Source organism: Sphingopyxis sp. Root1497 (assembly GCF_001427085.1).
Lineage (GTDB): Bacteria > Pseudomonadota > Alphaproteobacteria > Sphingomonadales > Sphingomonadaceae > Sphingopyxis.
The window spans coordinates 48,417-106,087 of sequence record NZ_LMGF01000005.1; the positions used below are offsets into that span (position 1 = coordinate 48,417).

Consider the following 57,671-nt stretch of genomic DNA (forward strand, 5'->3'; position numbering starts at 1 on the left):
CGGTGCGATCGAGGTCGAGGTCGAGGTCAGCGCCGACCATTTGCGCGGCACGGTATCTTATCCGCATTGCTTCGGGCATGGCACCGGCGGCTGGCAGCGCGCGAACCGGGCCGGGGGCGCGAACGTCAATATCCTGCTCGGCCACGGCCCCGATGTGGTCGAGGCGGTGTCGGGGACGACGCTGATGGACGGGATCGCGGTCGAGCTGACCGCGCTAAAGCCGGCGTGAGCGCGGCACGCTCAGGGCGCGAGACCGCGCAGATAGATGTCGCAGACCATTTCGGCATATTTCTGCTTGATGCCGTCGTCGAGCCGCGCGACGCCCAGCGTCGAAGGGACCGAATAGCCCGCGTGGAAAATATGGTCGGCGGCGCCGACGAGGCAATAATAGAGCAGGCCGGGATCGACGTCCCTGAGGGCGCCTTCGCGCACCCCCTGCGCGACGATGTCGCGATAGACCTCGATCATCGGTTCGATGAAGATCTGCGCGACGCGTTTGCTCGCCGCGGGACTGCCGGACTCGACCATGTAATGGATCAGGCGGTTGATATAGGGCGAGCGAAAATAAGCGTTGATGATACCGTTGATATGGATCTTCAGCTTCTTCTGGGCCGGGATATCCATCTCGCTCAGCGCCTTGAGCGCGGTCATCGCGGTTTCGGCATCGCGTTCAAGCACCGCGAGCAACAGTCCTTCCTTGTTGCCGAAATAATATTTGATCATCGCGCTGTTCACCGATGCGCGCTGCGAAATCTCGTTGAGCGAGACGTCGATGTTGCTCGCCTCGGACAGCAGTTGCGCGGTCGCGTTCAAAAGCGCTTCGGCCGATGCCGACCGTTCCTCGCGCCGCGCTGCCTTGATCGTCAAGCCGCTCTCTTTGTCCATGCCCATGTCCGCTATGTTCGCCCCGCCTATCGTTGGGACTCGGGAAGGAAGACTGTCAAGCCCTCCAGGTCGTCGGTCATCGCGATTTGGCAGGACAGGCGGCTGTTCGGTCGCGGGTCGTTGACGCAATCGAGCATCTCGCTTTCGTCGGCGCCGGCGGCTCCGACGCGCTCCAGCCATTCGGGGGCGACATAGATGTGGCAGGTCGCACAGGCGCAGACGCCGCCGCAATCGGCCTCGATCCCCTCGACCATATTGTCGCGTGCGCCGCGCATGACCGAGTCCCCGACTTCGATCTCGACCGTCTCGACGGTGCCGTCGGCATTCTGGAAATTCACGCTTGGCATATGGTTTTCCCTGTCCCGGCCACCGTGGTTCAACCCACTTTCAATTGATCAATTAATATTTCATGGTGACGGTGTCAACGAAGGCGCATATGAAGCTTAAAATTAATTAGTCGATTGATGGAGAGTGCATGTCAGGCGAGGAAGCGGACTATATCGTCGTGGGCGGGGGCAGCGCGGGCTGCGTGCTGGCGGCGCGGCTGAGCGAGAATCCGGGCGTCCGCGTCGCACTGGTCGAGGCCGGCGGCGAATCGACCGGGCTGATGGTCCAGATGCCGGTCGGTTTCGCCAAGATGCTCGTCGACGACCGCTACGACTGGAAATATTGGCAGCTGCCCGACCCGTCGATCAACGGGCGGCGCTTCATCTGGTCGGGCGGGCGCATGCTCGGCGGCGGCAGTGCGATCAACGGGCAGGTCTATATCCGCGGCACCCGCGCCGACTTCGACGCGTGGGAACGGCTCGGCGCGACGGGCTGGAATTTCGACGGCGTCTTTCCCTATTTCCTGCGCAGCGAGAGCTGGAGCGGTGCGCCGAACCAGAGTCATGGGTCGCAGGGGCCGCTGTCGGTGTCGCCGATGCGCGACCCGCATCCGCTGTGCGACCTGTTCCTGCGCGCGTGTGAGCAATATGGCCTGGCGCGGCTCGACGATTATAACGGCGGGCAGATGGAGGGCGCGTACCTCACCCAGGCGACGCAGCGCGACGGCTGGCGGTGCAGTACCGAGAAAGCCTATCTGCGTGACGCGCGCAAACGTCCCAATCTGATGACGGTCACCAACGCGCATGTCGAAACGATCCTGATTGAAAATGGCGAGGCGGTCGGCATCCGCTATCGCCAGGGTGGCGATGCGAAGGTTCTGCGCGCGCGTCGCGAGGTGATCGTCTCGTCGGGTGCGATGGGGTCGCCCGCGCTGCTGCTGCGCTCGGGGGTCGGCGCGGGCGAGTATCTGCAATCGCGCGGCATCGCGGTGCAGGCCGACCGGCCCGAGGTCGGCCATAACCTCCAGGAACATCCCGGCATCACCCAGAACAAGTTCGTCAGCGTACCAACGCTCAACAGCCAGGTCGGGCCGTTCGACATGATCCGACACCTGACCAAATTTTTCTGGAACAAGACCGGGCCGATGGGTGCGCCCGCGGTGCAGGCAATGGGTCTCGCGCGCACCCGCGACGGGCTCGACGAACCCGACGTCCAGCTCCACTTCATGCCGCTCGCTTACAATGTCGAGCCCGAGACGGTGTCGTCGGCTGAGGCGGTGATGCCGAAGGAGCCGTGCATCAGCATCAACGTGTCGCTCACGCGGCCCAAGTCGCGCGGGCGTGTCGAACTGGGCGATGCGCTCGAGCCCGTGATCAATCATCAATTGCTCGGCGACCGCGCCGACGTCGATACGCTGATCGGCGCGATGAAGCTGGTCGACCGGTTGTTCGCGATGCCCGCGTTGAGCGCGATCACGCTGGGCGACCGTTCGCCCGACCCGGTGCCCACCGACGATGCGGGGTGGGAGGCCTATGTTCGCGCCAAGACGATGATCACCTATCACCCCGTCGGCAGCTGCCGCATGGGGTCGGACGCCGGCTCGGTGGTCGACCCCGAATGCCGCGTGCGCGGCGTCGGGCGGCTGCGCGTCGTCGATGCCTCGATCATGCCGCAGATCACCAGCGGCAACACCAATGCCGCGACGATCATGATCGGCGAGAAAGCCGCCGAACTGATCCGCACCACCGCATGAGCGCAGCCGCCGCCTATGATTTTCAGCATATTGCGGTCGAGCGCCCAGCGCCGGGCGTCGTGCTGCTCACATTGAACCGTCCCGAGCGGATGAATGCGACCAACGATGTGCTGCATAGCGAGTTGGTGCGGCTGCCCGCCGCCATCGATGCCGATCCCGGCGCGCGCGCGGCGGTGGTGACCGGGGCGGGGCGCGCCTTTTGCGTCGGCGGCGACTGGGCCGACATCGCGGGCCAAGGCAATGACTACGCCAACAAGATCCGGATGATGCGCGAAACGTCGCAGATCTTGACCGGACTGATCGAGATGCGAAAGCCGCTCGTCTCCGCGATCAACGGTCCCGCAGCGGGGATCGGCCTCGCACTCGGGCTGCTCGCCGATATCTCGGTGGCCAATGAAGAGGCGAACCTGTCCGACGGGCATCTGCGTATCGGCCTCGCCGCGGGCGATCATGCCGCGATGGTCTGGCCGCTGCTCTGTTCGATGGCAAAGGCCAAGCGCTACCTGCTCACCGGCGACAAGCTGAACGGCCGCGAGGCCGAGCGGATCGGGCTCGTCTCCGACGCGGTGCCGCCCGCGGAGGTGTTGCCGCTCGCGCTGCGCTATGCCGCGACGCTCGCCGAGCGGTCGCCGCTCGCGGTCGAGCTCAGCAAGCGCGCGCTCAACCATTGGCTGCGCGGTGCGATGCCGATCTTCGAGGCGTCGCTGGGTTACGAAATGGTGACCGCTTTCGACCCCGACCAAGCGGCGCATATGCCGCAAACGAGCTGAGGACCCCGACCATGACCACCGACCCGACGCTGATCGTCGCGACCCCCGCGCCCGGGGTGCTGCACCTGATCTTCAACCGTCCCGATGTGCATAATGCCTATGACACGCCGACCTTCACCGCCTTTGCCGAGCAGCTCGACCATGCCGCAACCGACCCCGACATCCGCGCCATCGTCATCAGTGCGCGCGGGGGCAGGGCGTTCAGCGCAGGGTTCGATATCCACGAGATGGCGGGCTTCGATGCCGCCACGATGCGCCGCGCCTTCGAGGCGCGCGATCCGGTGTTCGGGCGCGTCGCCGCGCATCCGCTGCCGATCATCGCCGCGATCGACGGCATCTGCTTCGGCGCGGGCGCGCTGCTCGCGCTCGCCTGCGACATGCGCATCGCGACGCCCGGCTTTCGCTTCAAGGTGACCGCGGTCGGCTATGGCTGCGCCAATGCGACCTGGTCGCTGCCGCGCGCGGTCGGCGCGCCGCGCGCCAAGGCGATCCTGATGACCGGGCAGGTCGTCGAGGCGGAAGAGGCCGAACGCATCGGGCTGGTGAACGAAATCGTCGAGGCGTCCGAACTCGAGGCGCGCGCTATCGCCGTCGCATCGGCGATCGCCGCGCATCCGCCGCAGGGGATCGCGGGCATCAAGACGCTCGTCGACGGCAGCCTGACGCGCGCACCGATCGAGGGCTGGCAGGCCGAATATGACTGGATGATCGCGAGCATGACCGGCGCCCCGGCAGGCGGCGAGACCTTCGGGAAATTCCTGTCCGAGCACGACGACCACAAACGCTGAATATCAAAATCAGGAGACTATCATGATCGGCCAAGCTCATGCGCAGGTGGCGCATCCCGACCGGCTCTTTATCGGTGGGCGGTGGATTCCCGTCGAGGGCAGCGGTCGCTTCGCGGTGACCAATCCCGCGACCGAGGAAGTGTTCGGCGAAGTGGTCGCGGCGGGCGTCCCCGAAGTCGAACGCGCGGTCGCGGCGGCGCGCAAGGCGTTCGATGAAGGCCCCTGGCCGCGGATGTCGGCTGCCGAACGCGCGACCTATATGCGCGCCTTGTCGCAGGCGCTGCAGCGCCGCGGCGCCGCGCTCGACAGCGCCTGGATTTCGCAGGTCGGGGTGCCGATCTGGATGGCGCAGGGGTCGGGCGCGGGCACCGCGGGGCTGCTCGACTATTATGCCGGACTCGCCGAGACTTATCCGTTCGAGGATGTCCGCCCGTCGAATGGCATGATGTCGAAGGTCGCGGTGGTGGTGCGCGAACCCGTCGGCGTCGTCGCGGCAATCGCGCCGTGGAACGGTCCGCTCGCCTCGCTGCTGATCAAGCTGGCGCCAGCGCTCGCGACGGGCTGCACGGTGATCCTGAAACCGGCGCCCGAAACCCCGCTCGAGGCGTTCATGCTCGCTGAAGCTGCCGAGGAGGCGGGTTTCCCCGATGGCGTGATCAACCTGTTGCCCGCCGACCGCGAGGCGTCGGACCTGCTCGTCCGCCATCCGGGTGTCGACAAGGTCGCCTTCACCGGCTCGACCGAGGTCGGGCTGCATATCGCACAGGTTTGTGCGTCGCGCATGGCGCGCTTTACGATGGAACTCGGCGGCAAGTCGGCGGCGATCGTGCTCGACGACTTCGAGCCCGAGGCGATGGGCCCGGCGCTTGCGCCGATGATCACCCTGCTCTGCGGCCAGGTGTGCATCAATTTCAGCCGCGTCCTTGTCCCGCGTGCGCGCAAGAACGCCTATGTCGAAAGCCTCGCAGCGGCGATGGCGGCGACCAGCATCGGCGATCCGCTCGATCCCGCGACGATGATGGGGCCGCTCGCGATGGCGCGGCACCATGCCAAAGTCTCCAGCTATTTCGACAGGGGCGTCGCCGAGGGTGCGCGCATCGCGACCGGCGGCCGTCGGCCGCCAGCACTGAACAGCGGCTATTATGTCGAGCCGACGGTGTTCACCGACGCGACCAACGACATGGCGATCGCGCAGGAGGAAATCTTCGGTCCGGTCACCGCGGTCATCCCCTATGACAGCGTCGAGGAGGCTATCGCGATCGCCAACGACAGCCCGTTCGGCCTGTCGGGCGGCGTCTATACGCACGACACCGACCGCGCCTATGGCGTCGCGCGGCGTATCCGCACTGGCCATTTCACCCAGAACGGCCGCGATTTCGACCTGACCAATCCGTTCGGCGGCTTCAAGAAATCGGGCGTCGGTCGCGAGGGCGGGCCGGAGGGCATCGAGTCCTTTACCGAGGTCAAGACGATCTTCCTGCCGCAAGCGCCCGGCACGCTCGCATGAGCGCAGCCTACACCGCCGGCCTGTTCGACGTCGCGGGCAAGCGCGCGCTCGTGACCGGCGCGACATCGGGCATCGGCCGGATGATCGCGCGCGGGCTGGCGCAGGCGGGGGTCGAGGTCTGGGTGGTGGCGCGCGGCGCCGCCGACGTCGATGCTATCGTCGCTGAACTGGGCGGTAACGCCCAAGGCGTGGCCGCGGATATCGCAACCGACGACGGCATCGCACGGGTCGCCGAAGCACTTGGCGAGCGGCCGCTCCACATCCTCGTCAACAATGCCGGCACCGACCGCACCACGCCGCTCGACGCCGATGGGCGCGGGGATTTCGATGCGGTGCTGAACCTCAACCTGACCGCGCCCTTCCTGCTGACGCGCAAATTGCTGCCGCAGCTCGAGAGCGGCGCCAGCCCGGGCGACCCGGCGCGGGTGATCAACATCGCGTCGATCGCCGCGCTGAACCCCGGGCATCTCGAAAATTTCGCCTATGCGTCGAGCAAGTCCGGCGTTGCGATGATGTCGCGTCACCTCGGCCGCCACCTCGCCAAGCGCAACATCAGCTGCAATGCGATCGCGCCGGGCCTCTTCCCCTCGCGGCTCACCGAGCAATTTCTTGGCATGGGTGCGGACGACGAGGTGCCCAAGGCCTTCGTCTCGCCACTGGGCGCGCGGGCAGGGGAAATGGACGATATCGCGGGCGCGGTGATCTACCTTTCGTCGCGCGCCGGCGCCTGGGTGACGGGCGTGCTGCTGCCGGTGAGCGGCGGTATTTCGACCGTCAGTTGACAGGTGCCTGCGCTGGCTTTGGTGTGGGAAGCGGTCGCTTCCTCTTTTGTCATCCCCGCGAAAGCGGGGACCCAGAGCGTGCGTAGGCTTAGCTTTCCCTGAGTTCCCGCTTTCGCGGGAATGACAAAGTAATAAGATACAGAGCGACCACGCCCACCCGAAACCGGCCGTTCGACGCAAAAACTCTCAATCGACCCCAAAGATCGCCGAACTGATCGTCGGCGCGCCGGGACCGCCGGCGAGCAGGCAGGTGCGCGCGTTCGGTACTGGGTTCGGGCTTTCGCCGCGCAGGCAGCGCACCGCCTCGACCGCCGTGACGAAACCATGGACGAAGCCATGCGCCAGATTGCCGCCCGATGTATTGACCGGCAGCTTCCCGCTCGGCGCGATCAGATTTTCGAAGCGCACAACCTCTGCCACATTTTCGTATGTGCAAAAGCCATGGTCGATCAGCGACGCGATCCCCTGCGCGCTGAAATTCTCGTACAGCTGGACGACATCGATATCGGCCGGGGTCAGTCCCGCGGTGCCGTAGAGCCGGTCGCGGATCGCGCGGAAGCCGGCGGTCGGATAAAGTTCGGTCGCGTCATTCTCGAGCAGGTCGCCATAACCCGCCTCGGTCCCCTGCGCGACCGACAGCAATTTCACCGGTTTCTTCTTCAGGTCGCGCGCCATCTCGGTCGAGACGAGCAAGATCGCGCCCGCGCCGTCATTCTCGCGGCTGCAATCGAACAGGTGGAACGGTTCGGCGATGATCCGCGAACCGCTATATTCAGCATGGTCGAAATCCTTGCCATAGGCGACCGCGTCGGGGTTGCGACTGCCGTGATAATAGGAGGCGCGGACGAGTTCTTCGCACAGCTCATAGGGCACGCCATGATATTCGAACATCCGCTGCGCGCGCATCGCGCAGACCTGCGCGGGGGCGAGAATGCCCGACGACACCATATGGTCGTTGAGATGATGCGCCATCACCGCCGCCGACAGCCGCCCGCTATTCCCTTCGACCAGCGCGCGAAACACGACGACGGCGCGCGCCTGTCCGGTCAGGATCGCCGACGCCGCAATACCAAAAGCTCCGGCGATGCCGCCGCCGCCGCCGCCCCACACCTGCGCTGACCAGTTGATCGCCTTGGTGCCGAGGTCGGGCATCAGCCGCACCGGCTCGTTCTTGTCGTCGCCATAGGAGACAAAGCCGTCGACATCCGCCGGGTCGAAACCCGCGTCTTCGCAGGCGTCGACGATCGCGCGGACCAGCACGCCGCGTTCGGGGGCGGGCGCGGTGCCGCGTTTGTACTGGCGATAACCGACGCCGGCGGCGGCCGTCAGGCCCGACAAATTGGGGGTCATGAAAGGCTCCAGCGCAGCGCGGGGATTTGGGCATCGCCAAAGGCGGTGCGCGCGATCGTTCCGGTGACAAGGGCGCCGATGCGCAGGCCCGCTTCGTCTCCCTCCAATACGCCGACGAGGCGGACCGGCACCGAATTCAGGGTGACGATCAAGGTCGAGAAGGGTTTGGCGAAGGCTTCGGTCCCGCCGAACGGGTGGTGGGTGCGGGTATAGGTGAAGACCTCGCCTTCGAGCGGCTGTTGGGTCCATTCATGGTCCCAGCTGCCGCAGCTGCCGCAACGCCAAACTGCGGGCCAATGCCAGCGTCCGCAGCCCGTGCAGCGCGGCAGTTCAAGCCGCCCTTCGAGAAGCGCGTCCCAATAGCGCCCCTCGGCGCCGACCGGACCCGTTGCCGAATGATAGGTCATCCGCCCCTTGCCATCCTTTCCTGCCGCATCGCCTGCGCGGCCCTTGCTTCATTTATCTACTGTATATAGATTTGACTACGACGTGCAATGAGGAAGTGCGCGGCGTCCGATGGACGCGTGGACGAATGGGAGAAACGACGATGCTGCGAGTGACCTTCTGCCTCAAGCGCCTGCCGGGCCTGACGCGCGAGCAATTCCAGGACTATTGGCGGAACGAGCACGCGCCGCTGGTCAAGGACCATGCCGCGGCGCTTGGCATCCGAAAATATGTCCAGTCGCACAGCCTGACGCTCCCGGGCACCTTTCCGCTCGCCGATGTGCGCGGCTCCTCGGGCCTCGATTTCGATGGTGTCGCGCAGCTGTGGTGGGACGATATGGCCAGCTTTGCCGCCGCAGGTTCGACCGAGGCCGGACGCATCGCCGGCGCGCTGCTGCTCGCCGACGAGAGGAAATTCATCGATCTGCCCAATTCGCCGATCTTCCTGTCGGACGATTTTCACGTCATCGAATAGGCGGGCCGAAAGAGCCTATTTCCAGCGTCCCGTCGCGGTCACGGGTTCGTCGCTCGCCATATGCGCCTCGGCCTGCTGCCGCGTCAGTTCGGCAAGCGGTTCGAGGATGGCCTTATCCTTGAGCGTGCCAATGCCCGCCGCATCGATGTCGAGCCAGTCGGCGATGACCTCTTCGCTTTGCTCGCCGCTCAGCGGGGCAGGGCGCAAGGTCGGTGCGGGCAGGTCGGCGGTCTTGACCACATAGGCGTCGCCGAACACATCCTCCTGCAACCAGGGATGATCCTCGATCCGATAGAAACCGCGCTCAACATAATAGGGGGAATCCGGCAGTTCGGAGAGCCGCAGCATCGGGGCGGCAGCAATGCCCGCCGCCTGCAGCGTCTCCGCAGCGTCGTGTCGGCTGCGCTCCGCGAGCCAGGCTTCGATCACCGTGTCGATCTCGCCGCGCGCCGCAAGCCGCTTGGCGGCGCTGTCAAACGCCAAGCCTTCACCATAGCCGATCGTCTCGCACAACCGCGCCCAATCGGCGTCGCTCTCGACGGTGATCACGCACCATTCGTCGTCGCCCGCGGCGCGATAGGCCGCCCACGGCCAGTCGGTCGGCGCACCGCCCGCAGGGGTGCCGCGCACCACGTCGGTGGCGAAATGGCCGATCATCACTTCGGATTGTGCGACCTTGGCGACGCCGCCCAGCCCGGTGCGCAGGCGACGGATCAGCAGCGCCGCGACCCCGATCGCACAGATGCGGCCTGCGACATGGTCGGGATAGACGGTGATCGAATCGCTGAAGCTCTGCGGATCGTCGGGATAGCGCCAGGCGAGCGTCAGCCCGGTGGATGCGCGAACCAGCGGGCCATAGCCCATCCGCCCGCTCCACGGCCCGGTGTCGCCGAAGGCCGAGCTTTCGGACAACACGATCCGCGGGTTGATCGCGCGCAGATCGGCTTCGCCGAGGCCGAGCTTCTCCATCGTGCCGGGCTTGAAGTTCGAGCAGACGACGTCGGCTTGCCGGACAAGGTCGAGGAACAGCGCGCGTCCTTCGTCGCTGCGCAGGTCGATCCCCAGGCTGCGCTTGTTGCGATGCCCTGCGGCGAAGCTGACCGACATGCCGTGCTCGAGATAGGATTGGCGGCTGCCGTCCGGAAACGCCTGGCTCTCGATCTTGACCACATCGGCGCCGAGGTCGCCGAGCAGCCGCGCACCCTCGGCCCCGACGACGATGACGCCGAGATCGAGCACTTTCAGGTCGCCAAAGGGAGCTAGGGGAGCCGCGCCGGCGGCTGCTGGAAACTCGGTGTCCTGCGGTGCCGGCAATGGCCCCATGCGGTCGCCGTCGATGGTCAGGAACCCATTGGGCAGCCGCGTTCCGTCGGCCAGCGTGGTGACCGCTTCGCGTACGGCGGCATGGTCGCTGTCCAGAAATTCGCCGAGCGTCAGCACCGACGCGATCGGTACGCCATAGTCCTGTCCTTCGCGTTCCAGATCGGCGCGGAGACGGTCGGCGAAGAAGCCGGCAATATGAGGGAGCAAGTCCGCCGAGGCATAGCGGTGCGACGTCCGGTCGAAATCGGGTGAGGCAAATTGCGCTGGCTCGCCCATCCACCGGAACATGCCGCGCCACTGGCGCTTGGCAAGCAGGCAGATGCGCACATAACCGTCGGCGCAGCGCATGATCGGATATTGGAATCCCGCGCGTGGCCGGTCGCGCAGCAGCAGGCCGACCGGCTTGCCCATCGTCGCGCTGCCGTTGATGCCGAAGCCCGGATCGAGGCCCTGCACCGCGCCGTCGAGCGCCGCGAAGTCGAAATGCGCCCCTTTGCCGCCGCTGAGCGCGCGATAGAGCGCGCCGAGCAGCGCGAAAACCGCCTGCGGGGCGGCGCATTGATAGGCGAGGTCGCCGGGCGGCAGCAGCGGCTCGCGCCCGCGAATGCCCGAGCGCGACAGCACGGCGGACAGCGCATGGAGCACAGGACCGGTCGCGCGCCAGTCCGCCAGCGGGCCGTCTTCACCGAAGTCACTGACCGTCATGGTGATCAGTGCCGGGTTAGCGCGGCGGAGCGCGGCGAGATCGGCCCCCGACGCCCGGTCGGCGACAAGGATATGCGCGCGCTCGATGGCCGTCGCGGCCTCGGGACTGCCCAGATCGCCGGTGTGCAGCCGCTTGCCGGCGTTGGCGACGACCGCCTCGGCGCTGGCGTCGGCATCGGTCGCGAAGCGGTCGACCGCGGCGCCCAGATCGGCCAGATAGCGTCCGATCATCGCCAGCGGCCCTTGCACGCTCTCGACGATGCGAATGCCGGACAGCGGCCGATCGGACATGAACTTACCCTTCTCTTCGATACGCCAGCGGACGCGAAGGCGCTCCGCTGGCCGCGCCGGCGCTTGCCATATCCGCACCGCGAAGAAAAGTTAATTAATCGACTAATTCGTTTTGCGGCGCTCATCTTCTATGATAGCGGCCGCGCCACGGAGAGTTGCCGATGGACTTCACTTTCACCGACGATCAGCGTCAGTTGCGCGATGCGCTGCGCGGGTATCTTCAGCGCAGCAATGGATTTTCGGTCCGTACGGCGAATGCGCGTAGCGCGTCCGGCTGGAGCGAATCGCTGTGGCGCGGGCTTGCGGACGACCTCGGCATATTGGGCGTGTTCGTGCCCGAAGGTGCGGGCGGCATCGGCGGCGATGCGGTCGACATGATGGTCGTGATGGAGGAGCTTGGCGCCAACCTGCTCGTCGAACCCTATTTTGAAACCGCAGTGATCGGCGCGTCGGCGCTCGGCGCCGGGCACACGGCCGAACATGCTGCGATCGCCGGCGGCGATATGCGACTGGCTTTTGCCTGGGCCGAGGCCGAGACGCGCTTCGACCGCATGCCGCGCGATACCATTGCGCTGCGCACGACGGTCGGCTGGCGGGTCGATGGCCACAAGATCGTCGTGAGCGGGGCGCCTATGGCGACGCATTTCCTCGTCACCGCGCGCGTCGGCGACGAGCCGGCGCTGTTCCTCGTCGAAGCCGGCGCGGTCGGCATTTCGCAACAAGCATTTCCGACGATCGACGGCCGGCGCGCCGCCGATGTCGCCTTCGATGCCGTTGCGATCCCCGACAGCGCGCACATCGCACGCGGAGCCGAGGCGATCGAGCGGCTGTGCGACGTCGCAACCGCGATGCTTGGTGCCGAGGCGCTTGGCGTGATGCGCGTGATGCTCGACGATACCATCGCCTTCACCAAGGAGCGCCGCCAGTTCGGGCAGGCGATCTCGACCTTTCAGGTCATTCAGCACCGCATGGTCGACATGTATATGCAGCTCGAACTAGCGACCTCGGCGGTGTACCGCGCGGTGCTCAGCCTCGACGCCGCGCCGGCCGACCGCGCCCGCGCCGTCTCCGCGATGAAGGTGACCATCGCCGACGCCTGCCGCTTTGTCGGCCAGAATGCAATCCAGCTCCACGGCGGCATGGGGATGACCGACGAGGTCGCGGTGACCCATTATTTCCGCCGCGCGACCGTGATCGAGAGCGAATTCGGCTCGGCCGACTGGCACCGCCGCCGCTTCGTCGCACTGTCGCGCGCGGCCTGAGGAGACAGCCGATGGACATCGCCTGGAGCGCCGACGAAATCGCCTTTCGCGACGAAGTGCGCGCCTTTCTTACCGACAAGCTGACCGACGATCTGCGCGCGAGCGGTGCCAATATGACCAGCGTCTACGCCGACCCGGATCATGCGCGCGCCTGGCAGGCGATCTTGCACGAAAAGGGCTGGGTCGCTCCGTCCTGGCCGGTCGAGCATGGCGGCACCGGCTGGAGCCTCGCGCAACGCTATATCTGGCAACGCGAGCGCATCGCCGCTGGCGCACCGCCGGTGTCGCCGATGGGGGTGCAGATGTGCGGCCCCGCGATCATCGGCCATGGCAGCGACGCGCAGAAGGCCCATTTTCTGCCGCGCATGCTGTCGGGCGAGCATTTCTGGTGCCAGGGCTATTCCGAAACCGGGTCGGGCTCCGACCTCGCCAGCCTGCAATGCCGTGCCGAGGAGGATGGCGATCATCTGGTCGTCACCGGCCAGAAATTGTGGAGCACCCATGCCCACGCCGCCAACTGGGGCTTTTTCCTCGTCCGCACGTCGACGCACGACCGGCCGCAAAAGGGCATCAGCTTCCTGCTGATCGACATGACCAGCGCCGGCGTCACCGTGGTGCCGACGGTTTCGCCCGCGGGCGAGAATATCCAGAACGAGATTTTCCTCGATGCGGTACGTGTGCCCAAGGCGAATGTCGTAGGCGCGATCGGTGACGGGTGGACCGTCGCGAAATATCTGCTCGAATTCGAACGCGGCGGCGCGGCCTATGCGCCGGGCTTGCAGATCGACCTCGACGAGATCGAGCAATTCGCCAGCGCCGCGCGCGGCGACGAGGGCGGGCGCCTGATCGACGATGGCGCCTTCGCCGATGCGATCGCGCAGGCGCGGATCGATGTGCTGGCGCTCGAAATATTCGAATTTCGCGCGATGAGCGACGCGGGGGCCGGGCGCTATCCGCATGCGATCCCGTCGCTGATGAAGATCCGCGGTACCGAATTGCAGCAGCGGATCACCGAACTGCGCCTGCTCGCAGCTGGCCGCTATGGCATGGCCTATCAGCCGCAGGCGGGGGTTTCCGCAGGGCCGGTCCATTTCCCGCACGCCGAGGGCGCTTTCGCCGGCCCGCGCGAGGCCGCGATCGCGCCGATGCGCTACGTCAGCGAACGCGCGGCGTCGATCTACGCCGGGACGAATGAGATTCAGCGCAACATCATCGCCAAGATTTTGGGCCTTTAGCCCGCCAATCGGAGAGACAAGATGACCGATGCTCCCGCCGTGCTCGCCGAACGTCGCGGCCACGTCCTGATCCTGACGATCAACCGCCCCGACGCGCGCAACGCGGTCAATGCCGCGGTCCATATCGGGCTGGGCGAAGGACTCGAACGGGCCGAGGCCGATCCCGAAATCCGCGCGGTGATCGTCACCGGTGCGGGCGACCAGGCCTTTTGCGCTGGCGCCGATCTGAAAGCCCTGTCGCGCGGCGAGCGGCTCGAACCCGAAGACAAAGCGCAGCGCGCCTGGGGCTTCGCGGGTTTTGTGCGGCACCCGATCGGCAAACCGATCATCGCGGCGGTCAACGGCTTCGCGCTCGGCGGCGGCACCGAACTCGCGCTGGCCTCGGACATCGTGATTGCGGCCGACCATGCGCAATTCGGACTGCCCGAGGTCAAGCGCGGGATCATCGCGGCGGCGGGCGGCGCGTTTCGCATCGTCCAGCAATTGCCACGCAAGATTGCGATGCAGCTGTTGCTGACCGGCGAGCCGATTTCGGCGCAACGCGCGCTCGATCTCGGCCTCGCGAACGAGGTGGTCCCGCTCGACCAGCTTATGGACACCGCGCTCGACTTTGCCGAGCGCATCGCGGTCAACGCCCCGCTCGCGGTGCAGGCGAGCAAAAGGATCGCCATGGGTATTGCCGAGGGCCAGATCGCCGGCGACGCCGAGTTTTGGGAGGCGAACAAGCGTGAAACGCGCGTGGTCTTCACCTCCGCAGATTCGCGGGAAGGCCCGCGTGCCTTCGCCGAAAAGCGCCAGCCCGTCTGGCAAGCGCGCTGAGGACGTAGAGCATGTCGGACGATAACAGACCTATCATCGTCGGTGTCGGCCAGATCAATGATCGGCCGGAAAACCCCGCCGATGGCCGCGATCCCGTCGTGTTGATGGCGGACGCGCTGCGGCTCGCCGAAAAGGACGCTGGCGGGGCGCTGCTCGCCGACGCCGATTTTCTGGGGATCGTCCAGCAGATATCGTTCCGCGACATTCGCGATGCGCGGGAGTCTCTGGCGAGCGAACTCGGCATCGCGCCCGCGACGATGATGCAAAGCGAAGGGCCGAACGGCGACAGCCCGGTCCTGCTCCTCAACGAAGCGGCCAACCGGATCGGGGCCGGCGAGTGCCGGATCGCGCTGGTGTGCGGCGCCGAGGCGCTACGAACCGCGGCAGCAAGGGCGGCGGCAGAGGAGTCCGGCCGCCGCGTCGATGCGACGCGCGAAGCGGCGCAGCGGCGCGAGCCAAGCTATGCGCAGCAATATGGGCTGGTCGCGCCGGTCGATGTTTACCCTCTCTACGAAAATGCACTCCGCGCATCGCTCGGACAAAGTTTCGCCGAGGCGCAGGCCGAAAGCGGGACGATCTGGTCGCTTTTTTCGGAGGTTGCGACCGCCAATCCTCATGCATGGATTCGGAAACCGGTCAGCCCGGCTGACGTGATCACGCCGACCGAGAGCAACCGGCCGATCGCCTTTCCCTATAACAAGCTGATGGTCGCCAACGCCTCGGTCAACCAGGGCGCCGCCTTCATCGTGACGAGCGTCGGCGAGGCGCGCCGGCGCGGGATCGCCGAGGACCGCTGGATCTATGTCGGTAATGGTGCGGCGGCCCATGAACCGAACAGCCCGTTGCAGCGTGATCGCTACGACCATAGCGCGAGCATGGAGGTCTCGATCCGCCGGGCGCTCGCCTTGAACGGGGTCGATCCGTCCCGGCTCGATATGGTCGAACTGTACAGCTGTTTCCCCTGCATTCCCAAGCTGGCCCGCCGGATCATCGATTGGCCGGCCGAGCGGCCGGCGACGGTCTTCGGCGGCCTGACCTTTGGTGGCGGGCCGATCGGCAATTATATGGGCCATGCCATCGCGAGCATGACCGATCGGCTGCGTGCCGAGGAAGGGACGGGGCTGCTGTTCGCAAATGGCGGCTATGCGACGCACAATCACAGCATCGTGATCAGCAGCAAGCCGCTCGCGGCCGCCTTCTTTCCCCGCAGTTACGATTATCAGGAGGAGGCAGACGCGATGCGCGATGCAATTCCGGCGCTGGCGCGCGACTATCTGGGTGACGCGACGATCGAAAGCTACACGATCCTCTACAGGCGCGACGGGATGCCAAAAGCGGGCGTCGTGGTCGCGCGGACACCGGAGGGCGAGCGGACGCTCGCGCATGTTCCGCCGAGCGAAGGCGACGTCCTGCGACGGCTCGCCGATGCGGATGTTGAGCCTGTGGGCGCGCCCGGCCGGATCGTCGAGGGCGCGGGGCTTCGGGAATGGCGCTTTGCGTGATCGCGACGGGCGGGGTTGAGGGGCATTTGGTGTGTCGCACCCTCGTGGCTGTTCAAAGCCGGGCAATGATGGCATCTGTCGGCCTAATGCCGATAGGGAAAGGGATAAGTTTGCCCGCCAGCCAAGCCAGGAAAAAAAAGGGGCCGGGGCGCCCGCTGACGCCGCTGATCACGCGCGAAACGGCGATCCTTGTGTCGATCGACCTGCTCGATCGCAAGGGCCTCGACGCGCTGACCGTGCAGGCGGTGGCGCGCGAACTGAACGTTCAGGCGCCGTCGCTTTATTATCATTTCAAGAATCGCGACGAACTTCTCCACATGATGGCCCGGACCTTGCTGGTCGAGGTGGGGCAGGGGGAAAAGCCGGGGTCGTCGTGGGAGGAGCGGGCGATCGACCTCGCGGTTGCGACCCGTCGCGTGATGCTGAACCACGCGCACGCCGGACCGCTGATGCTGCGCTTCTTTCCGCGCGAGCTGATGCTCGGTGCCTATGAGCGCGGCCTGTCGGACTGTCCTTACCCGCCCGAGCATCATCTGGCGGTTCTCGAGGCGCTCGAAAAGCTGACCTATGGCAAGGCGCTTTTCGACGCGGCGGCCAAGGCGCACGACCATGCCGCGATGCCGACGGTCGATCCGGCGCGTTACCCGTTGCTTGCCGCAGCGATCGCCAAATCTCCGGTGTCCGACGAGGCGTTGTTCGTCGAGACGCTCGAGGTGCTGCTCGACGGTTTCAGATTTCGATACGGACAGAAGGGTAAAGCCATATGATCGAGGGCGGATGCAATTGTGGGGCGGTGCGCTACCGTGCCGACGGCGACCCGATCGTGGTGGCGCAATGCCACTGCACCAACTGTCGCCGGCAATCGGGCAGCGCCTTCTCGGTCAACCTGCTCTTTAAGGGGGCCGCGGTCAGCCATGAAGGCGACCTGTCGGTCTATGAGGATAAGGACACATTCTCCGGCAACGCGGTGCTGCGCAAATTCTGTGGTCGTTGCGGGTCGCCGATCTTTTCGGAGCCGACCGACGGGAAGGGGCTTTTGATCGTCAAGGCCGGGACGCTCGACGATCCGGGGGCTTTCGCTCCGTCGGTCAGCGTCTGGACGTCGACCGCGCTGCCGTGGGTGGTGTTGCCCGAAGGCCAATATGCGTTCGAAAAAAACGCCTGACCTGTTCGGTCACGCGGTGTAGCCGCCATCGACGACGATCTGCGTACCCGTCACGAAGCTGCTTTCGTCGGATAGCAGGAACAGGACAGCGCCAACGCTCTCCTCAGGCTGTGCGACGCGTCCGAGCGGGGTCAACTTCGCACCGCGTATGAGGGCCTCGCTGTTTGTCGTCTCGGTCAGGAGGCGCGTCGCGAAAAACCCCGGGATCAGAACGTTGACGCGAATGCCGCTGGGCGCGAGTTCCTTGGCGGCCGCCCGCGACATCCCGATCACCGCCGCCTTCGCGGCCGAATAGGCGACCAGATTGGCATGGGCCTTCGTCCCGGCGGGCGATGCGACATTGACGATCGAACCTCCGCCCGATTTCAGCATCGCGCGTGCCCCCTCGCGCATGCCCAGAAACACGCCATTCTGGTTGACCGCGACGACGCTGGCCCATTCCTCGTCGCTGATGTCGACCAGTGGGCGCGTGGCGCCGACACCGGCGTTGTTCACGAGACCATCGATCCGGCCGAACCGCTCCACCGCGAATTCGACTGCAGCCTTCCAATCTTCGGGTTTCGTGACGTCGAGCGGCGCAAAGTGCGCCTTGCTGTCGAGCGATGCCTCGATCGCCGCCCCCGCGGCCCGATCCCGGCCACCGAAAATGACCTCGGCGCCCTCGCGCACCATGCCGCGGACCTGCGCTTCGCCCATCCCCCGGGTGCCGCCCGACAGAAGAATGATTTTTCCCGACAATCGGCCTGCCATCAATCTTCTCCCACCAGGTTTGCGCCACCGAAGCGATCCTTTGGACCATCCGGATCTAATATCTATGATATATAGATATGTTCTCCCGATTACAATGGCAGAGGCGTTGGGGAAGCGGACGGCCAGAGGGACGAACTGCCCCCAAGGAGGAGGCATGGCCGGCTGGTCGGACTATTACCCGTCCTTCAGCAATGACTTGCGCCGGCTATCCTCATCCTTTCTCGCAAGGCCGAGAAAGTCCGCGCTATGCGCCGTGGCCGAAGCGCCCGACGGCCCTATCGGCCAAAGCGTTGCCATCTCATGGCGCGGATGCGCCAAGCTTGGCGCGAACGGCCTTTGAAAGTTCGGCGACGTAAAAGCCGCTGCGGCAGACGAACCAGATATGGCCGGTCTCCGGCACGAAACTGTTGATCGACATGCAGCTGTCGGTCTTGCCGGCGAGGGGACCGGGAGGGGAGGGGGTATCGATGGCTCCCGGATGGTAATAGGCCACTTCGTACGGGTGCGTCGGATCGCGGAGGTCGACGATCCGGACCCCCGAGCCCATGAAGCTGAACAGGCCGAGCACCACGCCGCCCCAAGCATCGTCGACAACGGCATTATAATGGAGGCCGTAGGAGCCGGCGGCGTTCGCCTTGGCCCACGCCGGATCATCGAGGCAGCGGTCATTCGCCTCAAGCCGGAATTCGCCGACCATGCGCAGCGACTTTTCATCGGTCATATCGAAGATGCGCGGGAAGGCGGTGCAGCGGAGCTCATTCGCAGCCACCAGATACTGGCGGCCGCGGACGCGCAGCAGCGGCGCATGATGGTCGCCTTGGCCGCGGATGTCGCTGGTGCCGACGAACCTGATCGTCGGCCATTCGGGGTTCGGCTTGCCGATCTGGGTGATGTCCCAGATGCTGGGCGCGGAATCGCCCTTGCGCGCCTCGATCATCGGCACGCTTCCGGCGCAGATCAGTCGCGTCTGGTCATCGTTGATCCACATGTCGTGGCAGCGCTGTGCCTTGCCGCCGGGAAGGACGAGCGGATATTCCCCCATATAAATGGGTCTTGCCGGATCGCTGATGTCGAGGACCATCAGGCCATCGGTGCCATATTCGCGGCTCGCATAGACCCGCATGCCATCGGGCGAGATCTTGGGCACATGGATGTTTGCGGGCCAGTAAAAGGTCGTGAGCAACTTCGGCGTGGTGCAGTCGCTGATATCGTAGATGTCGAGGGGAGCGGGGCCGGGCGGTCTGAGGCCGCCGCTATAGTCGCCCGCGACGAGCAGGTGGCGGGTGCCGGTGTCGATGACGTCCATCGTCTCCGATCCCCCGATCGCGCCCGGCGTGTCGAGCAGACCCACCGCCTTGGGGGCCTTGGGGTCGCTCGCGTTGATGACGGCGATTCCTTTGCGTTCACCGCCGCCGTAAACATAGGCGCACTGGCGCGATCGTTTGAGCATCGCATTGTCGCCGCGTCCCCACGGGTCGAGCTTGCCGACGATGCGCATGCCGCAGACATAGGGCGTGGCGGTGCGCCCGGCCTCGAGGTCGGCAAGCGGCGTCTCGCCCTGCATGCCGGGCTCGGGATTGTCGCCCGGACCGCACAGCGCCGTCGCGCGGCTCGGCGTTTTCGGCCCGCCCGAAGAAGAGGGGGAGGCGCTGGCCGATGGTGTGGCGGCAAGCGCTGCGCACGCGGCAACAGCGAGCAGCCGCGCCGTGCGCGCGCTCACTTGCCGCCCTTGGCCGCTGCGGCTTCCTGTTTCTTGAGTTCCTCGACAAAATCGAAGGCGCGCGCGGCCACGAGGCAGCGATAGCCCTTGGGATCGATGAAGGGATTGCTTCCGGGTTCGGCCAGCATCGCTTCATATTTGTCGACATTATTGTGCTGCCAGGGGTGGCCGCCGAACCAGACGTCGGGCTTGAGCGACAGCAGTCGCTCCCAGCCGTCGATCTGGTCTTTGACGATCCCGGGATATTCTTCGGGCACGAGCTTGGTGGCGGCCTGCTGGCTTCCCATCAGCAACACGTCATAGGTCTTGCCATTTTCGGTCGTCTGCCATTCAAAGGATGAGGCGCCGCGGGTATGGCCGGCGGTCTTCCAAACCGAAACGGTCACATCGCCGAGGGTCACCTTGTCGCCGTCGTGCAGGACGCGGTCGACCTTTACCGGCGGCATGCCGCGGCCGATCCCTTCGACCGCCGGCGAACCCTTTTCGACCGTCTCGGCGTCGCCTTCCATGATCATCAGCTTCGCGTCCGGCGCATGGACCTTCATCCACGCGCTGCCGCCCTGGTGATCGAGGTGCGCGTGGCTGCCGAGGATGATCTTGATGTCCGCGAGTTTGAAGCCGAGCTTCTCGATCGACTCCGCAACCCATGGCGCCGTCTCGTCGAACGTCGTGTCGATCAGGATCAGGCCGTCGCTCGTCTTGACGAGATAGGCGGTGACCGCCGAGATGCCGACCGAATAGGTATTGCCGACGACCTTGAAGGCGGGGAACTTGCGGTGATCCCAGCCCGTCGTGATGCGCGTCGCGTCCATGAGGGCGATTGCGGGGCGACCGCAGGCGACTTCGTTCGGGTCGATGCTGAGGAGGGGCGAGTCGGCGGCGATCTTCGCGAGCGGCGGCGCGGAGGGAGCGGCGAGTGCGGCCTGGCCCATTGCCAGCGCAGCCAAGGATACGGCGAACCGCGACATTGCCTTCTTCATGCCCATCGATCTTCTCCCATGTATTCGGATAGCGAATTAATATTCGTCAATAGCGATTTGATATCGGGTCGGCGCTCGATGTCAAGGTCCGCGCGTTGACGTTCGACTCGTCATCACCGTGTCGCCTTCTGTCGCACCCGCGGCCTTCCCCATCGTCGGCATCCGGGCGGCCTTGGTGCGCGAAGATCAAGCAAATCAGCGACTTCTTCAACTTGCCTCGGGGGTATTTACAAGCTGTCGAAAATCCATATGCTTAGAAATGCGAATATAAGTTCGCCATCCGAATAATGCGAATTTCGCACTCGGATGGCAGGATAGCCCGGCGACCGGGCACGCTTTGGGAAACCCGCTCGGGAGGGATGAATGAAAAAGGCATTGTTTACGTCGAAAATCAGGCTCGCATGCGGGACCGCCGCGATCCTCCTCTCCGCCGTCCCGGCGATGGCACAGGAAGTCGCTCCGGACGCCGAGGCTACCGAAAGCGCGCCGGCCGACGACGCGTCGATCATCGTCACTGGCACGCGCGTCAACCGTGAAGGCTATCTCGCGCCGACGCCGGTGACCGCGATCGGGCGCGATGCGATCGAGGCTCAGGCCGCTACGACGATCGCGGACGTCCTTTACGACATTCCCTCGGTTCGCCCTTCGCCGAATTTTCCCGCCACGTCGCAGGCCAGCGGCAACTATGTGAACCTGCGAGGCCTTGGCGCGACGCGTACGCTCACCCTCGTCGACGGTCGCCGCTTCGTTCCCTCGAACGGCGCGGAGAACTCAGGCGGCAGTTCGGTCGACATCAACCTCATCCCCGAAGCGCTTGTCGATCGTCTCGATGTGGTGAGCGGCGGCGCTTCGGCGGCCTGGGGTTCCGACGCCGTGGGGGGCGTCATCAACATCGTGCTGAAACGCAAGCTCGAAGGCATCCAGGGCAAGGTGCAATATGGCGTCTCCGACTATGGCGACGCGCAGGAAGTCAGCCTCAGCCTCGCTGCCGGCACCTCGTTCGCGGATGGTCGCGGCCAGCTCATGCTCGCGGGCGAGTACAGCAAGTCGTGGGATGTCCCGACTACCAACGACCGGCCCTATGGCAAGGATCAGTGCGGTTGGTTCCCGGGTTCGGTGAACGGAACTTTCTATCTCGGGCTCCAGACCTGCGGCCTGACGCACAACAGCTATACGCGCGGCGGCGTACTCGTCGCCGCCAACGGAAACCCGCTCGCGTTGACCGACCCTTTCTATGGGCGCCAGTTCCTCAATTCGACCAGTTCGGCGCCGTTCGACTATGGCCAGGTCGGACCGATCAATCGCAGCGTGTCGATCGGCGGCGACGGCGAATGGCGCGGTGTGCGAAACCTTCAGGCTCCGCTCGAGCGCAAGATCCTCTTCGGCCGCGCACTCTATGAGTTTTCGCCGAGCCTTACCGGATTCATCGAAGCCTCCTATGGCGAGTCGGGTACCGAAACCGACCTGTTCTTGAACGCGATCCCGTCCTCGACCGACTATCCGATCGCGATCCGGAACGGCAATCCGTACATCCCTGCCGACATCCAGGCGATCATGAACGCCAATGGCACCGACACCATCTATCTGTCGAAACTGACGCCCGAACTCGGTTCGGCGACCTCGGATTCGAACAACCGTGTCTTCCGCGTCGCCACCGGCCTCGAAGGTCAGATGGGCAAAGGCTGGTCGTGGAAGGCCTATGGCACCTTCGGGCGCGACTGGTACGACACGATCCTCGGCAACAATATCGTCGTCTCGAACCTTGCCGCCGCAACCGACGTCGTCATCAATCCCCGGACCGGGCTGCCCGATTGCCGCGTGAATGTCGAAGGGGCCGCGGCGCCGGGCGAGGCGGCTTATGGCGCTGCCGCCCTCTGTGTTCCCGCCAATCCTTTCGGACCGGGGTCGCTGGCCTCGGCGAAGGATTATATCGTCGACGATCTCTATCAAAGCTCGGTCTATACGCAGGTCGCGGCAGGCGCGTCGATCAACGGCGAGCCCTTCTCGACCTGGGCTGGTCCCGTGTCCTTCGCGGCCGGCGTCGACTATCGCTATGAGAAGGTCGCGCAGGACGTCAGCTTCTACGCCGACTTCGTCAATCCGCCGCTCTTCGCCTCGGGGGGCTTCCAGCAATCCAATCCGAAGAGCTTCGCCGGCAACTATACCGTCGTCGAAGGCTTCAGCGAAGTCGTCGTGCCGCTGCTCGCTGACGTGAAGGGCGCAGAATCGCTCGATCTCAACGGCGCGATCCGCGTGACCGATTACAGCACGAGCGGCACGGTTGTTACCTGGAAGGTCGGGACTACCTACGAACCCGTCTCGGGCCTTCGCTTCCGCGCCGCCTATTCGAAAGATATTCGCGCGCCCTCGCTTTTCGAGAGTTTCGGGGCGAACACCACTTATTCCTCGGTGATCACCCGCGGTCCGGGCGGTGTGGAAACGGGTTCGGCGAACGCCGTCTCGCCAGGACGCAACAACCTCGATCTCAGCCCCGAGCGCGCCTACAGCACCACTGTCGGCATTACGATGGAAGATGTGCTGACGCGAGGACTCACGCTCTCGATCGACGGCTACCGCATCAAGCTCAAGGACGTCATCGGCAAGCTCGGCGCGCAGGGCATCATCGACGGCTGCTTCGGCGGCGGCACCGCCGCGGGACGCGAACCGAACCAAGGGCTCTGCAGTCTCATCAATAGTGACCAGACCGTGATTATCGACCCCTTCCTCAATCTCGGCTCGATCGAGACGCAGGGTATCGAATTCGACCTTGGCTATCGCTTCGGCGCCGACGTCCTGTTCGGTGGCTCGACGGGCCAGTTCTCGGCCCGGCTCCTCGCCAACTACGTCGACAAATACAAAGAAAACAGCTCGGGTCTCAATCCGCGCGATCTCGCGGGCGACCTTTCGGGCGTGCCGCATTGGCGCTGGAACGCAACGCTGGCCTATAATGACGAGAAGCTGGGGGTGAGCCTGCGCGGCAACTTCATCGACAGCATGTACCGTTACAAGTTCGCGGCCGCGAACACCTATCTCGACGAGAAGATTCCGGCCTATTTCTATCTCGACGCGAACATCCGTTACAATATCGTCTCGGGTGACAAGGCGAAGGTCCAGCTGTTCGCCAACGTCGACAACATCCTCAATACCAAGCCGCCCTTCTCGCCGGGCACCGGCGCGACCGGCTGGTTCGGGCTGCCGGGCAAGTTTGCCCAGTATAGTTCCTACACCAATGGCACCTTCTACGACGTCCTCGGGCGTACGTACAAGATCGGCGCCCGCTTCTCCTTCTGACGATGGCGCATCCTCTTCCATCCTGGCGAGCAAAGGGTGCCGAACAATCGGCGGCCGGATCTCGTCCTCCCCGGCTCCGGGTCGCCGCGCGTCATGCGCGCGGTGACGCCCGGCGCGCGCCAGGATGGACCCTTGCGTCACCCGCTATTTTTGGCCGCGCCGCGCTGATAGGAACAGGCCGCATGACAAAATCGAGCGGGAGCATCCTGATGAGCGATGAGAAGAACGACAAGAATACGGTCAAGTCGGTGGCCAAGGCATTTGCGGTCCTGAATGCCTTCGGACTCGACAGCGAAGAGCTTGTCATTGCCGAAGTGGCGCGCGCGGCGGGGACCGACAATGCGACCGCCTTTCGCATGCTGAATACCTTGGTGTCGCTCGGCTATGTCGAGCGGGTAGGGGAGAGCAAGCGCTTTCGCCTGACGCTCAAATGCCTCGATCTCGGTTTCAACGCTATTGCGCGATCCGACATCCGCAGCCTCGGGCGGCCGCTGCTTCGCTCGCTTGTCGACGACCATATCGAGGCGGCCTCGATCGGGGTCCTTGATGCCTATGAGGTGGTCTATATCGAGCGTATCCAGGCCGGGCTGCAACGGCTGGCCGTCGACGTCCGGGTCGGCAATCGCGTCCCGGCCTTCTCGTCGGCGCTGGGGCGGGCGATCCTTGCCCATCTGCCCGTCGCGACCGAACGCGAAATCCTCGAATCCAACCCGCCGAAGCAGCTCACCGAATATACGATGGTCGACATCGACCGGCTGCTCGACGAGATCGCCAAGGTTCGTGAAGACGGCTTCGCCGTATCGGACCAGGAAACGGTGACGGGCCTGCGCGTTCTCGCGGCGCCGATCACCGACATGGACGGCGTTCCGCTCGCGGCGCTCAGCGTTGCGGCGCCGTCCTTCGGCCAGACTCTCGACGATTTCGTCGACCGCGCACGCGACATCACCTGCGAAGCCGCGCGCCAGCTTTCGTTCGCCGTTCGCGCCGCTGGCGGCACGGCGGCTCAATCTTTGGCACCATAGCAACAATTGGAGACTTTTACCGGTGACTTCCGCTATCGATTTCAAGGGCTTGATCCCCGCCATCGCCGTTCCGTTCAATGAGGATTTCAGCATTGACGAAGGCGGTCTTACGCGGCTTGCGCGCTGGCTCTCCGAACAGCGCCACATCAAGGCGATCATGACGAACGGTCACACCGGAGAGGTCTTCTCGCTGACCCCCGCTGAACGCGCCCAGGTGACGTCGATCGTTGCAAAGGCGGTCGATGGCCGCATCCCGGTCATTTCCTCGATCGTGTGCGAGGGCATATTGGATGCCTGCGAACAGGCCGTGATCGCGCGCGAAGCCGGCGCCAGCGCGCTCGATATCATGCCCCCGCATCACTGGCTGCGTTTTGGTTTCCGTCCGTCGCACGTCACCGAATATTTCGAAGCGATCGGCAAGGCTTCGGGACTGCCGCTGATCGTTCATGTCTATCCCGCCTGGACCAAGGCCAGCTTCTCGTCCGAACTGCTCGCCGAACTTGCGCGCCTCGACGCGGTGCAGGCGTTCAAGATCGGCACGCGCGAGATGAACAAATATGATCGTGACCTGAAGGCGATCCGCGCCGCGGCGCCGGGCAAGGCGCTGCTGACCTGTCATGATGAATATCTGCTCGCCTCGATGGTCCAGGGTGTCGATGGCGCGCTCGTCGGCTTCGCCTCGGTCATCCCGGGCCTGATCGCGGACCTGCTCGATGCCGTGCAGCAGGGCGATCTGGTCGAGGCGCAGCGCGTGCAGGCGCTGATCGATCCGCTCAAGCAGGCGGTCTATGGCGATGGCGAACCGACCGGCGAGGCGCATGCCTGCATGAAGGCGGCGATGGCCGCCGCCGGGCTGATCGCGCGCGGTACCGTGCGTCCGCCGACGGTGCCGCCGAGCGCCGAAGAACTCCGCCGCATTGAGCACGCGGTGCGCGGCGCCGGCCTGGTCGAACCGGCGCTGGTCTGACGCCATGACATCCGACCCTCGCATCGCGGTCGTCACCGGCGCCGCCTCGGGCATAGGGGCGGCGATAACGCAGCGCCTCGTCCGCGATGGCTGGTCGGTGATCGGGCTCGACCGGACGCCGGCCGAGCCTGCCGAGCCTGCCGATGGCGTGCGGTTCGAGGTCGTCGATCTGGCCGACATGGCGGCGCTGGCGGGTCTCTCCGCCAGCCTCGGTCCGGTCGGCGCCATTGTTCATGCCGCGGGGTTCATGACCACCGGGGGCATCGAGGAATTCGATCCCGCCGTCGGCGACCTCATGTACGCCGTGCATGTCCGTGCGCTCGCGCTTCTTGTCCAAAACCTGACACCGGGCATGGGCGCGGGTGCACGGATCGTTGCGATCGGCAGCCGCACCAGCCGCGGCGCAAAGGGCAAGGCGCAATATGCCGCGACCAAGGCGGCGCTGACCGGGCTGGTGCGATCCTTCGCGATCGAGCTCGCGCCGCGCGGCATCACCGCCAACATCGTCTCGCCCGCCGCGACGGCAACACCGTTTCTGACGCGCGGCGACCGGGCCGGCGTTCCGCCCATACTGCCGCCGATAGGCCGCTACATCGAACCCGCCGAGGTCGCAGCCACGGTTGCGTTCCTGCTTGGCGATGAGGCCGGCGCGATCACCGGCCAGGATATTCTCATCTGTGGCGGCGCGTCGCTCTGACGCTTGCCATCAGCTCCAAGGTGCAAAAAGTGACCCAGCCCCAGATCATCGACATCGTCGAAGTGACCAAGCCTATCTCGTCTCCGATCCGCAACGCCTATATCGACTTTTCCAAGATGACGGCGAGCCTCGTCGCGGTGGTGACCAATGTCGTTCGCGACGGCCGCCGTGTCGTCGGCTACGGTTTCAATTCCAACGGCCGTTACGGGCAGGGCGGTCTCATTCGCGAGCGCTTCCGCGATCGGCTGATCGAAGCCGAGCCTGCAAGTCTGCTCGATACGACGGGCGAGAATTTCGATCCGGATAAGATCTGGAAGACGCTGATGACCAACGAGAAGCCGGGCGGTCATGGCGAACGCTCGGTCGCGGTCGGGACGATCGATATGGCGGTATGGGATGCGGTCGCGAAGATCGCGGAGAAGCCGCTCTTCCGCCTGCTTGCCGACATGAAGGGCCGCGAGGCGAACCCGCGCGTCTTCGTCTATGCGGCCGGCGGCTACTATTATCCGGGCAAGGACGACGACGCGCTGCGCGCCGAGATGCGTGGCTACATCGATCGCGGCTATAATGTCGTGAAGATGAAGATCGGCGGCGAGAGCCTCGCGATCGATCGTCGGCGGATCGAATCCGTGCTCCAGGAAATCGAGGGCGACGCGCAGCTCGCGGTCGACGCCAATGGCCGCTTCGACACGCTGACCGCGATCGAATATGCCAAGGCGCTACGCGACTATCCGCTCTTCTGGTACGAAGAGGCGGGCGATCCGCTCGATTACAAGCTGCAAGCGGCGCTTGCCGAATTCTATCCAGGCTCGATGGCGACGGGCGAAAATCTCTTCAGCCATCAGGATGCGCGCAACCTGCTGCGCTACGGCGGCATGCGCCCCGACCGCGACTATCTGCAGATGGACTGCGCGCTCTCCTACGGCCTGGTCGAATATCTGCGCACCCTCGACGCGCTCGCCGAATGCGGCTGGTCGCCGTCGCGCTGCATCCCGCACGGCGGTCACCAGATGTCACTGAATATTGCGGCGGGCCTGGGGCTCGGCGGAAACGAGAGCTACCCCGACCTGTTCCAGCCCTATGGCGGCTTCCCCGACACGGTGAAGGTCGAGGACGGTCATATCGTGATGCCGGACCTTCCGGGCATCGGTTTCGAAGGCAAAAGCGACCTCATCAAGGTGATGCGCGAACTCGCTGAATAATTTGGGTTACCGCCGCCGCACGTACGGCTGAATGGCGGAACGGGAGAGAGAAATGGGTCATTTTGCGCCGTCGGCAACCATCGTCATCATGGGCGCGGTCGTCCTCTACATCGCTTTCACCAGCTGGCTGACCTATCGGCTGCGAAGCAAGAGCAATGCCGATTATATGGTCGGTTCAAGGGCGCTCCCGGCGATCGTCGTCGGTGTCCTCCTGATGTCCGAGTTCATCGGCGCCAAGTCGACAGTCGGCACCGCGCAGGAGGCGTTCAACTCGGGCATGGCGGCAACCTGGTCGGTGCTCGGCGCCTCGATCGGCTTCCTGCTTTTCGGCCTCTTCTTTGCCAAGAAGATTTATGGGTCGGGCGAATATACGATCTCGGCGGCGATCGAGAAGAAATATGACCGCAAGACGATGACCGTCGTCTCGCTGATCATGATCTATGCGCTGCTGCTGGTGAACGTCGGCAATTACATCAGCGGCGCGGCGGCCATTCAGGAGGTGATGAAGATCGGCCTGTTGCCGGCGATGGCGATCATCGCGGTCGTCAGCACCTTCTATTATTTCTTCGGGGGACTGAAGGGCATTGCCTATGTGACGCTGCTGCACAGCGCGATCAAGCTGGTCGGCATCGCGATCATCGCGGCGGTGGCCTTGATGGCGACCAAGGGTTTTGCCCCCATGCAAGCGGCGCTTCCCGCGCATTATTTCACCTGGGACGGGACGATCGGCTTCGCGACGATCGCGGCCTGGACGATCTCGACGATCGGCGCGATCTTCTCGACCCAATATATCATCCAGGCGATCTCCTCGACGAAGAGTCCGGCCGACGCGAGCAAGGCGGCTCTATGGGCCGCGCTCTTCTGCTTCCCGATCGGCTTTGCGCTCGCCGCGATCGGCGTCGCGGCGCGCTACCTCCGCCCCGACCTCGACAGCCTTTATGCGCTGCCGATGTTCCTCGAAATCATGCCGACCTGGGCAGCGGCGCTCGTCACCGTGTCGCTGGTTGCGTCGATCTTCGTCAGCGTCAGCACCGTCGCGCTCGCGATCGCTTCGCTCGTGATCCGCGATTTCTATGTGCCCTATCGCAATCCCAGCGAAGCCCAGCAGTTCCGGATGACCCGCATCGCCGCGATCGTCATCGCCTTCGTGCCGCTGATCTTCGCGCTGTTCGTGCCCGAGGTTTTGAAGCTCAGCTTCTTCACTCGCGCGCTACGCCTTTCGATCTCGATCGTCGCGGTGATCGGCTTCACCTTGCCCTTTTACGCCAGCTCGCGCGGGGCGACACTGGCGCTCGCCGGTTCGGCGATCCTGACGACGATCTGGTACATGCTCGATAACCCCTATGGCATCGACAACATCTATATTTCGCTCGTCGTGCCGCTCGTCGTCATCATCATGGAAAGACTGGTCCGCGGCGGGCCGCCTGCCGTGCCGGAGACTGCCGCTGAGTCAGGAAACGCGGACCCGCGATGAAAGGGCGTCCGGGTCTGCCTGCCCGCTATAGGGGTGATCGAGATTCTGAAGAGGTGAAACCTAGCTCTTGATCATTCCCACTCAAATATTCAGAGATCCGTAATATCCTGATAATAATGAGGAAAAATAATATTCTGACCCAAATGATCAGCGGGCGGCTCGTTATGTTCTTAAACTATTGAAAATAGGAGAAAATTTGTCATTTTCAATAATATAACTTTCGAAGACGATCTTTAGAGTTGCATGGTAAATCCGGCCATTTTCCGGTCTAATTCCTGTCAATCGAAACGCAGATACCGAAGTTATTCTCTTGTATAGGCCGGTTAAAATATTTCTTTACTGTTATATGTAGGGGCAGAGAACCGCAAATACCGTCCGTCGATTTGCCGCCCTCTCCCAAACTACTCTGCCATGCAACGTCCGCTTCGCGCCCGATATCGGCCGTTCCGACCTGGATTTACTTGTGCCCGAAAGCGGTCATTCCGCTGACGCGCTCGCTGCAGCTGCTTCGCGCCTGACAGCCGGCATTTTGTCGATCGGCCTCGCGGCATTGAAAACGGATGGTCGCAGCCTCGCTTGCTGCCACTCGCCCGCTGGGCCTGAGACTGCGACTGATAGATTGAAGGCCGCTTCTGAGCTACCATCGCGAGGGTCCGGCCGCCATGATAGGTAACGGTTCCGCACATCCTGTTGCCGTTGGCCGAGAGCGTGCCGTCGAACAGGACATCGCCTTCACGGGACGCGACAACCATGTGGATGCTGTAGCCGGTCAAGGTGATTGTGCGCACGACGACGGGCGCGGTCCTGACCGGGGTTAGCGATCCGCCATAGGTGTCGCCGACGAAGCCGATCGACATCAGCCCGAAACTGGGCTCTCCCCCGGCATCCATCAGGAAATCCCAGTTGCCGTGGAGGTTCGGGGGCTCGCCGCCCGCCGTAGCGGCTCCGGCGTCGCACTCAAAGCGCATGTTTACGGGCTCGCTTGCCGCTGCTGGAACGACTGCAAATGCCAATGCTGCGCCAGTGATAAATCGCTTCATTGCTTTCTCCATTTCGACATTTCGTGCCGACCGGTTGGCGGGTCATGATCCCTGTCGACAAGGGGCAAAATCGTGAATAGCGTCCGCCGTTTCGTGACGGGTGGGCGGATGCGGTTGGCGATGCGTGAATGGCGGATGTTGAGGAAGTGGCGGGTGCCGCTGAGTGCTGTCGCGTTCGGCGCGATGCTTGGCGTAACGGGGCCATTCGGATCGCAATCTGTACTCGGGCCAGCGGTTCGATATCCTTTCTGGATGATCATCGCCGTCGCCGGCTTTGGGACCGCTGCGGCCGCGGAGCGGATCCTTCCGTCCCTTTCGCCGCGCAAGCGGACGGTCGCACGGTACTTCGCGGTGGCAGCAGTATCGGCGGTACCCATGACCTTCTTTGTGGCATGGGCTATGGGGGTGGTCAGACCAGGAAGGACATTCGGTCCCGTCCAACTGCTCGGCTTGTTCCCCTATGTGGCGCTGGTCCAGCTGCTGATCGCCCGCATCATGGCTCCGGACGACCCGGTTGCGGTGGTCGCACCCGCGGGACAGCCCGCCGCGGCTCCAGAATATCCGCCCGAATTCCTGTCGAAGCTTCCGGCCGCCCTGCGCAGCGACATACTCGCACTCGAAGCCGAAGATCATTATGTGCGCGTACACACACTCAACGGCTCGGCGTTGGTCCTGATGCGGCTGGCGGATGCGGCGGCGATCATCGATCCGCGGCTAGGCCTTCGCGTGCACCGCAGCTGGTGGGTGGCCAAAGACGGTGTCCGGCAACTGGAAAGAACCCCCGGACGAGCGATTGCGCGGCTTCTGGATGACACAGCAGTCCCCATCAGCAGGACATATTTGCCGGCGGCGCGAACGGTTTTGAAGGACTAGCCCGAGCGATCCGGCGGGATTTGCCGGGGCGAACGGTCCGGCTGCTCCAGAGCGCTTTATGTTGAAAGCTGTTCCGCGCGTCGCAGCCGTTTTGCGCACAGCGGCGCAATCGCCCACGCGATCAGCCAACAAAGCTCGCACACGACGAAAATCGTTGCCGCGATGGGCGGTATCATATGCGCCACGCGATTGACGATCATCGCGATCCACCCCGTCACTCCAAAGGCGATCATGGCATTGTCCTTGCTGTCGACCCGGCGCGGGGCCGCGTCGCTTCGTCTCTATCTGCCATTCACGCATCGCCAACTGCATCGGTCTGCCGATCACGAAATTGCGGAAGCCGTTCACGACTTTCCCCGTTGCCGACCCGCATCACCATCCGCCAACGGGCCGACACGAAATCAGCGTCGCCAATGTCGGTGTTCGCCTCAACCCCGCAAAGTCCATGCAGAGGACAGAATTGGCCCATGAATAGCTTTGATCTCGACGAACTTGCGGCCGGGCGGCAGTCGCCCGGTTCTCCCGCGACGGACCTCGCCGAAGCGGTCCGCCGGCATGAGCGTGCGATGCGCCGAAGCTCGGCCTTCGACCTGTCGCCGGTCGGATCGGTGCGCCGCGACCGTGCTCGGCGCGCTGGGCGCGATCGACTCGAAACGCTTTATCTTTTCGGTAGCCGCCTGGACCGCAGTCGCGCTCAGGATCTGGCAGCGCCGGCGAGCGGCAAGACTGGCGCACGCGATCGCGGCTGCCGACGAGATGCTGGAACAGTTCAGGGAGGCCGAAACCGCTGACCTCACCTGATCGATAACCACGGCTCTTACAGCCCTATTCGCCCGCGCTGAAAGCGGCGGGCGCACAACCATCCTCACCACCAGGTTCAATGAACCGGCTTTTGCCGGGCAGGGAGATTTTGACTCATGAAACGTACCCTTTTGTGCGCCTCGGCGCTTTGCGGAAGCCTTATTCTCGTGCAGCCAGCCCAGGCGGCCTGCACGACATCCACCGACGGGCAGAAAACCGTCGCCTGTACCGGCGATACGGCATCGACGGTAGCGATCGGCGCCGATGTCGACCGCTTCACCAACGACGGCAATATTGCGGTATCGCTCGGCCTCGCGGTTACCGCCGGCACGAACACCGGCGATTTCACGAATAGTGGCACCATCACGTCGACCTCCAATCAGATATTTTCGGTCAGGATCGACGGATTTCGGGAGGGGGCCGTCCTTTCTAACAGCGGAACCATTTCGACCGGAAGCAATGGCGCGGCGGCGATCGCGATCGGCGGCATCGCGACCGTCCGCAACAGCGGCTCGATCGTTACCTTGCCTGGAAGCGGCAATTCCATCGGACTGGCGATCGAAGGAGGCGGCGATATCGCGAACCTCGCGGGCGGCGAAATCCGCGGCGGCTTCGCCGGAATCCGCACGTCCGACCGGACCAGGCTCGTCAACGCCGGAACCATCTCGGGCGCCAACGGCGCGCTTCTAGGCAACGGATCGAGCGTCGATAACAGCGGAACCATTACGGGCAGTTCGAACGCCATCGCGATCGCTGCGGATGGTACGGTCATCAACCGCGAAGGCGGCCAGCTGATCGGGACCGGAATCGCGCCCGCCATATTGCTGCAATCCGGATCGAACACGATTTTCAACGCGGGCCGCATCGACACGACGGGCACGTCGTTCGGCAGCGCGGCCACTGTCGTCATTCTGCGTGCAAGCACGGACAAGTCGAGCACGCTCGTCAACACGGCGACCGGCGTTATCGGCCATCCGGGTCAGGATTCGGGCGACGACGCCATCCTCGGGTCTGGCGGCGCGCTATCTATCGCCAACGCCGGGCTGATCCATGCGGATATTTCTCTGAACGGAGGAGGCGCGCCGAGGACCGTGCTCAACGGCTATGATCTGGCAGGCAACGCTGTCGACGGGCCCAGCCGTATCGAGGGCGACCTCTACTTCAATGGCAGCGACGACACGGTTCGCGTCCGCAACCGCGGTACGATCGTCGGCGACATTTATTTCGGCGAAGGCGTCAACGAACTCTACAACAGCGGGACCATCAACGGGAACATTTCGGACATCGGGGACGCCGCCAATCATATCGTTCTCGCCGGGACGCTGAACGGCGATGGCAGCTTCCAGGGCACCACGACCCTTGAGGTTTCGGGCGTGCTCAACGGTTCGATCGTGCTCGGCGGCAACGACGACACCGTGATCGTCAACGGCCCGCTCACGATCACGGGCGAGAACAGCATCAACGTCGCAGGCGGCGGCGGCGACACGGTGATCTATCGTGGCGAAACCGGCGCAGTCGACGCCTGGCGCATCAACGCCGAGAAGCTGATCAAGGACGGCGGGGGCACGACTATCCTTGGATCCGAAGGTGCGACCTTCCTGGGCGGCGTCACCATTGCTGACGGAACCCTCGTGTTCGGAACCGACCGCGCCGCCGACGAGATCGTCGGCAATGCGTCGATTGGCAGCAGCGGCGTCTACCGCCTCGACGGAACGCATCTCGGCGCGATCGACATCGCGGCCGGGGGTGTCCTTCTGGGAACGGGCCGCGTCGGTGACGGCCGCTTTGCCGAGCAGGTGCTGACCAACGCGGGAATCGTCGCGCCGGGCCAGGGCGCGGGAAGCATCGGAACGCTTACCGTCATGAGCGACTATACCCAAACGGCCGCCGGTCGGCTCGACATCGAGCTTGGCGCGCCCGGTATATCCGACCTGCTCGAGGTTCGTGGAGCCGCCAATCTCGCGGGCGGAGTCAATTTCATCCCGCTCGATCTTGCGGACACCGGCACCTATACCTTCCTGACCTACGGGTCGCGCGCTGGTCAGTTCGACCGGGTCGGTGGCAGCGGCCTCTTCTTCAGCTATGCCGTAGACTATCTCGGCGACCGGGCGGTCGTGAACGTCGTCAAATCGACGCCCACGCCGACCCCGACGCCGACAGGTTGCTCGCCGGCCGACCCGGCGCCGGGAACGACGGTGATCTGCAAGCCGCCGATCAACGGCCGTTATGTCTTTACGGCCGACGACCTCACCGTCAGCGTCGAAGGTTTGCTCGAAGCCGCAACCGACGGCACGCTGATCGGCACGCGGGGCGACAACGCAACTGTCAAGATACTGGCCGGTGCGGGCATCGTGAACGGCCGCGAGAACAGCGGAGCGATTGATCTGAGCGGAGCGAACCTCCAGCTCCTCAATCAGGGCATTATCGACGCCGTCGGCGGCCCGGACCCCGCAGCAGTGGTCGTGCTGGCGCCCGACGAAGGCACGCGCGCCTATCTCCGCAACGCCGACGGAGCGCGGATCGGTCATGCAGGCCCCGGGGCACCCGTCACGGCGATCTATGCCGACGCCCTCATCGGCGGCGCGCCGGGCGACATCGCGATCGAGAATGACGGTTCCATCTATGGCGACCTCGATCTCATCCACACGGCAAGGGCGCTGATCGACAACGGTTTCGTGATCGACAGCGCGACACAGACGTCGGGCCAGCGCCTGATCGATGGCAGCGTCAGGACCGGCGCCGGAAACGACGAGCTGCGCAACAACGGAACGATCACCGGCAGCATCGAAACCGGCGCGGGCGATGACATCGTCATGAACTATCCGGGCGGGGTCATCGGCGGCGATATCCGCCTTGGCGTTGGCGACGACGTCTATTCGCAGGAAGCCGGCCGCCTCGACGGCGCGCTCGATGCGGGCGAGGGCGACGATCTCGTCGAGTTCGGCGGCTCGATCGGCGGCAATATCACGCTCGGCGCGGGCGATGACGCTCTCGGCATCTATGGCGCAGCCGAACTCGCGGCGGGTGCGGGGATCGACGGCGGCTCTGGCCTCGATACGATCATATTCGCCGGCAACACGGGCACCTGGGACGCGTCGCGCTTTTCGGACATCGAAGCGCTCGGCAAACAGGGCGGTGGGACCTCGGTGATCACCGGTAACTGGATGCTCGGTCAGGGCGCGACCAGCGTCGTGGATTCGGGCATCCTCGAGCTTGCCGCCGGCGCGGAATTGTCGACCGCCGTCGAGGTGGCGGCGCGCGGGACCTTCCTTGTGAACGGGGTAGTGCGGAACGGTGTCACCATCACCGAGGCCGGCGGCATCGTCGGCGGTAGCGGTTCGATTGGGACGGCGGCGGACCTTGCGGGCGGCCGCAAGGCCAACCTCGTGAATGCCGGCATCGTCGCGCCGGGCGGCCTGCTCGCGGGGAGCGAGTTTGGAACGCTGACCGTGTTCGGCGACTATCGGCAGGGCGCCGCCGGCGAACTCCAGATCGAGCTTGGCGTCCCCGGCACCAGCGATCTTCTGAACGTGCGCGGCGCCGCCGCGCTCGACGGCGCGGTCCAGTTCGTGCCGCTCGATGCGGGTGTTCTGGGCGCCTATACCTTCCTGAAGGCGACAGGCGGGGTGACCGGCCAGTTCGCCAGGGTCAATCCGGACGAGCAGCTGGCGCAGCAGGGCATCTTCTTCACCTACGCCGTCGACTATAGCGCGGCCAATCAGGTCTCGGTGAACGTCACGCGGACGCAAACAACGCCGACGCCGACGCCGACGCCGACGCCTACGCCTACGCCTACGCCTACGCCGACACCGACACCGACACCGACACCAACGCCCACTCCCACGCCCACGCCCACGCCCACGCCCACGCCCACGCCCACGCCGACACCGCCCCTGGAATTGGACCTCACCCCCAACCAGCAGGCCGTCTTCGACGCCTTTGGGTCGAGCGGCGTGTTCACCCGGGATCTCGCGGAGGTTCGGGCGGAGCTCAACTGGATCGCCCCCTCGCAGGCAGGTGCTGCGCTTGGGACCTTCTCGGGCGAAATCTATGCCGACACACCCGCCATCGCGGCCCGGGCCGGAAGCGAGTTTGCGCGGCTCCTCGGCAATCGCATGACCGACGCCCGCTCGGCTCGCCTGGAGTCGGGCGAGCGCTGGCACGGCATGAATGTCTGGGCACAGGCGATCGGCAGCTTCGGCGATGTCGAGAACACGGCCGCCGCAGCCGGCTATGACCATCAGGTCAGCGGGCTGGCGATGGGCATCGACGCGACGCCCAACGCCCAGTCCCGGGTGGGCATTGCTGCGGGCTGGTCGACGAGCGAGGCCAAGCAGCATCGAACCCGTTCGCGGGCCGAGGGCGACAGCTACCATGTGGGCGCCTATGCGACGGTCGACTTCGGAACGGCTTTCCTCGATGCGCAGGCGAGCTACGCGCACCACGATCTGGACGTGACCCGAACGCTGGTCACGGGCATGTCGAGCCGCACCGCGAACGGCGACGCGTCGGCAAATGAAGTTCGCGGGTCGCTCAAGCTTGGCGCGAATGCTGGGACGAAGGACCTGGACTTCCGACCGTTCGCGAGCCTCGGCTATGCCCGGGTCCAACAGCATGCGCTCACCGAGCGCGATGCGGGGGACGCGGGGCTCCAGGTCGGCAAGTCCCGGTTCGAGGCCCTGACCGGGAGCCTCGGGTTCGAGCTCCAGGGCAATCTCGGGCCCGACGGTCGCATCCATCCGTTCGCCGACGTTGTGATCGCGCATGATTTCGACCGCGAAGGCTGGGCCGTGACCAACCGGCTGATCGGCGGAGGAAGCGCGTTCCGGATCACCGGGGTGCGACCGGGCCGGACCGCCGGCATCGCAAGCGTCGGCATTACCGGAAATCTGGGCACCGCGCAGTTCCGGATCGGCTACGGCCTCGAGTTGCGCGAGCGCATGGAAGCCCACAGTGTCTCCGGCGGACTGACCTTCCGCTGGTAGAAGGAAGACTCCCGGCCCCACCCCCAGGGCCGGGAGTCTTCGATTTCCCGAAACGAGGCAGACAATGCATTCGAATACCCAGAAAACAACGCAACCCGGCGAAGCCGAACTGGACGGGGATTGGCGCCGCTGGATCGCCGAGAACCTGCTTCTCCATACCGACAAAAGGCAGTTGATCGATGCGATGCGGCGGGCCGGTTTCGATCGCAGCCTGATCGAGCGGGAACTGCGTCTCGCGGAGCATCATCCCTATCTGATCGCGGCGCGGCGCCTGCAGGCGCGGCTGGACAAGCATCGCTGGATCACATCGGTGCTCGGACGGCTCGAACAATTCGGATCGAGGACGATCGAGCGGCGCGAAAGCATCGATTTCGGTACATTTTTCGAGGAATTCTACGCGCGCAACCGGCCACTGATCCTGACCCGGGCTGTTGGGTCGTGGCGCGCCTTTTCGGCTTGGTCGCTCGATTATATCGAGGCGGCGGTCGGTCCCGTCGTTGTGGAACTTCAGGCAGGACGAGGCGCCGATCGTCTCTATGAGCAGAATTCCGCCCAACATAAGCGCAACGTGCCCTGGCAATCCTTTCTGGCCGCGCTTCGCGACGGCAAACGAAGCAATGATTTCTACCTGACTGCCAACAATGGTGCGGCAAATCGAGACGTGCTGGCCCCCCTGTGGGAAGATTTCGGACCCATCGACGGCATCCTGTCGGGGCATTCGCGGGAGCAGGGTTTTCTGTGGCTTGGGCCATCCGGAACGATCACGCCCTGGCACCATGATCTAACGAACAATCTCCTCGTTCAGATCATGGGTCACAAGCGTCTGACGTTAGCATCCCCCGCGCAGACGCCGCTGATGCGCAATCATTACCATTGCTACAGCGAGTTCGGCCAGGATGCCACCTGCCGGGTGGCCGACGACGGGGCGCGGCCGCATCTTTTGCACTGCGACCTCGCCCCCGGTGAGCTCATTTTCCTGCCGATCGGCTGGTGGCATCATGTCGAGGCCCTCGATGTGTCTGCCAGCCTGACGCTGACAAATTTCCAGGGTCCGGACGACTTTCACAAGGATTATGCGACATTCGGCGAGCTCTGAGAGAAGGTCGTATTGAAATGGCGTCGTTGCAATTGCCGTTGGGTGACGAATGCCATGGCGCATGGTCACCTTCGGGGTCTCTCGCGTTTGCCGCCTTGAAAGGTCGGGCGACCGATGGTCCGGTTCTCACGATTTGCGTTCAGAAGCGGACTGTCGCCAACCGGCCATTAGCATCAACGCTACTTCCCTCGAACACCCGACGAGATGCTGATTGCAGTAGCGAGCAAAGAAGGACCGACCTATTCTGGACTGGCCCGGTGCAACCAATTCCTCCCGCGCGTCAATCGACCGATTCCGGGATTAAAGCTGTTGGTGGGGTCGAGTTCTTGAAAATGCCTCTCGAGCGTTTCCTCGGCATGGTAGAGATGGCCGACGCCGTGCTCTGCGGGATATTTGGCACCACGAGCATTGTGAAAAGTAAGGAGTTGCTCTTCCAGGCTTTCAAGGTTGCAGCCCGCAATGGCGACATAATCCTGGTGGAAGACGTGACAGAAAAAATGTCCGTAGGACAGGCTTTGCGCGATTTGCCCTGCCAGTTCCGGCGGCAAGGTCTCGGCCCAGTCCTGCTTATCACGGGGAAGCGCAATATCGAGCGAGACAAGTCCCGCCGAGGTTTTTGGATTGAGTGCGCGATATCGGATGGCCGCACCCGCCGCTACGAAGCGATGGAGAAAAGCGTCCTCGCCTTCGGCGGGCGAGCAGATCAGATATTCGGCGGCGAGGCCGGGGATCGTTCTACCGAGATATGTTGCCATCTCGGTGGTCGTTTCGTCCGCGGTGCGGATCAGCAGATGATGCTCATAGCGGTCGCGAAGCTGCCGAAGACGTTTCGGGAGATGGTTCGGGAGGAGGGAGGCGATCGCATGGAGCAGCCGGTCGGCGAGATTGGTCGGGATCAGGGGCAAGCTTGCCGTTGCCCGGTCGATCCACTCTTTCATTCGGTTGATGAGCGGCAGCCGGCGCGTTCCCAGCAGCCGTATGGCAAGGAACATGTCCTTGCCGTGGCTCGCGGCAAGATCGAAAGTGCCGCGGTGCATATATTCGGCCGAGATTGGAAGCGTGGCGAAGGTTGAGAGAATGTCGCGGCGGATCTTCGTCAGGTCAGCGGGATCGTTGGTGCCGATGTAGAAGACCTGCGTGCTCTCCGCCCTGGGAAAGGTGTCCGTCCGCACCGCAAACACGGCGAGATGTCCCGCGCTGCCCGATGCCTCGTGCAGAAAGGACGGGTCGGCGTTGTAGCGTGCAGGGGTCGGTTCGTCGACGCTCCGCACCCGGTTCTCATAGTCGATCGCGGCTTCGGGCGGCGGCGCAACGATCACCCCGCGATCGAAGCGGCCCTCCTCGAGAGCGGCGAGCATGTCCTCGGGGCCGGCGGGCAATTCAATGCCGAGGTGATTGACCAGTTCGAGCGCACCCGACGCGCCGCGCCGCGCGAACAGGGCGTGCCGCGTGAAGGCGGGACCGCGCTTGATGAGCGCGCCGCCGCTATTGTTGCAGATGCCCCCGATCACCGAGGCGCCGAGGCAGGAGGAACCGATCACCGAATGGGGCTCGCGGCCCAGCGGGGCGAGCATCCGCTCGAGCTGGTCGAGCGTTGCGCCCGGCAGGCTGATGGCCTCGCGCCCGCCGTCGATGAGATGGGCAGTCTGCAGCCTTCGCGCGCTGACAAGGACCACCGGCCGGTCGTAATCGCCGAACGGCGTCGAACCCCCGGTCAGTCCGGTATTGGCCGCCTGCATGATCACGATCGCGTCGGCGTCGGTGCAGGTCCTGAGGACGCGCCAGAGTTCCACGAGCGTCCCGGGGCTCACTGCCGCCAAGGCTGTGCCTTCGCCGAAGCGATACCCCTTGGTGAAGCGCCGCATCGCCGCCGCGCGCGTGACGACATATCGTCGGCCGACGATCTCAATCAGGCGCCTTGCGAGGTCGGCGTTCGCCATCGCGTCTCAACCGGCCCGCACCATGACCCGCTTGATCGAAACCGCCTGGTTGGTGCGCAGATACTCGGGTGGCTCGACGACTTCGAGCGTGTCGAAGCGGTTGACGAAGGCCGCGATGGCGATGCGCAGCTGCAGGCGGGCCACCATATTGCCCACGCACATATGCTCGCCGTGCCCGAAAGTCAGATGCTTGCGCGCCTCGGGTCGCTCGATGTCGAACCGGTCGGGATCGGGGAAAACGCTCTCGTCACGGTTGGCGGCCGAATACCACATCACGACCTTTTCACCCTTTGCGATTTTCTGCCCCGCGATTTCGGTATCGGCTGTGGCGGTCCGCCGGAATAGCGGCACGACCGTCGTATAACGCAATATCTCTTCGATGGCATTGCCGATCAATTCGGGCTTTCCGCGCAGCCGCGTGAGCTGATCCGGATGGCGGTAGAGTTCGAGCAGTCCCGAGGTGGTCGTGTTGCGCGTCGTCCGGTGGCCCGCCACGATCATGAGCGAGAAGAGGCTTTCGACCGAATAGGGGCGCAAAGGACGGTCGGTCTTGGCGAGCGCTTCATGCGCTGCGCTGAGCAGGTCGTTGCCCAGCTCGGTCCGCTTTCGCTCGAACAGGTCCATTCCATATTTATAGACCTTGGCGTGGGTCGCCGCCACTTCATCGGCAAGTTCGGGGTCGCCGACCGCAGCGAGTTTGTCGCCCCATTCGACCACCATGTCGCGATCCTCGTCGGGCACTCCGAGAAGGTGGCACATGGTTGCCGCAGGCGTGACCGCAGAAAATTCTGAGACCAGATCGAAACTCTCGCCCTTCCGGATCGTGTCGAGCAGTCCCGCTATCCGCTCGGTCACCGCTGGCTCAAGGCGGTTGCTGGCGGGGCCGGCGAGATAGGGAATGACGAGCGAGCGATAGGTGCGATGGTCGGGCGGGTCCATGTTGACCATGTTCGCACGCCGGATGGCAAGCGTCTCGGGCGTGAGGTGCTGGCGGCGGCTCTCGTCGAAGGACAGCAAGGCCCCCGCACCGATCTCCGAAGAGAAGAGTTCGGGATTCTTGCTCACGGCCTGAACATCGGCGTGGCGCGTCAAAACCCAGAAACCCGGCTCGTTCTGCTCATCCTCGGGATGCCAGAATATGGGGGCGGCCTTGCGTAGCGCACGCACATCCTCGGCGGGCGTCCCGCCGAGATAGAGGTCGTGACGCTTGAGGTCGATCCTGAGGTCGACGTCGAACAGCGGCGCGTGAACTGGCCCCTGCGTCGTTTTTTGCCCCGCATAGGGATCGAGCAGCGCGCTCCCTTCTTGCATCAATCATCTCCCAATAATTTCATATCAGGTATCCTTGATATGGGTCTTGGTCAACATGTCTGAGATATGCTGACATTAAACAGCGCATAATGTGGATTGTGCAATGCTTGACATATCATCGACTCCGAGTAATCAAGGATGCTAGATTGTGCGCGTCACCCGACGTAGCATGGCGAACATGGGAGAGGGATATGCTCGAGAGGCTGATTCAAGCGCCGCGTTTGTACCAAGGTCGGGCGCGGATGCTCGCGCACTGCGCGCTCGCGGCGCTGGCGGCGGGGGCCATTGCGCCGGCGGCTGTTCACGCGCAGCAAACCGGCGCCGACGCGGCCGACGCAGCATCGGAAGGTCCTGCGCTGACCGAAATCATCGTCACAGCGCAAAAGCGCGCGCAGAGCCTCCAGGACGTTCCGGTGTCGGTGCAGGCGGTGAGCGGCGAATCTCTTGTCAACCAGGGCACCACCGGGCTTGAAGCGCTTTCAACGTCGGTTCCGACACTCCACGTCAGCTACGGCGGGCTCAGCGAGCAATTGTTCGTCCGCGGCGTGGGCTCGGGATCGAGCGCCGCCTTCGAACAGTCGGTCGGCCTGTTTCAGGACGGTATTTCGATGGGCGTCGCCCGCCTGTCGCGTCTCGCCTTCCTCGACACGGAGCAGGTCGAAATTCTGAAAGGGCCGCAGAGCACGCTGTTCGGCAAGAGCACGATCGGTGGCGCGATCAACATCACGTCGGGCCAGCCGCGCTTTACCCTGGAGGGGCAGGCGGTCGGCCTGGTCGATATCGACGGGGGAACGCGTCGTTCGCTCGAGGGCTATGTGACCGGGCCGTTGAGCGACCGGGTCGCTGCGCGCCTTGCGGTCAAGGCATCGACGTCCGACGGCGCCTTCTTCAACAGCTACACCGACAAGCGCGCGCCCGAGGAGAAGAGCATCTCCGGGCGCTTCAGCCTGCTTGCCAATCCGACCGACAATCTCGAACTCTTCGCATCGGTGCAGGCGAGCCGCGCGACCAGCTTCGGTCGCTCCGCACAGATTGGCTTCGTCGATACGCGTTTCGCCAATGTGAACAGCTTTGTCGCACAGGTGCGCGCACTCGACGCCGATGAAGATTTCACTGCGAGTCGATTCCGCTCGGCCGGTCGCAATCCGAACGCCTGCGACGAATGCGGAAAGGATCGCGCCGTCATCGGAACTTTCCGGGCAACGCTCGATTTCGACTTTGCCAAGATCGTCTCGCTAACCGGCTATATCGACAGCAAATGGCGCGAGCAGATCGATGCCGACGCGACGCCGCTGCCGATCGTCAACACGTTCCTCAATCAGTCGACCAAGCAGTTCAGCCAGGAATTGCGGATCGAATCCGATCCGAACCAGCGCTTCACCTATATCGGCGGTATCTACTTCCAGAACATGCAGATCGACTCGATCGATTCCTGCAGCGACTTCGACCTGGGGGTGCTGGGACGCACGACCAGGATCAGGGGCTGCACGACCACCTATCGCGACGAGTCCACGATGGGCGTGTTTGCCCAAGGCACATTCGAGTTCGCGCCCGGCTTCCGCCTCACCGCAGGCGGACGCTATCAGACCTCGGATCGCAACATCCACAACATCCGCGTCGTTCCGGCCCCGGGCACGGGGACGACGCCCAGCACCGACCCGGTCGTGCTCGCCACAGCCGCCGCGGTCCTCGGGCAGCGTCCTTTCGACGTGAAGCGTTCCTCGGGCGAAAGCAAGTTCACGCCCTCGGTCTCGATCGAGTGGGAGCCGTACAAGGGCGGTCTTCTCTACGGAAGCTACCGGACCGGCTTCAAGCAAGGCGGCTTCGATTCATCGATCGCGACCTTCTCCGACGCCACCTATCAATTCCTGCCCGAGACGGCCGAATCCTTCGAGCTTGGCTATAAGACCAGCCTGTTCGGCAGGCGGGGGCGCCTCAATGTCAGCGCCTTTTCGAGCACCTTCAACGATCTTCAGCTGAGTTCCTTCAATGGCGTCGGCTTTACCGTTCGTAACGCCGCAAAGGCCCGGAGTCGCGGCGTCGAGGCCGAGGCCGAATTCGCGGTCGCCGACGGTGTCACCATCGGCGGCAACCTGGCCTATCTCGATGCCTATTATGTCTCCTACCTCAATGCGCCTTGCTATGCGAACCAGACCGCGGCGCTGGGGTGCGTGACGACGGGTGGATCGCGCGGTCAGGATCTGAGCGGACATACGCTGGCCTATTCTCCGAACTGGTCGGGATCGCTCTTCGTCAATCTGCGCCAGCCTGTGGGCGGCGGCCTGGTCGCAATAGCCGATGGTCGCGTCTCCGCGCGGACCAGCCAGGAATATGGGCCGGACGGCGATCCGAACCGTATCACGGGCGGCGTCGCCCTCTACGACCTGCGCATTGGTGTCGGAGATGCCGATGGACGCTGGGAACTGGCCTTGGTCGGCAAGAATCTCACCAACGAATATGTGCCGAGCTTCGGTTTCAACGTTCCGCTCGTCGCCGGCGCTTATACGGTTCAGGTCGATCAGCCCCGCATCATCGCCGTGCAAGCAAAGGCCCGCTTCTGATCGCGGGGCGGCGCGGCGCGCGCCGCCCCGCGCCGCCTCTCTCCCTGTCGGACGGTCCCATGTATCTGACTCAATGCCTGCACAGAATGGTACAGCGAACGCCGGATGCCATCGCGCTTGTCGATGGCGACGAGCGGTTGAGCTGGGCGGAACTGCGTGACCGGGCGGCGCGCTTCGCCGGCGCGATACGGGCTCTGGGCGTCGAGCCGGGCGACCGGGTGGCGCTTCTGGCCCGCAACGGGAACCACTATGCCGAATATCTTCTCGGCACCTTCTGGGCAGGCGGGGTCATCAACCCGGTCAACACGCGCTGGTCGAGCGCCGAGATTGCCTTCTCGCTCGTCGATTGCGAAACATCGGTCCTCATCGTCGATCCCTTTTTCGACGCGCTGATCCCGGACATCCGCACTGCCGCTCCGCACCTGCGCTACATCGTGTCGATCGGTGCATCCACTGTCGATGGAGTCGCGGGCCGCGAAGCGTGGCTCGACGCCGCTGATGCTGTTCCCGATGCGCTTCGCCGCGGCGCGGATCTCGCCGCGATCATATATACGGGGGGGACGACGGGTAAACCCAAGGGTGTGATGCTCAGCCATTCGGGCATCGCCTTCTCGCAATTGGCGACCCTGTCCTTGCCCGGGGCGACGCCCGGCACGGTCTTTCTCCACTCTGCGCCGCTTTTCCATATTGGCGGGCTCGCCGGACTGTTTCTCGCGCTCTTCGCGGGCGCGGCCTGCGTCTTCCTGCCTGTCTTCGATCCCTTGCAGGTTCTCGACGCGATCGAGACGCACAAGGTGACCGATCTCTTCCTCGTCCCCACCATGCTCCGGATGCTGGTGGATCATCCGCGCTTTGCCGATTTCGATACCGGCAGCGTGTGTCTGATCCGATATGGAGCATCGACGATTGACCAGGCATTGCTCGCCCGGCTCGTCGCTGCATTTCCGCAGACCAGCTTTTGCCAGGCCTATGGCATGACCGAATTGTCGCCGACATGCTGCCTTCTCGCGCCTGCCGACCATGGTCCAGAGGCGTTCGCGAACGGCCGCGCCCGTTCGGCCGGCCGCGCGACGGCGATCTGCGAAGTGCGGATCGTTGCACCCGATGGCAGCGAGGCCCCCCGAGGGGTGTCGGGCGAGGTCGCCGTTCGCGGTCCCAACGTCATGCTCGGCTATTGGGGGCGACCCGAGGAAACCGCAGCGGTGCTGCGCGACGGCTGGATGCACACCGGCGATGTCGGGCGGATGGATGCGGATGGCTATGTCACGATCGTCGACCGGCTGAAGGACATGATCGTGACGGGGGGCGAGAATGTCTATTCGGCGGAGGTCGAGACGGTGCTTTCCACCCATCCGGGAATAGCTGCGCTCGCGATCATCGGCTTGCCCGACGCGAATTGGGGCGAGCGCGTTCATGCGGTCGTCGTACCGAAGCCCGATGCCGAACTCGATCTGGCCGGGATTCAGGATCATTGCCGGGCATCGCTCGCGGGTTACAAGCTGCCGCGATCGCTTTCGCTTGTCGACGAGCTGCCATTGTCGGGTGTCGGCAAGATTCTCAAGACCGAATTGCGCGATCGTTTTCGCGCCGCCTGAACGGGAGATTTTATGACACAGGGGTTGTTCGATTTGACCGGCAAGGTCGCGCTGGTGACCGGGGGCAACGGTGGTATCGGTCTCGGCATGGCGAAGGGGTTGGCCATGCACGGCGCGACCGTTGTCATCTGGGGCAACAAGCCCGAAAAGAACGAGCGGGCGGTGCAAGAGCTTCGCGGTTTCGGCGGCGAAGTGCGCTGTGCATCGGTCGATGTCGCCGACGAGGCGGCGGTCGCGGCCGGGATCGCGGCGATCATGGATGAATTCGGCCGGATCGATCAGGCGATCGCCAACGCCGGACTCAGCATCGCCCGAAAGGACATGTTCGACATTTCGCTCGAGGATTTTCGCCGTATCCAGGACGTCAACGTTCACGGCGTCTTTTTCACGCTTCGCGAGGCGGCCCGGCATATGATCGCGCGCGGCGAGACGGGCGAGCGCGGCGGATCGCTGGTTTCGATCGCCTCGACCGCGTCGATGCATGGCGCGGCACGCAACGAACATTATGGCGCGACGAAAGGCGCGGTCGTCTCGCTCACCCGCGCGATGGCGGTCGAGCTCGGACCGCTTGGGATTCGGGCGAATAGCATCCTGCCCGGCTGGACCCGATCGGACATGACCGAGAGGCTGCAGGGCTGGGACAAATTTAACAATAATGTCGTGGCGCGTGCGCCGGTCGGGCGATGGGGGGATGGCGACGATTTCTCGGCGATTGCGGTCTACCTCGCGAGCGATGCCTCGAGTTTTCACACCGGGGATTCGATCGTCGTGGACGGCGGCTACACCGTCTTTTGAAGCCCTGGAAGCAGCGGGAGAGGATCATCTTGGAACGGCCGAACTCAAGCGAATTGCCCACCGCCATGACGGGCGTGCTGCGGCCCTGGACGACACTCCTTCTGCTGACGGCGGTTTTTGTGCTCGCGAACATCGACCGGAATATCCTCGCCATCCTGTTGCCCTCGATCCAGGGCGAATTTGCGCTGGCGGATTGGCAGCTCGGGTTGCTCGGGGGCTTTGCCTTCTCGCTGATGTACGGCATCGGCGGGATTTTCGTGTCCTTTGCGGCCGATCGCAGCAACCGGTCCCGGATCATCGCCATCTCGCTCGCGGTCTGGAGCATGATGACGATGCTGTGCGGCGCGGCGACGTCCTTCGTACAGTTGCTGCTCGTGCGCGCGGGCGTGGGGCTCGGGGAAGCGGGATGCAGTCCGCCGGCGCACAGCCTGATCGCCGATCTTTTTCCCGACGATCGCCGGGCGCTGGCGCTTGGGGTCTATGCCGCCGGCGCTTCGGCTGGCCTGACGCTCTCCTATCTGCTGGGTGCATGGCTTGTACAGGAATATGGCTGGCGCCTCGCTTTTGTTGCGGTGGGCTTGCCGGGCGTTCTCCTGGCGCCGCTCGTTGCCATGGCGGCAAAGGACGTCTTTCGGGCGCGTACAAGGGTTGCGGTATTTTCTTCGGCGCTGCGTGGGGCGTTCACGCGCAACGTCGCGCTGATCTGGAAGGACCGCGTGCTGCGCCATGTCTTCATCGGCGCTTCGCTGGCAGCGGGCGTTTCTGCCTCGACCATTTTGTTCGTGCCGACCTATCTGATGCGGACGCACCAGATGTCGGCGCTGGATGTCGGGCTGGCACTCGGCCTGCTCAGCGGCATCATCGGGTCGAGCGGCATGATCATCGGCGGCTGGGTCGCCGATCGGCTCGGCCGAACCGATCCCGCGCGCCGGCTCTGGGTCGCCGCCGCCGCGAAGGTCATCGCGCTTCCGGCTCTGTTCTTGTTCCTGACCGTCGACGATACGACCACAGCGCTATGGCTTTACGCTTTCCCCGCTCTGGTGGGCGGGATCTGGCTCGGACCAACGTATGCCGCCGTGCAGTCGCAATCACCGCCGGACTCGCGGGCTATGGGCGCCGCCCTCCTTTTGCTCACCTATAATATCATCGGTTTTGGCTGCATGCCGCTGCTGATCGGGGCTGCGAGCGATATCGTTCAACGGGCGAGCGGGCAGGACGGATTGTCTTCGGCCATGCTTCTGCTCGTCCCCTTCTCCCTGTGGTCTGCGCTGCATTTCCTGCTCGGATCGCGCCACATGCGCCGGAACGCGGTACCGCTCTGAGCGCTGCGGCCTTTCCATATGCCGCCGGACTGACTAGCTAGGCGAGATTGGCGGCGGAGACGAATGCAAGGCATGGCAGGGGAGCGAGCGAAGGACAAACGGGGGGATGCGCGCCCGCGCGGTGGTACGGCGTTGCACTTGGCGCGTGATATAGCCCAGGAAATCTACGATAGCGGCATGAAGCCCGGAGACCGCTACCGGTCCGAGGCCGAGGCGCTGGCCCTCCACGGCGTATCGCGCGGGGCGTTGCGCGAGGCGCTGCGTTTCCTCCAGATCCAAGGCGTAATCAAGATAAAGTCCGGGCCAGGGGGCGGAACCTATGTCGGCAAGCCGAACTGGGAGGAGCTTGCTTCGACTCTGGCGCTTGTTCTCCAGTTTTCGGGTGCCACGGTCGACTCGCTCATGATTGCGCGCGCGGCGATGGAGCCGGGGATGATCGCGCTTGCGGCGCGCAACGCCACGGCCGACGACTGCGATCGGATGGCGCAGGCGATCACCGACATGGACGCGGCGGTCGGTGATTATCCGACTTATTACCGTGCCTATTCGCGCTTCTGGAACGCCGTCGCCGATGCGACGCGTAATCCGCTGATCGAGATGCTGGCGCCAGCCCTGCGACGTTTGACCCGGTCGGGCGGAATGGTCCCTGCGGAGCCCTTTCGGGTTCTCGCCCTCCAGCGCGCGCGCAAGGTCTTCGATGCGGTTCGCGCGCGCGATGCCGAAGAGGCGCGCCGGGCGATGAGTGGCCTTGTCGACGGCTATCTGGCGGACATGCGCCAGCTGTTTCCGAGCGAAGTCGCGCGGACCGTTTCCTTCGCCGATTTCGATCCTGATCTCGACCCGCTCTAGGACGGCGCTCAGGTCAGGAAGTCGGTCATGCGCGGCGAAGAGAGGATTTCGATCCAATAGCCATCGGGATCGGAAACGAAGGCGATCCCCTTCATTTTGCCGTCATCCGGGCGCTTCACGAAGGTTGCACCCAGCCGTTCGAAGCGCTGGCATGCTTCATGGACGTCGGGCACGCTGATTCCGATATGGCCGAACCCCCGCGGTTCGCTGTTGCCATTATGGTAGGGCGTAGCGATTTCCTTCTCGCTTCCCCAGTTATGCGTCAGCTCGAGCGTCGTTTCGCGATCGAATATGAAGCGCGCCCGCGCGGCTGGGTCCGATGGAATGATCTCGCCTTCACCGAGATAGGCAAGGAAGTAGAGCGAGAATTGCATGTCCTCGAAATCGAGCCGCTGGAGGAGCGTCATGCCCAGTATGTCGCGATAGAAACGCAGGGAATCTTCGGGATCTCGCACACGAAGCATCGTCTGGTTCAACGCATATCCGGCTGTTTCGGATGAGGCGGTCATGCAAGAAAATCCTTGTCGGAGGGGAAGGGGAGGCGTGAGGCAGGTGATTAGGCGTCGGCCGTGCCGGCGACCAGCACTTCATATTCGCCCGCCGTGTCGGGCTCGAGCGCGAGCTTTATCGCCGCGTCCGCTACCTCGGCTGCGGTGAGGATCGAACGGTCACGGAGGCGCTCGGCAAGCCAGTCTGCCGTCTGGCCACCAGGCCCCGTCTTCCGGAGGAAGGGCGTATCGACAATGCCCGGACAAAGCGCGTTGACCCGGACGCCATGGGTGACCGCAAGCTCGGCGCAGCAGCGGGTAAACATGATCACGCCGGCCTTGCTCGCGGCATAGACGGCGCCGGTCGCATAGGGATTGAGGCCGCTGACCGACGCGATGTTGACGATCGAGCCGCCGGGTGAGCGCATCAACGGCAGCGCCGCCTGGACGCTGAGAATCGTGCCTGCGAGGTTGAGATCGATGATGGTGTGGATTCGCGCTGCAGGCGTGTCGGGCCAAGCCGGCGTGCCGGCGGGTATGCCGGCACAATTGAACAGGAGATCGATGACAATCTGGTCGTCGGCGAGCGAGGCAAAGGCCGAGGCGATGGCGTCGGCGCATGTAAGATCCGCCGTGATCAGCATGGTTTCCGCACCCGAGGCAAGGCTCGCTGTCTCTTTCATGCCATCGACATCGACGTCGATCAGGACCAGCCTTTCAGCTTCTCGCAAAGCCAGTGCGATGGCGATGTGCCGGCCGATACCCGATGCGGCGCCGGTAATCACGGCAGTCTTCATCCTCTTGCCCTCCATCCGATCTTCTTATATCTATGATACTAGATAAGAGGATGAAAAAGGAAAGTCCAATATGACCGGAGAGATGATTCTTGCCGAAAATAAAGGGGTTTTGGACGCAGATGGATTTTCGACGTCGCGAATCTCGCCTCATAGATTCACTGGTCGTGATGTGCTTTCCGCCGAGTTCGAAAAGGTCTTCTCGAAGGTCTGGCTCCTGGCGTGTCCTGTTGCGGACGTCGCAAGGCCCGGCGATGCGTTTCCGATTATGATCGGCAAGGAGCCGGTGGTGGTCGTGCACGGCGACGATGGCGCGATCCGCGCCTTCTACAATGTCTGCCAGCATCGCGGGCGCCAGATCGTCACCGAGCGCCGCAACATCCGCTCGCTCTATTGCTGGTTCCATGGCTTCGAGTGGAACCTCGACGGTTCGTTGCGCAACATCCCCGATAAGGAGAGCTTCCAGGGCTATACCGACGAGAAGGATGTCGCCCTGCCGCCGATCCGCTGTCAGGTCTGGCAGAATCTCGTCTGGATCAATCTCGATCCCAATGCCGGTAGCCTCGAGGAATTTCTGGGTGAGGCGGGACGCCAGCTCGCCGGGTATGGGCTCGATACCTATAATTTCGTCGGCGAGCAGATCGTTGAATGGGACTGCAACTGGAAGATTGCCGCGGATGCATTCCAGGAGGGCTACCACGGCCCGGTGACGCACCCGCAGCTGCAATTCTATCTGGAAGACGCGGAGGATATGCCGATCGATCTTTATGGTCTCCACAGCCGCGGCCTCTATCATATGGGCGCGCCTTGTTCGCGCCTGCCCGAGGAGCAGCGACGCAAGGCACAGCCGGGGCTGAAGGCGATGGCGGCTGCCGCTGGGGTCGATGCTGATGAATATGAGGGGCGGCTCGACGACATGCGGCTGGCTATGCAGCGCGGCATGCGGGCTAAGCTGACGGAAGCGGGCTATGACGTCGCGGCGCTGTCGGACGATCAGATGACCGACGATTTCCACTATTTCATCTTTCCCAATATCACGATCAACACATTCGCCGAGCGCTTCTCGATATTTCGCTACATGCCGCATGCCGACGATCCTGGGCGAGCGACTTTCTGGGTCCAGCAGTTCGAACGTCCGGCAGAGCCGGGGATGATCGTGGAGCGGCCCAAGACGGTACACGGGCGCGGACTCGACTATAAGTTCGAGAATGAGGTCTATAACCAGGACGCGCGCAACATCCCCTGGCTTCAGAAGGGCGTCAATTCCAAGGGGTTCAAAGGAATGCTCTTCAACCGGCAGGAGCGCCGGTTGCGCCATTTCTACGACAGCCTCGATCAATATCTCGCGGCCGAAGACTGAGGCATGGTGAGAGTCATTTTTGTCGAGCCCGATGGAACCGAGCGCAATGTCGAGGCGGAGGTCGGCCATTCACTGATGGAAGCGGCGCTACGGCATGGCATCGATGCGATCCGGGCTGATTGCGGCGGGGGTTGTTCCTGTGCGACCTGCCATGTCCATGTGGACCCCGCATGGCGTAACCGTCTGCCATCATTGGGCGAGACCGAAGATCTGATGCTCGAATTCGTCGAAGGTCGAGACGAACACAGCCGCCTCTCTTGCCAGATCGATGTCTCTGCCGAATTGGACGGTCTAACCGTCAAGCTTTCAGAGGAGCAACGATGATGTGCTCCCAGTCTTCGGATAGTGATAAAACTTGCGTCGAAATCTCGAAATCTCAGCTCGCAGCGTGCACTGCGCGTTCGCTAATCGAGGTAATCGGCATGATTGCAGGCGGTCTGCAATCATGCCAATCGTCGCCGCGGAGCGGCTGTCTTGGCCGCTAGACGGTCCGGTAGCCGATCTCTGATGTGAACCGACTGGAGCGCCGCGCTTAACATGCTATGGGCATCCCATGCTTCACATGCACGGCCGCGGCGGCACCGTCCAAATCGATGGTGCCAAATATGACTGGGAACTCCTGAGCGAGCCCCAACTGTCCTCTTCCGAAGGCTGGAAGGGCATGACGGTCGCCTTGCGCCAGAGAGATATGCCCCGCGAAGCCGTGCTGGAATTTCCGACGCCAAAGCGACTGTTGAAAGGATTGCCGAAAGGGCGTTCGCACATCAACGACGCGATAGCCTCGCGAGGGGTGCGAGCGGCATTGTCGGCAGGATGGGACCCGGCGTCTCGTGGCAAGCCGACGGTCTTCATGGTTGATGCCGAGGGCCACTAAGCGCAATCGTCTGGCGCACTGGCATTCGGCGCGAAAACCGCGTTTCAAATTCAGCGTGAGCAAATCTGTTTAAAATCTGAAGCGCCCCAATTCCTCCTTTGGGAGAAGGGGAAGATGAGGGTTAATTTTAATCGCCCAACCAATCGCTTGTAATCTCGCCCCTATGCCCCTCGGGCGCCAGCGCGGTGCGCAGGGCTTCCAGCAGAGGCGGCAGCGCCTGCGTGAAGGCATAGGGCGGGTTGATGATAAAGAGGCCCGCGCCGTTATAGATGTCGGGCCGATCGCGATCGTACAACCAATGCTCCACCACCAGAAACTTCGGGATGCCGAGGTTGCGCAACTGCTGCTTCCAACGCACATGCGTGGCGCGGTCTTTCAGCGGATACCAGATCACCGTCACGCCATGCGCCCACTTGCGGTGGGCGGCGGCGAGGGTGGCGGTGATACGGGCGCGTTCATCGGTCTGCTCGTACGGCGGGTCGACCACCACGACGCCGCGCGCGGTGCGGGGCGGCAGCATCGCCAGCCAAAGCTCATAGGCGTCGCGCTGATGCACGGCGGCGGATGTGTCGCGCATCGCGCCGCGCAGGGCATAGGCGTCTTCGGGATGTTTCTCGTTCAGGATCAGAAAGTCCTGCGGGCGCAGAAGCCGCGCCAGAAATCGCGGCGATCCGGGATAGAGGCGCGGCTCGCCCCCGGCATTCACCGCCTGTACGGCGGCGCGATAGTCGTCGAGCAAGGGGTTCGGGTCGGCAAAGGCCCGCACCACGCCCTGTGTGGCCTCGCCGGTGCGCCTCGCCTCCTCGCCGCCAAGGTCGTACAGCCCGCAACCGGCATGGGTGTCGATCAGGGTCAGCGCGCTCTCTTTGAGCTGCAATGCCCGCACGAGGGCGATCAGCAGGCTGTGCTTTACGACATCGGCGCTATTGCCGGCATGGAAGCTATGGCGATAATTCATTGTAATTCAAAATCCTGGCGATCTGCCTTCATCGAACGGCTGGGCGCGGAAGCCGAGCGCGAGGCGAGGGAAGCAACCAATCCGGTGCCCGTATAGCGTCGGGCGGAAACCTTCAAAGCATTCTGCACAAGGCCTCAAGCCCGCGTTAGCGATCGTCACCAGAGGTGGAGGCGCCGGGCTCCGGGCCGCATGCAAAGGTTCGATCATCGGGGAGCCGGATGCGATTGGCATTGCCGCGAAGCGCCCGGTCGCCTGATGTCGGCCGAACATTCATATAACAGCGCATGATCAGAATTGCGGCGCTTCGACGTCCGCGTCTGTCAGGAGCGGATCTGCACCCGCTCAATGTCGAATGACCTGGATCGGAGCGTGTCGCCAAAGCAGCCTGGAAGGTCGTGCGAAGGTGGCGCCCGCACCCAAAATCCCTCGAAGCAGAACTTCGCCGGTCAAACCGACAAGTAACTCAAAGTCCCGAAGCTGGCTCCCGTTCGTTTTGTCGGCGCCGATTATATTTGAGATCGGGCCAGGGTAACTCAGATGAGCAATCGACGTGCTGGTACCGATTGTAGTCGATCGGTATCGATTGTTATCGTCACTCCCACTCGATCGTCCCCGGCGGCTTCGACGTGTAATCATACACCACGCGGTTGATGCCCTGCACCTCGTTGATGATGCGCGTCGCGCAGCGCGACAGGAAGGCGGCTTCGAACGGGTAGATGTCGGCGGTCATGCCGTCGGTCGAGGTTACCGCCCGCAGCGCGCAAACCTGGTCGTAGGTTCGGTAATCGCCCATCACCCCGACGGTGCGGACGGGGAGCAGCACCGCGAACGCCTGCCAGATTTCGTCATAGAGACCCGCGTTTCGGATTTCCTCAAGATAGATCGCGTCGGCCTTGCGCAAAATGTCGCAGCTGGGCTTGGTGACTTCGCCGGGGATGCGGATCGCGAGGCCGGGGCCGGGGAAGGGGTGGCGGCCGACGAAGATGTCGGGCAGCCCGAGTTCCTTGCCGAGCAGGCGCACCTCGTCCTTGAACAATTCGCGCAAGGGTTCGACCAGCGCCATCTTCATGCGGTCGGGCAGGCCGCCGACATTGTGGTGGCTCTTGATCGTGACGCTCGGCCCGCCGGTGAACGACACCGATTCGATGACATCGGGGTACAAAGTGCCCTGCGCGAGGAAATCGGCGCCGCCCAGCTTCTGCGCTTCCTCGTCGAAGACATCGATGAAGGTCTTGCCGATGAACTTGCGCTTCGCCTCGGGGTCCGAAACGCCGGCGAGCCCCGCCATGAAGCGCTCTTCGGCATCGACGACGACCAGCGGGATATTATAATGGTCGCGGAACAATCGCTCGACCTGCTCGCGTTCGTTGAGGCGCAGAAGGCCGTGATCGACGAAGACGCAGGTAAGCTGTTCGCCGATCGCTTCGTGGAGCAGCACCGCGGCGACCGCGCTGTCGACCCCGCCCGACAGGCCGCAGAGTACGCGCTGGTCGCCGACTTGGGCGCGGATGTCGGCGATCTTGTTGGTGCGGAACTCTGCCATCGTCCAGTCGCCGGCGAGGCCGCAGATCTTGTGGACGAAGTTCGACAGCAGTTTCGCGCCATCGGGGGTGTGGGCCACCTCGGGATGGAACATCGTCGTGTAATAGCGCTTCGCCTCGTTGACGCAGATTGCGAAGGGGGCGTTGGGCGAGGTGCCGACGATTTCGAACCCGTCGGGCGCCTCGGTGACGCGGTCGCCGTGGCTCATCCACACCGGATATTTCTGGCCGACCTCCCAGAAGCCGTCGAACAGCGGGCTGGCTTTCAGGATTTCGACGTCGGCGCGGCCGAATTCGGCGGCGTGCCCGCCCTCGACCGTGCCGCCGAGCTGGACGCACAGCGTCTGCTGACCATAGCAGATCGCGAGGATCGGCAGGCCGCTGTCGAGAATGGCCTGCGGCGCGCGCGGGCTGCCCTCGTCGGTGACCGACGCGGGTCCGCCCGACAGGATCACGCCCCGCGGCTGCATCCGCGCGAAGGCCTCGGCGGCGCTGTTGAACGGGACGATCTCGCTATAGACCCCGGCCTCGCGCACGCGGCGCGCGATGAGCTGGGTCACTTGGCTACCGAAGTCGACGATCAGGATGGATTCGGGAGGTTGTATGGACATGGCGCCACCTAAGGATGGACCCCGGCGCTGTCCAGTATTTCTAGGCCTCGACCATGGTTCCCGATCTTCGGCCGGTGCGCGATAGGGCTGGCAGCGGTCGATGAAGGCGGCAAATTGAGCGACCGGGCGCCGCGCATCGGGATAGAAAAGGGGCGTCCCGAAGGGCCGCCCCTTTTCCGTTCGAGCATGGGACTGCTGTCGGGCGGCGCCTAACCGCCGTTCGTGGAACTTTTGTTGCACTGCCATATTGTTGCGACAAACGCCGCCTAGCTGAACGGCCGGGGCAACTGGACGTCAGGGCGGGTTCAGCCTGCTTCGCTAAAGAAAACAAAGACAAAAGAAAAAGGCTCGTCTCTCCCATGCCAAAATTCTCCTCCTCGCTGTCGGTCAAGGCCGCCCTGCTCGCGGCGGGGGCTTCGTTCGCCTGCCCGGCGATGGCCGAAGCCGTCGACAGTCCGATCGCGGTCGCCGTGACGACCACCGTCGTGGCCGACCAGCCCGCCGACGGTGCCGCCGCCAATCCGCAGGACAGCAACGACGACGGCTATGAGGACGAAATCGTCGTCACCGCGCCGCGGCTCGTCGGTCAGCTCGACACCGATTTTACCGCCGAGGCCGAACTCGATGAGGCGGCGATCGCCAGCTATGGCGTGTCGAACGTCGAGGAACTGCTGACCGCACTCGCGCCCCAGACGCGTTCGGGCCGCGGGCGCGGCAGCGGGCGGCCGATCATCCTCGTCAACGGGCGCCGCATCGGCGGTTTCGGCGAAGTGCGCAACCTGCCCCCCGAAGCGATCGCCAAGGTCGAAGTGTTCCCCGAAGAGGTCGCGCTGCAATATGGCTATGCGGCCGACGAACGCGTCGTCAACCTCGTGCTCAAGCCCAATTTCCGGCAAGTCGCGGTCGAGGCCGAGGGCGGCATTCCGACGCAGGGCGGACGCTTCCAAAGCGAAATCGAACCGAGCTTCTTGATGATCGGCGCGAATGGCCGCTTCAACCTGAACACCGGGTGGGAGCATCAGACGATGCTGCGCGAGAGCGAGCGTAACCTCGACTATGCTTCAGACGCGGACGGCCAGGCATTGGCTGCCGGCGCCCCGGCGCGCAGCCTGCTCGGGGCGAGCGACACCTACAAGATCGACGGTACGATCCAGCGCAGCCTCAACAAGCTGACCGACGCCTCGCTCAACGTCCGTTTCGACCAGACCGACAGCCTGTCGCTGATCGGCCCCGGCGTCGGCGGCGTCACCGACCCGCTGACGCGCGACAGCCGCAGCCGCAACCTGTCGACGACCGCCAGCATCAACGGCATGCTCGGCAACTGGCGCTGGTCGGCGGCCGCCAATTATGCCGACGCCGATTCGCTGATCTTCACCGATCGCATCAGCGGCGCGCGCGACCGGTTCGACAGCAGCCAGCAAAGTTTCGGCGGCACCGCCAATATCTCGGGCGGGTTGGGCGACGGCTGGGCCGGACCGATCCGTCTGTCGGCGACCGCGAATTATGCGGGACTGCGCTTCGACAGCCGGTCGCAAACGGCGTTGGCGATTACGACGACCGATCTCGCGCGCGACCTGCCGGGCGTCCTCGGCTCGCTGACCATCCCGCTGCTCGACCCCGAATATGGCGCGGGCAATATCGGCCGCGTGTCGCTGACGCTCAGCGGGCAATATCAGGATCCGAGCGATTTCGCGGCGCTCAAGAGCTGGGGCGCGAACCTCAATTGGGGGATCACCGACAATCTTTCGCTCGTCGCGAGCTTCAACAATGACGAGGCGGCGCCCGGCATCCAGCAACTCGGCGCCGCGCCGCTGGTGACCCCGGGGGTTACCTATTATGATTTTTCGACCGGCCAGACGGTTCAGATCACGACGACCACGGGCGGCAACCCCTTCCTGCTCGCCGAGCAGCGCCGCGACCTTAAGCTGGGCTTGAACTGGTCGCCGCCGATGCTCGAGGGGCTGAACTTCTCGGTCAATTACAACAAGAACAAAAGCTATGACACCGCGAACAGCTTCCCGCTGCTGACACCCGAGATCGAGGCGGCCTTTCCCGACCGGGTGACGCGCGATGCCGATGGCGTGCTGATCGCGCTCGACCAGCGGCCGGTCAATTTCGACCGCACCGAAAATTCGCAGATTCGCTGGGGCTTCAACTTCGGCAAGAGTTTCGGCCAGCAACAGCAGGGTGGACCCGGCGCCGGCGGCCCCGGTGGCGCGCGGGCCGAAGGCGCGGGCGGACGCCCGCCCGGCGGCGAACGCGGACCCGGCGCACAGCGCGGTCCGGGCGGCCCCGGTGGTGGTGGTCCGCGCGCAGGCGGCGGCGGTCGCGGTCCTGGCGGCCCCGGCGGCATGCTCGGCGGCCCGCAGGGCGGGCGCTGGCAGGTCTCGC

48 protein-coding genes (1 of these 48 only partly in view) are annotated in these 57,671 nt (G+C 64.2%); 32 read left to right on the forward strand and 16 right to left on the reverse strand.

Annotated features, from left to right (window positions below; genetic code table 11):
- The coding region (locus ASD67_RS23345; protein WP_200938037.1) for a hypothetical protein at positions 1-229 on the forward strand (229 nt) is incomplete at its 5' end.
- 11 nt (positions 230-240) lie between these two features.
- Here the strand turns inward: ASD67_RS23345 and ASD67_RS14665 are convergent.
- Both ASD67_RS14665 and ASD67_RS14670 read right to left on the reverse strand, forming a co-directional pair.
- Complete coding sequence (locus ASD67_RS14665; RefSeq protein ID WP_162248591.1) at positions 241-867, reverse strand: TetR family transcriptional regulator; 627 nt, start codon at positions 865-867, stop codon at positions 241-243.
- A gap of 44 nt (positions 868-911) precedes the next feature.
- Positions 912-1,232, reverse strand: coding sequence for a 2Fe-2S iron-sulfur cluster-binding protein (locus tag ASD67_RS14670; protein WP_056348690.1), 321 nt, complete (start codon positions 1,230-1,232; stop codon positions 912-914).
- Between the two features lie 128 nt (positions 1,233-1,360).
- Here ASD67_RS14670 and ASD67_RS14675 point away from each other — a divergent pair, with 128 nt between their 5' ends.
- From ASD67_RS14675 to ASD67_RS14695, 5 genes are read left to right on the forward strand one after another with little or no spacing between them, the layout of a single operon-like run.
- Complete coding sequence (locus tag ASD67_RS14675) at positions 1,361-2,965, forward strand: GMC family oxidoreductase (protein ID WP_056348693.1); 1,605 nt, start codon at positions 1,361-1,363, stop codon at positions 2,963-2,965.
- The gene (locus ASD67_RS14680) at positions 2,962-3,735 is read left to right on the forward strand and encodes an enoyl-CoA hydratase-related protein (protein ID WP_056348696.1); all 774 of its coding nucleotides are present in this window, start codon (positions 2,962-2,964) and stop codon (positions 3,733-3,735) included. The genes ASD67_RS14675 and ASD67_RS14680 overlap by 4 nt, the downstream gene beginning before the upstream one ends.
- Before the next feature lie 11 nt (positions 3,736-3,746).
- A complete protein-coding gene (locus ASD67_RS14685; RefSeq protein WP_056348699.1) occupies positions 3,747-4,523 on the forward strand; it encodes an enoyl-CoA hydratase/isomerase family protein in 777 nt (258 codons plus the stop codon).
- A gap of 22 nt (positions 4,524-4,545) precedes the next feature.
- Positions 4,546-6,030: an aldehyde dehydrogenase gene (locus tag ASD67_RS14690; RefSeq protein ID WP_056348702.1), complete on the forward strand. Its 1,485-nt coding sequence runs from the start codon at positions 4,546-4,548 to the stop codon at positions 6,028-6,030.
- Positions 6,027-6,812, forward strand: a complete 786-nt coding sequence (locus tag ASD67_RS14695) for an SDR family NAD(P)-dependent oxidoreductase (protein WP_056348706.1) — start codon at positions 6,027-6,029, stop codon at positions 6,810-6,812. The genes ASD67_RS14690 and ASD67_RS14695 overlap by 4 nt, the downstream gene beginning before the upstream one ends.
- 186 nt (positions 6,813-6,998) lie before the next feature.
- Here the strand turns inward: ASD67_RS14695 and ASD67_RS14700 are convergent, their stop codons facing one another.
- Together ASD67_RS14700 and ASD67_RS14705 are read right to left on the reverse strand one after the other, a co-directional pair.
- Positions 6,999-8,162, reverse strand: a complete 1,164-nt coding sequence (locus tag ASD67_RS14700; protein ID WP_056348709.1) for a thiolase C-terminal domain-containing protein — start codon at positions 8,160-8,162, stop codon at positions 6,999-7,001.
- A complete protein-coding gene (locus ASD67_RS14705) occupies positions 8,159-8,569 on the reverse strand; it encodes a Zn-ribbon domain-containing OB-fold protein (RefSeq protein WP_056348711.1) in 411 nt (136 codons plus the stop codon). Before ASD67_RS14705 ends, ASD67_RS14700 begins: the two co-directional genes overlap by 4 nt.
- A gap of 140 nt (positions 8,570-8,709) precedes the next feature.
- Between ASD67_RS14705 and ASD67_RS14710 the strand changes: the two genes are divergently transcribed.
- Positions 8,710-9,081, forward strand: a complete 372-nt coding sequence (locus tag ASD67_RS14710; RefSeq protein ID WP_056351942.1) for an EthD domain-containing protein — start codon at positions 8,710-8,712, stop codon at positions 9,079-9,081.
- A 15-nt stretch (positions 9,082-9,096) separates the two neighbouring features.
- Here the strand turns inward: ASD67_RS14710 and ASD67_RS14715 are convergent, their stop codons facing one another.
- On the reverse strand, positions 9,097-11,400 hold the full coding sequence (locus tag ASD67_RS14715; RefSeq protein ID WP_056348715.1) for a CaiB/BaiF CoA-transferase family protein: 2,304 nt from the start codon (positions 11,398-11,400) through the stop codon (positions 9,097-9,099).
- A 161-nt stretch (positions 11,401-11,561) separates the two neighbouring features.
- On the opposite strand from ASD67_RS14715, the gene ASD67_RS14720 reads away from it, so the two are divergent.
- The 6 genes from ASD67_RS14720 (at position 11,562) to ASD67_RS14745 (ending at position 17,383) form a co-directional block, all read left to right on the forward strand.
- Entirely contained in the window at positions 11,562-12,662 is a 1,101-nt protein-coding gene (locus ASD67_RS14720) for an acyl-CoA dehydrogenase family protein (protein WP_056348719.1), read from the forward strand.
- Positions 12,663-12,673: 11 nt separating this feature from the next.
- A complete protein-coding gene (locus ASD67_RS14725) occupies positions 12,674-13,897 on the forward strand; it encodes an acyl-CoA dehydrogenase family protein (protein ID WP_056348722.1) in 1,224 nt (407 codons plus the stop codon).
- Between the two features lie 21 nt (positions 13,898-13,918).
- Entirely contained in the window at positions 13,919-14,716 is a 798-nt protein-coding gene (locus ASD67_RS14730; RefSeq protein ID WP_056348725.1) for a crotonase/enoyl-CoA hydratase family protein, read from the forward strand.
- A gap of 11 nt (positions 14,717-14,727) precedes the next feature.
- Entirely contained in the window at positions 14,728-16,218 is a 1,491-nt protein-coding gene (locus ASD67_RS14735) for an acetyl-CoA acetyltransferase (protein ID WP_056348728.1), read from the forward strand.
- A gap of 110 nt (positions 16,219-16,328) precedes the next feature.
- Positions 16,329-16,985, forward strand: a complete 657-nt coding sequence (locus ASD67_RS14740; protein WP_056348731.1) for a TetR family transcriptional regulator — start codon at positions 16,329-16,331, stop codon at positions 16,983-16,985.
- Positions 16,982-17,383, forward strand: a complete 402-nt coding sequence (locus tag ASD67_RS14745; protein WP_056348735.1) for a GFA family protein — start codon at positions 16,982-16,984, stop codon at positions 17,381-17,383. Before ASD67_RS14740 ends, ASD67_RS14745 begins: the two co-directional genes overlap by 4 nt.
- A gap of 9 nt (positions 17,384-17,392) precedes the next feature.
- On the opposite strand, the gene ASD67_RS14750 is transcribed toward ASD67_RS14745, so the two are convergent.
- The 3 genes from ASD67_RS14750 to bla form a co-directional block, all read right to left on the reverse strand.
- Entirely contained in the window at positions 17,393-18,133 is a 741-nt protein-coding gene (locus ASD67_RS14750; RefSeq protein ID WP_056348736.1) for an SDR family NAD(P)-dependent oxidoreductase, read from the reverse strand.
- A 298-nt stretch (positions 18,134-18,431) separates the two neighbouring features.
- The gene (locus tag ASD67_RS14755; RefSeq protein ID WP_056348739.1) at positions 18,432-19,853 is read right to left on the reverse strand and encodes an LVIVD repeat-containing protein; all 1,422 of its coding nucleotides are present in this window, start codon (positions 19,851-19,853) and stop codon (positions 18,432-18,434) included.
- Positions 19,850-20,833 (reverse strand): metallo-beta-lactamase, encoded by a 984-nt coding sequence (gene bla, locus ASD67_RS14760; RefSeq protein WP_162248592.1) that lies wholly within the window; start codon positions 20,831-20,833, stop codon positions 19,850-19,852. The genes ASD67_RS14755 and bla overlap by 4 nt, the downstream gene beginning before the upstream one ends.
- A gap of 363 nt (positions 20,834-21,196) precedes the next feature.
- Between bla and ASD67_RS14765 the strand changes: the two genes are divergently transcribed.
- From ASD67_RS14765 to ASD67_RS14790, 6 genes are all read left to right on the forward strand, one after another.
- Positions 21,197-24,124: a TonB-dependent receptor domain-containing protein gene (locus tag ASD67_RS14765; protein WP_056348744.1), complete on the forward strand. Its 2,928-nt coding sequence runs from the start codon at positions 21,197-21,199 to the stop codon at positions 24,122-24,124.
- A 209-nt stretch (positions 24,125-24,333) separates the two neighbouring features.
- Positions 24,334-25,146, forward strand: a complete 813-nt coding sequence (locus ASD67_RS14770) for an IclR family transcriptional regulator (protein ID WP_056351946.1) — start codon at positions 24,334-24,336, stop codon at positions 25,144-25,146.
- A gap of 22 nt (positions 25,147-25,168) precedes the next feature.
- Positions 25,169-26,113: a dihydrodipicolinate synthase family protein gene (locus ASD67_RS14775; RefSeq protein WP_056348747.1), complete on the forward strand. Its 945-nt coding sequence runs from the start codon at positions 25,169-25,171 to the stop codon at positions 26,111-26,113.
- Positions 26,114-26,117: 4 nt separating this feature from the next.
- A complete protein-coding gene (locus tag ASD67_RS14780) occupies positions 26,118-26,810 on the forward strand; it encodes an SDR family NAD(P)-dependent oxidoreductase (RefSeq protein ID WP_056351949.1) in 693 nt (230 codons plus the stop codon).
- A gap of 29 nt (positions 26,811-26,839) precedes the next feature.
- A complete protein-coding gene (locus ASD67_RS14785; RefSeq protein ID WP_056348750.1) occupies positions 26,840-28,012 on the forward strand; it encodes a mandelate racemase/muconate lactonizing enzyme family protein in 1,173 nt (390 codons plus the stop codon).
- 52 nt (positions 28,013-28,064) lie between these two features.
- The gene (locus tag ASD67_RS14790) at positions 28,065-29,486 is read left to right on the forward strand and encodes a sodium:solute symporter family protein (RefSeq protein ID WP_056348753.1); all 1,422 of its coding nucleotides are present in this window, start codon (positions 28,065-28,067) and stop codon (positions 29,484-29,486) included.
- Between the two features lie 401 nt (positions 29,487-29,887).
- Here the strand turns inward: ASD67_RS14790 and ASD67_RS14795 are convergent, their stop codons facing one another.
- A complete protein-coding gene (locus ASD67_RS14795; RefSeq protein ID WP_156377726.1) occupies positions 29,888-30,526 on the reverse strand; it encodes a hypothetical protein in 639 nt (212 codons plus the stop codon).
- Positions 30,527-30,598: 72 nt separating this feature from the next.
- Between ASD67_RS14795 and ASD67_RS14800 the strand changes: the two genes are divergently transcribed.
- Positions 30,599-31,399 (forward strand): LytTR family DNA-binding domain-containing protein, encoded by an 801-nt coding sequence (locus ASD67_RS14800; protein WP_156377727.1) that lies wholly within the window; start codon positions 30,599-30,601, stop codon positions 31,397-31,399.
- A 56-nt stretch (positions 31,400-31,455) separates the two neighbouring features.
- Here ASD67_RS14800 and ASD67_RS23125 read toward each other — a convergent pair whose 3' ends face one another.
- Complete coding sequence (locus ASD67_RS23125) at positions 31,456-31,632, reverse strand: hypothetical protein (protein WP_156377728.1); 177 nt, start codon at positions 31,630-31,632, stop codon at positions 31,456-31,458.
- Between the two features lie 388 nt (positions 31,633-32,020).
- On the opposite strand from ASD67_RS23125, the gene ASD67_RS14805 reads away from it, so the two are divergent.
- The 3 genes from ASD67_RS14805 (at position 32,021) to ASD67_RS14815 (ending at position 38,281) form a co-directional block, all read left to right on the forward strand.
- Positions 32,021-32,200, forward strand: a complete 180-nt coding sequence (locus ASD67_RS14805) for a hypothetical protein (RefSeq protein WP_156377729.1) — start codon at positions 32,021-32,023, stop codon at positions 32,198-32,200.
- Between the two features lie 167 nt (positions 32,201-32,367).
- Positions 32,368-37,185 (forward strand): autotransporter outer membrane beta-barrel domain-containing protein, encoded by a 4,818-nt coding sequence (locus ASD67_RS14810; RefSeq protein ID WP_156377730.1) that lies wholly within the window; start codon positions 32,368-32,370, stop codon positions 37,183-37,185.
- Positions 37,186-37,357: 172 nt separating this feature from the next.
- Entirely contained in the window at positions 37,358-38,281 is a 924-nt protein-coding gene (locus ASD67_RS14815; RefSeq protein ID WP_162248593.1) for a cupin-like domain-containing protein, read from the forward strand.
- A 239-nt stretch (positions 38,282-38,520) separates the two neighbouring features.
- On the opposite strand, the gene dld is transcribed toward ASD67_RS14815, so the two are convergent.
- Positions 38,521-40,221 carry a D-lactate dehydrogenase gene (gene dld, locus ASD67_RS14820; protein ID WP_056348772.1) on the reverse strand — a complete coding sequence of 567 codons (1,701 nt, stop codon included), beginning with the start codon at positions 40,219-40,221 and terminating at the stop codon, positions 38,521-38,523.
- Between the two features lie 6 nt (positions 40,222-40,227).
- A complete protein-coding gene (locus ASD67_RS14825) occupies positions 40,228-41,532 on the reverse strand; it encodes a cytochrome P450 (protein ID WP_056348775.1) in 1,305 nt (434 codons plus the stop codon).
- A 242-nt stretch (positions 41,533-41,774) separates the two neighbouring features.
- Here ASD67_RS14825 and ASD67_RS14830 point away from each other — a divergent pair, with 242 nt between their 5' ends.
- The 5 genes from ASD67_RS14830 (at position 41,775) to ASD67_RS14850 (ending at position 48,654) form a co-directional block, all read left to right on the forward strand.
- Positions 41,775-44,093, forward strand: a complete 2,319-nt coding sequence (locus ASD67_RS14830; protein WP_056348778.1) for a TonB-dependent receptor — start codon at positions 41,775-41,777, stop codon at positions 44,091-44,093.
- 59 nt (positions 44,094-44,152) lie between these two features.
- Positions 44,153-45,688: a class I adenylate-forming enzyme family protein gene (locus ASD67_RS14835; RefSeq protein ID WP_056348781.1), complete on the forward strand. Its 1,536-nt coding sequence runs from the start codon at positions 44,153-44,155 to the stop codon at positions 45,686-45,688.
- A gap of 12 nt (positions 45,689-45,700) precedes the next feature.
- The gene (locus tag ASD67_RS14840; RefSeq protein WP_056348785.1) at positions 45,701-46,483 is read left to right on the forward strand and encodes an SDR family NAD(P)-dependent oxidoreductase; all 783 of its coding nucleotides are present in this window, start codon (positions 45,701-45,703) and stop codon (positions 46,481-46,483) included.
- A 29-nt stretch (positions 46,484-46,512) separates the two neighbouring features.
- Entirely contained in the window at positions 46,513-47,805 is a 1,293-nt protein-coding gene (locus ASD67_RS14845; RefSeq protein WP_162248594.1) for a spinster family MFS transporter, read from the forward strand.
- Positions 47,806-47,868: 63 nt separating this feature from the next.
- Positions 47,869-48,654: a FadR/GntR family transcriptional regulator gene (locus tag ASD67_RS14850; protein WP_082545088.1), complete on the forward strand. Its 786-nt coding sequence runs from the start codon at positions 47,869-47,871 to the stop codon at positions 48,652-48,654.
- Positions 48,655-48,662: 8 nt separating this feature from the next.
- On the opposite strand, the gene gloA is transcribed toward ASD67_RS14850, so the two are convergent.
- Positions 48,663-49,163 carry a lactoylglutathione lyase gene (gene gloA / locus ASD67_RS14855; RefSeq protein WP_056348795.1) on the reverse strand — a complete coding sequence of 167 codons (501 nt, stop codon included), beginning with the start codon at positions 49,161-49,163 and terminating at the stop codon, positions 48,663-48,665.
- 47 nt (positions 49,164-49,210) lie between these two features.
- Complete coding sequence (locus ASD67_RS14860; protein WP_200938039.1) at positions 49,211-49,927, reverse strand: SDR family NAD(P)-dependent oxidoreductase; 717 nt, start codon at positions 49,925-49,927, stop codon at positions 49,211-49,213.
- 94 nt (positions 49,928-50,021) lie between these two features.
- On the opposite strand from ASD67_RS14860, the gene ASD67_RS14865 reads away from it, so the two are divergent.
- The 3 genes from ASD67_RS14865 to ASD67_RS14875 all read left to right on the forward strand — a co-directional run bounded on the left by ASD67_RS14865 (position 50,022) and on the right by ASD67_RS14875 (position 52,170).
- On the forward strand, positions 50,022-51,296 hold the full coding sequence (locus ASD67_RS14865; protein WP_268799374.1) for an aromatic ring-hydroxylating oxygenase subunit alpha: 1,275 nt from the start codon (positions 50,022-50,024) through the stop codon (positions 51,294-51,296).
- A gap of 3 nt (positions 51,297-51,299) precedes the next feature.
- Positions 51,300-51,620: a 2Fe-2S iron-sulfur cluster-binding protein gene (locus ASD67_RS14870; RefSeq protein ID WP_056348803.1), complete on the forward strand. Its 321-nt coding sequence runs from the start codon at positions 51,300-51,302 to the stop codon at positions 51,618-51,620.
- Positions 51,621-51,849: 229 nt separating this feature from the next.
- A complete protein-coding gene (locus ASD67_RS14875; RefSeq protein WP_056348806.1) occupies positions 51,850-52,170 on the forward strand; it encodes a hypothetical protein in 321 nt (106 codons plus the stop codon).
- A gap of 127 nt (positions 52,171-52,297) precedes the next feature.
- On the opposite strand, the gene ASD67_RS14880 is transcribed toward ASD67_RS14875, so the two are convergent.
- Positions 52,298-53,128 carry a 23S rRNA (adenine(2030)-N(6))-methyltransferase RlmJ gene (locus tag ASD67_RS14880; protein WP_056348809.1) on the reverse strand — a complete coding sequence of 277 codons (831 nt, stop codon included), beginning with the start codon at positions 53,126-53,128 and terminating at the stop codon, positions 52,298-52,300.
- Between the two features lie 592 nt (positions 53,129-53,720).
- Positions 53,721-55,280 (reverse strand): glutamine-hydrolyzing GMP synthase, encoded by a 1,560-nt coding sequence (guaA, locus tag ASD67_RS14885; protein ID WP_056348811.1) that lies wholly within the window; start codon positions 55,278-55,280, stop codon positions 53,721-53,723.
- Positions 55,281-55,639: 359 nt separating this feature from the next.
- Here guaA and ASD67_RS23130 point away from each other — a divergent pair, with 359 nt between their 5' ends.
- Positions 55,640-57,671, forward strand: the 5' portion of a protein-coding gene (locus ASD67_RS23130) for a TonB-dependent receptor plug domain-containing protein (RefSeq protein ID WP_056348814.1). 455 nt of this gene lie beyond the right edge of the window; 2,032 of the gene's 2,487 nt are visible here — the first part of the coding sequence; it begins with the start codon at positions 55,640-55,642; its stop codon lies beyond the right edge, outside the window.

Coding starts and splice junctions, on each gene's coding strand:
- ASD67_RS14670 (WP_056348690.1), bottom strand. CDS start 1,232: ATGCCAAGCGTGAATTTCCAGAATGCCGACGGCACCGTCGAGACGGTC.
- ASD67_RS14675 (WP_056348693.1), top strand. CDS start 1,361: ATGTCAGGCGAGGAAGCGGACTATATCGTCGTGGGCGGGGGCAGCGCG.
- ASD67_RS14680 (WP_056348696.1), top strand. CDS start 2,962: ATGAGCGCAGCCGCCGCCTATGATTTTCAGCATATTGCGGTCGAGCGC.
- ASD67_RS14685 (WP_056348699.1), top strand. CDS start 3,747: ATGACCACCGACCCGACGCTGATCGTCGCGACCCCCGCGCCCGGGGTG.
- ASD67_RS14690 (WP_056348702.1), top strand. CDS start 4,546: ATGATCGGCCAAGCTCATGCGCAGGTGGCGCATCCCGACCGGCTCTTT.
- ASD67_RS14695 (WP_056348706.1), top strand. CDS start 6,027: ATGAGCGCAGCCTACACCGCCGGCCTGTTCGACGTCGCGGGCAAGCGC.
- ASD67_RS14700 (WP_056348709.1), bottom strand. CDS start 8,162: ATGACCCCCAATTTGTCGGGCCTGACGGCCGCCGCCGGCGTCGGTTAT.
- ASD67_RS14705 (WP_056348711.1), bottom strand. CDS start 8,569: ATGACCTATCATTCGGCAACGGGTCCGGTCGGCGCCGAGGGGCGCTAT.
- ASD67_RS14710 (WP_056351942.1), top strand. CDS start 8,710: ATGCTGCGAGTGACCTTCTGCCTCAAGCGCCTGCCGGGCCTGACGCGC.
- ASD67_RS14715 (WP_056348715.1), bottom strand. CDS start 11,400: ATGTCCGATCGGCCGCTGTCCGGCATTCGCATCGTCGAGAGCGTGCAA.
- ASD67_RS14720 (WP_056348719.1), top strand. CDS start 11,562: ATGGACTTCACTTTCACCGACGATCAGCGTCAGTTGCGCGATGCGCTG.
- ASD67_RS14725 (WP_056348722.1), top strand. CDS start 12,674: ATGGACATCGCCTGGAGCGCCGACGAAATCGCCTTTCGCGACGAAGTG.
- ASD67_RS14730 (WP_056348725.1), top strand. CDS start 13,919: ATGACCGATGCTCCCGCCGTGCTCGCCGAACGTCGCGGCCACGTCCTG.
- ASD67_RS14735 (WP_056348728.1), top strand. CDS start 14,728: ATGTCGGACGATAACAGACCTATCATCGTCGGTGTCGGCCAGATCAAT.
- ASD67_RS14745 (WP_056348735.1), top strand. CDS start 16,982: ATGATCGAGGGCGGATGCAATTGTGGGGCGGTGCGCTACCGTGCCGAC.
- ASD67_RS14750 (WP_056348736.1), bottom strand. CDS start 18,133: ATGGCAGGCCGATTGTCGGGAAAAATCATTCTTCTGTCGGGCGGCACC.
- bla (WP_162248592.1), bottom strand. CDS start 20,833: ATGAAGAAGGCAATGTCGCGGTTCGCCGTATCCTTGGCTGCGCTGGCA.
- ASD67_RS14765 (WP_056348744.1), top strand. CDS start 21,197: ATGAAAAAGGCATTGTTTACGTCGAAAATCAGGCTCGCATGCGGGACC.
- ASD67_RS14770 (WP_056351946.1), top strand. CDS start 24,334: ATGAGCGATGAGAAGAACGACAAGAATACGGTCAAGTCGGTGGCCAAG.
- ASD67_RS14780 (WP_056351949.1), top strand. CDS start 26,118: ATGACATCCGACCCTCGCATCGCGGTCGTCACCGGCGCCGCCTCGGGC.
- ASD67_RS14790 (WP_056348753.1), top strand. CDS start 28,065: ATGGGTCATTTTGCGCCGTCGGCAACCATCGTCATCATGGGCGCGGTC.
- ASD67_RS14795 (WP_156377726.1), bottom strand. CDS start 30,526: ATGAAGCGATTTATCACTGGCGCAGCATTGGCATTTGCAGTCGTTCCA.
- ASD67_RS23125 (WP_156377728.1), bottom strand. CDS start 31,632: ATGATCGCCTTTGGAGTGACGGGGTGGATCGCGATGATCGTCAATCGC.
- dld (WP_056348772.1), bottom strand. CDS start 40,221: ATGGCGAACGCCGACCTCGCAAGGCGCCTGATTGAGATCGTCGGCCGA.
- ASD67_RS14825 (WP_056348775.1), bottom strand. CDS start 41,532: ATGCAAGAAGGGAGCGCGCTGCTCGATCCCTATGCGGGGCAAAAAACG.
- ASD67_RS14830 (WP_056348778.1), top strand. CDS start 41,775: ATGCTCGCGCACTGCGCGCTCGCGGCGCTGGCGGCGGGGGCCATTGCG.
- ASD67_RS14835 (WP_056348781.1), top strand. CDS start 44,153: ATGTATCTGACTCAATGCCTGCACAGAATGGTACAGCGAACGCCGGAT.
- ASD67_RS14840 (WP_056348785.1), top strand. CDS start 45,701: ATGACACAGGGGTTGTTCGATTTGACCGGCAAGGTCGCGCTGGTGACC.
- ASD67_RS14850 (WP_082545088.1), top strand. CDS start 47,869: ATGCAAGGCATGGCAGGGGAGCGAGCGAAGGACAAACGGGGGGATGCG.
- gloA (WP_056348795.1), bottom strand. CDS start 49,163: ATGACCGCCTCATCCGAAACAGCCGGATATGCGTTGAACCAGACGATG.
- ASD67_RS14865 (WP_268799374.1), top strand. CDS start 50,022: ATGATTCTTGCCGAAAATAAAGGGGTTTTGGACGCAGATGGATTTTCG.
- ASD67_RS14870 (WP_056348803.1), top strand. CDS start 51,300: ATGGTGAGAGTCATTTTTGTCGAGCCCGATGGAACCGAGCGCAATGTC.
- ASD67_RS14875 (WP_056348806.1), top strand. CDS start 51,850: ATGCTTCACATGCACGGCCGCGGCGGCACCGTCCAAATCGATGGTGCC.
- ASD67_RS14880 (WP_056348809.1), bottom strand. CDS start 53,128: ATGAATTATCGCCATAGCTTCCATGCCGGCAATAGCGCCGATGTCGTA.
- guaA (WP_056348811.1), bottom strand. CDS start 55,280: ATGTCCATACAACCTCCCGAATCCATCCTGATCGTCGACTTCGGTAGC.